Annotated in this window: 37 protein-coding genes, 2 pseudogenes and 1 riboswitch; of the genes and pseudogenes, 24 read left to right on the top strand and 15 right to left on the bottom strand. The window is 69.2% G+C overall.

Going from position 1 to position 41,548, the window contains the following annotated elements; translation table 11 throughout:
- Positions 1-102: 102 nt before the first annotated feature.
- Entirely contained in the window at positions 103-2,775 is a 2,673-nt protein-coding gene (locus tag ACFU9P_RS05330) for a M14 family zinc carboxypeptidase (RefSeq protein WP_384077868.1), read from the bottom strand.
- A 656-nt stretch (positions 2,776-3,431) separates the two neighbouring features.
- Positions 3,432-3,938: an ATP-binding protein gene (locus tag ACFU9P_RS05325; protein WP_384077867.1), complete on the bottom strand. Its 507-nt coding sequence runs from the start codon at positions 3,936-3,938 to the stop codon at positions 3,432-3,434.
- A 296-nt stretch (positions 3,939-4,234) separates the two neighbouring features.
- On the opposite strand from ACFU9P_RS05325, the gene ACFU9P_RS05320 reads away from it, so the two are divergent.
- The 3 genes and pseudogenes from ACFU9P_RS05320 to ACFU9P_RS05310 all read left to right on the top strand — a co-directional run bounded on the left by ACFU9P_RS05320 (position 4,235) and on the right by ACFU9P_RS05310 (position 6,298).
- The gene (locus ACFU9P_RS05320; protein WP_384077866.1) at positions 4,235-5,107 is read left to right on the top strand and encodes a DUF5753 domain-containing protein; all 873 of its coding nucleotides are present in this window, start codon (positions 4,235-4,237) and stop codon (positions 5,105-5,107) included.
- A pseudogene (locus tag ACFU9P_RS05315) lies at positions 5,104-5,367 on the top strand (DUF397 domain-containing protein); the annotation flags it as partial. The gene ACFU9P_RS05320 and the pseudogene ACFU9P_RS05315, both read left to right, overlap by 4 nt.
- Positions 5,368-5,482: 115 nt before the next feature.
- Positions 5,483-6,298 carry an SAM-dependent methyltransferase gene (locus tag ACFU9P_RS05310; protein ID WP_384077865.1) on the top strand — a complete coding sequence of 272 codons (816 nt, stop codon included), beginning with the start codon at positions 5,483-5,485 and terminating at the stop codon, positions 6,296-6,298.
- A gap of 71 nt (positions 6,299-6,369) precedes the next feature.
- Here ACFU9P_RS05310 and ACFU9P_RS05305 read toward each other — a convergent pair whose 3' ends face one another.
- Together ACFU9P_RS05305 and ACFU9P_RS05300 are read right to left on the bottom strand one after the other, a co-directional pair.
- A complete protein-coding gene (locus ACFU9P_RS05305) occupies positions 6,370-6,915 on the bottom strand; it encodes a DUF1707 domain-containing protein (protein ID WP_384077864.1) in 546 nt (181 codons plus the stop codon).
- A 20-nt stretch (positions 6,916-6,935) separates the two neighbouring features.
- A complete protein-coding gene (locus tag ACFU9P_RS05300) occupies positions 6,936-7,952 on the bottom strand; it encodes a DUF5954 family protein (RefSeq protein WP_384077863.1) in 1,017 nt (338 codons plus the stop codon).
- A gap of 261 nt (positions 7,953-8,213) precedes the next feature.
- Between ACFU9P_RS05300 and ACFU9P_RS05295 the strand changes: the two genes are divergently transcribed.
- The 6 genes and pseudogenes from ACFU9P_RS05295 (at position 8,214) to ACFU9P_RS05270 (ending at position 13,322) form a co-directional block, all read left to right on the top strand.
- Positions 8,214-8,654: a MarR family winged helix-turn-helix transcriptional regulator gene (locus ACFU9P_RS05295; RefSeq protein ID WP_384077862.1), complete on the top strand. Its 441-nt coding sequence runs from the start codon at positions 8,214-8,216 to the stop codon at positions 8,652-8,654.
- Positions 8,655-8,730: 76 nt separating this feature from the next.
- Positions 8,731-9,594 (top strand): SDR family NAD(P)-dependent oxidoreductase, encoded by an 864-nt coding sequence (locus ACFU9P_RS05290; protein ID WP_384077861.1) that lies wholly within the window; start codon positions 8,731-8,733, stop codon positions 9,592-9,594.
- Positions 9,595-9,892: 298 nt separating this feature from the next.
- On the top strand, positions 9,893-10,411 hold the full coding sequence (locus ACFU9P_RS05285) for a hypothetical protein (RefSeq protein ID WP_384077860.1): 519 nt from the start codon (positions 9,893-9,895) through the stop codon (positions 10,409-10,411).
- An 18-nt stretch (positions 10,412-10,429) separates the two neighbouring features.
- A complete protein-coding gene (locus tag ACFU9P_RS05280; RefSeq protein ID WP_384077859.1) occupies positions 10,430-11,263 on the top strand; it encodes a Fic family protein in 834 nt (277 codons plus the stop codon).
- Positions 11,264-11,583: 320 nt separating this feature from the next.
- Positions 11,584-11,973: a hypothetical protein gene (locus ACFU9P_RS05275; protein ID WP_384077858.1), complete on the top strand. Its 390-nt coding sequence runs from the start codon at positions 11,584-11,586 to the stop codon at positions 11,971-11,973.
- 616 nt (positions 11,974-12,589) lie between these two features.
- A pseudogene (locus ACFU9P_RS05270) lies at positions 12,590-13,322 on the top strand (transposase).
- A gap of 325 nt (positions 13,323-13,647) precedes the next feature.
- Here ACFU9P_RS05270 and ACFU9P_RS05265 read toward each other — a convergent pair.
- Positions 13,648-14,253 (bottom strand): lytic polysaccharide monooxygenase, encoded by a 606-nt coding sequence (locus tag ACFU9P_RS05265; RefSeq protein ID WP_365977711.1) that lies wholly within the window; start codon positions 14,251-14,253, stop codon positions 13,648-13,650.
- Between the two features lie 498 nt (positions 14,254-14,751).
- Between ACFU9P_RS05265 and ACFU9P_RS05260 the strand changes: the two genes are divergently transcribed.
- Entirely contained in the window at positions 14,752-15,498 is a 747-nt protein-coding gene (locus ACFU9P_RS05260) for a phosphotransferase family protein (protein ID WP_384077857.1), read from the top strand.
- Between the two features lie 102 nt (positions 15,499-15,600).
- On the opposite strand, the gene ACFU9P_RS05255 is transcribed toward ACFU9P_RS05260, so the two are convergent.
- Complete coding sequence (locus ACFU9P_RS05255; RefSeq protein ID WP_384077856.1) at positions 15,601-16,347, bottom strand: SDR family oxidoreductase; 747 nt, start codon at positions 16,345-16,347, stop codon at positions 15,601-15,603.
- A gap of 378 nt (positions 16,348-16,725) precedes the next feature.
- Between ACFU9P_RS05255 and ACFU9P_RS05250 the strand changes: the two genes are divergently transcribed.
- A complete protein-coding gene (locus ACFU9P_RS05250) occupies positions 16,726-17,169 on the top strand; it encodes a cupin domain-containing protein (protein WP_384077855.1) in 444 nt (147 codons plus the stop codon).
- A 144-nt stretch (positions 17,170-17,313) separates the two neighbouring features.
- Here the strand turns inward: ACFU9P_RS05250 and ACFU9P_RS05245 are convergent, their stop codons facing one another.
- From ACFU9P_RS05245 to ACFU9P_RS05235, 3 genes are all read right to left on the bottom strand, one after another.
- Positions 17,314-18,213 (bottom strand): RNA polymerase sigma-70 factor, encoded by a 900-nt coding sequence (locus ACFU9P_RS05245; protein WP_384077854.1) that lies wholly within the window; start codon positions 18,211-18,213, stop codon positions 17,314-17,316.
- Positions 18,214-18,309: 96 nt separating this feature from the next.
- Positions 18,310-18,783, bottom strand: a complete 474-nt coding sequence (locus tag ACFU9P_RS05240) for a carboxymuconolactone decarboxylase family protein (protein WP_384077853.1) — start codon at positions 18,781-18,783, stop codon at positions 18,310-18,312.
- 186 nt (positions 18,784-18,969) lie between these two features.
- A complete protein-coding gene (locus ACFU9P_RS05235; RefSeq protein WP_384077852.1) occupies positions 18,970-19,941 on the bottom strand; it encodes an acetylxylan esterase in 972 nt (323 codons plus the stop codon).
- A gap of 195 nt (positions 19,942-20,136) precedes the next feature.
- On the opposite strand from ACFU9P_RS05235, the gene ACFU9P_RS05230 reads away from it, so the two are divergent.
- From ACFU9P_RS05230 to ACFU9P_RS05205, 6 genes are all read left to right on the top strand, one after another.
- Positions 20,137-21,237, top strand: a complete 1,101-nt coding sequence (locus ACFU9P_RS05230) for a LacI family DNA-binding transcriptional regulator (RefSeq protein ID WP_376379404.1) — start codon at positions 20,137-20,139, stop codon at positions 21,235-21,237.
- A gap of 250 nt (positions 21,238-21,487) precedes the next feature.
- A complete protein-coding gene (locus tag ACFU9P_RS05225; protein WP_384077851.1) occupies positions 21,488-23,101 on the top strand; it encodes an FAD-dependent oxidoreductase in 1,614 nt (537 codons plus the stop codon).
- Positions 23,102-23,408: 307 nt separating this feature from the next.
- The gene (locus ACFU9P_RS05220; RefSeq protein ID WP_384077850.1) at positions 23,409-25,538 is read left to right on the top strand and encodes a hydantoinase/oxoprolinase family protein; all 2,130 of its coding nucleotides are present in this window, start codon (positions 23,409-23,411) and stop codon (positions 25,536-25,538) included.
- Positions 25,535-26,200: a hypothetical protein gene (locus tag ACFU9P_RS05215; RefSeq protein ID WP_384077849.1), complete on the top strand. Its 666-nt coding sequence runs from the start codon at positions 25,535-25,537 to the stop codon at positions 26,198-26,200. The genes ACFU9P_RS05220 and ACFU9P_RS05215 overlap by 4 nt, the downstream gene beginning before the upstream one ends.
- Positions 26,201-26,204: 4 nt before the next feature.
- Positions 26,205-27,485, top strand: coding sequence for a transporter (locus ACFU9P_RS05210; RefSeq protein WP_384077848.1), 1,281 nt, complete (start codon positions 26,205-26,207; stop codon positions 27,483-27,485).
- Positions 27,486-27,542: 57 nt separating this feature from the next.
- On the top strand, positions 27,543-28,631 hold the full coding sequence (locus tag ACFU9P_RS05205; RefSeq protein WP_384077931.1) for a hypothetical protein: 1,089 nt from the start codon (positions 27,543-27,545) through the stop codon (positions 28,629-28,631).
- Between the two features lie 52 nt (positions 28,632-28,683).
- Here the strand turns inward: ACFU9P_RS05205 and ACFU9P_RS05200 are convergent, their stop codons facing one another.
- From ACFU9P_RS05200 to ACFU9P_RS05180, 5 genes are all read right to left on the bottom strand, one after another.
- Positions 28,684-29,256, bottom strand: a complete 573-nt coding sequence (locus ACFU9P_RS05200) for a dihydrofolate reductase family protein (protein WP_384077847.1) — start codon at positions 29,254-29,256, stop codon at positions 28,684-28,686.
- Positions 29,257-29,434: 178 nt separating this feature from the next.
- Positions 29,435-30,304 carry a LysR family transcriptional regulator gene (locus tag ACFU9P_RS05195; protein ID WP_376379386.1) on the bottom strand — a complete coding sequence of 290 codons (870 nt, stop codon included), beginning with the start codon at positions 30,302-30,304 and terminating at the stop codon, positions 29,435-29,437.
- 116 nt (positions 30,305-30,420) lie between these two features.
- Positions 30,421-31,335: an NmrA family NAD(P)-binding protein gene (locus ACFU9P_RS05190; protein WP_384077846.1), complete on the bottom strand. Its 915-nt coding sequence runs from the start codon at positions 31,333-31,335 to the stop codon at positions 30,421-30,423.
- Between the two features lie 98 nt (positions 31,336-31,433).
- Positions 31,434-32,201 (bottom strand): SDR family oxidoreductase, encoded by a 768-nt coding sequence (locus tag ACFU9P_RS05185; protein WP_384077845.1) that lies wholly within the window; start codon positions 32,199-32,201, stop codon positions 31,434-31,436.
- A 117-nt stretch (positions 32,202-32,318) separates the two neighbouring features.
- Entirely contained in the window at positions 32,319-32,624 is a 306-nt protein-coding gene (locus ACFU9P_RS05180; protein ID WP_384077844.1) for a putative quinol monooxygenase, read from the bottom strand.
- Between the two features lie 112 nt (positions 32,625-32,736).
- On the opposite strand from ACFU9P_RS05180, the gene ACFU9P_RS05175 reads away from it, so the two are divergent.
- Positions 32,737-33,297, top strand: a complete 561-nt coding sequence (locus ACFU9P_RS05175) for a winged helix-turn-helix transcriptional regulator (protein WP_376379374.1) — start codon at positions 32,737-32,739, stop codon at positions 33,295-33,297.
- A 60-nt stretch (positions 33,298-33,357) separates the two neighbouring features.
- Here ACFU9P_RS05175 and ACFU9P_RS05170 read toward each other — a convergent pair whose 3' ends face one another.
- Entirely contained in the window at positions 33,358-34,539 is a 1,182-nt protein-coding gene (locus ACFU9P_RS05170; RefSeq protein ID WP_384077930.1) for an MFS transporter, read from the bottom strand.
- A gap of 363 nt (positions 34,540-34,902) precedes the next feature.
- Positions 34,903-35,049, top strand: a riboswitch (SAM riboswitch).
- Between the two features lie 316 nt (positions 35,050-35,365).
- On the opposite strand from ACFU9P_RS05170, the gene ACFU9P_RS05165 reads away from it, so the two are divergent.
- The 6 genes from ACFU9P_RS05165 (at position 35,366) to ACFU9P_RS05140 (ending at position 41,379) form a co-directional block, all read left to right on the top strand.
- The gene (locus ACFU9P_RS05165; protein WP_384077843.1) at positions 35,366-36,289 is read left to right on the top strand and encodes a glutathione S-transferase C-terminal domain-containing protein; all 924 of its coding nucleotides are present in this window, start codon (positions 35,366-35,368) and stop codon (positions 36,287-36,289) included.
- A 46-nt stretch (positions 36,290-36,335) separates the two neighbouring features.
- Positions 36,336-36,467: a putative leader peptide gene (locus tag ACFU9P_RS05160; RefSeq protein WP_384077842.1), complete on the top strand. Its 132-nt coding sequence runs from the start codon at positions 36,336-36,338 to the stop codon at positions 36,465-36,467.
- A 167-nt stretch (positions 36,468-36,634) separates the two neighbouring features.
- Positions 36,635-37,888 (top strand): LLM class flavin-dependent oxidoreductase, encoded by a 1,254-nt coding sequence (locus ACFU9P_RS05155; protein WP_384077841.1) that lies wholly within the window; start codon positions 36,635-36,637, stop codon positions 37,886-37,888.
- Between the two features lie 21 nt (positions 37,889-37,909).
- Positions 37,910-39,355 (top strand): NtaA/DmoA family FMN-dependent monooxygenase, encoded by a 1,446-nt coding sequence (locus tag ACFU9P_RS05150; protein ID WP_376379363.1) that lies wholly within the window; start codon positions 37,910-37,912, stop codon positions 39,353-39,355.
- Entirely contained in the window at positions 39,352-40,440 is a 1,089-nt protein-coding gene (locus ACFU9P_RS05145) for an LLM class flavin-dependent oxidoreductase (RefSeq protein ID WP_376379360.1), read from the top strand. Before ACFU9P_RS05150 ends, ACFU9P_RS05145 begins: the two co-directional genes overlap by 4 nt.
- 96 nt (positions 40,441-40,536) lie before the next feature.
- Positions 40,537-41,379, top strand: a complete 843-nt coding sequence (locus ACFU9P_RS05140) for a DUF1684 domain-containing protein (protein ID WP_376379357.1) — start codon at positions 40,537-40,539, stop codon at positions 41,377-41,379.
- Positions 41,380-41,548 lie beyond the last annotated feature (169 nt).

Below are 41,548 nucleotides of genomic sequence, written 5' to 3'. Positions count from 1 at the left end.
TTTTTTCGGTTTCCTTTGTGGGGGGTCAACTTTTTTTTTCTTTTTTTTTGGGTGGGGGAGGGGGGGGGGGGGGGGGGGGAGCCCCCCCCCCCACCACGCGATCTACTGTCCGAGGCGGGTGAACTGGTCGGCCGTGAGCTTTGTCGACGGCCCGTAGTACGCGGCGTTGAAGAGCGTCCGCTGCTCGGACCGGTTCCAGGTGCGGAACCCGATCTCGTTGCCGAAGGTGACGACGTAACCCTTGTCGATCGTCCAGGACAGCCCGTTGACCGCCTTGTTGAGGTGCTCGCCGCCGATCAGCCAGCCGCTCTTCAACTGGTCATCGCTGTCCGGGTACTTGGCGATCACATCCACCGGGTAGGTGCTTGTGCTGGTCAGCCTGTACGCGTCGTTCGACACGAACCACACGGGGTTGTTCGCCGGCACGCCCCAGGCCGCCGGGTTGTCGGTGTCGAACTCCTGGCTGAGCAGCGAACCCGGGCAGTAGAAGTCCGAGTTGGAGCCGCTGGGCAGGGTGGAGGTGATGGGCAGGCTGAACAGCGACTGGGCGGTGGCGGTCCCGCTGCCGAAGGTGACCAGCGTGCCGCCGCCGGTCACGAAGTCGTGGAGCTGGTTCCAGCCGGTCGTGCCGACGCCGAACGCCCAGGCCCACTCGGGCGGGTACCGCGTCGAACTCAGGCCGTTGACGATGGAGTTCTTGCTGACCCCGTCCGGCATGATGATGGCGTCGTACCTGCCGGCGAGGTCGGCGTAGTCGCCCGCCTCCACGACCGAGTATTCCACCCCGTACTGGTCGAACGTCCACATCAGCCAGCCGGACGGCATGTTGTCCGGGGGCTTGAGCAGGCCGATCCTCGTGCCCGGCTTGAGCTGGACACCGGCCACGGCCGGTACCGTGCGGATGGCGGACACCGGGATGCCGGTGTTCTTCGACTGGGTACGCAGAAGCTCCCGGGCCGCCGAGGACGGCGGGACGAGGAAGGTGCCGGCGGGGAAGGTGCGGCCGCCGTCGGTGAACTGGGCGGCGGCACGGAAGGTGGGGATGTCCGCCTTCTGCAGCGCGGCGACGATCCGGAACACCCCGTAGGACTCCGGTCCGATCGCGTACGCCCCGCCGCGCGGTGGTGTGGACGGCGTGGCGACCGCCGCGGGCTTGACGGAGCTCAGCGGCTTGGCGTCGGCCGCGAAGGACGCCTCGATCAGGTCGGCCTCGAAGCCGAGCAGCATCGGCAGGGTCTGCGCGGTGGTGTCGTACGGCCGCTGCGGCGGGCCGCCGGGGTACTGCAGCAACTGCGGGTAGTTCTGCACCTCCAGCAGCGTCTTGACGAACCCTGCGTAGGGCTGCTGCAGATAGATGATGTACGACCCGGCGGGGTACTGCTTGCCGCCGGCGGTGAACGCGGCCCGTGACTCATGGATCTCCACCGCGCCGAGGTGGAAGATCTCCAGGGCGTCGCGGACGGCCTGCGGGTCGCGCTGCCCGGCCGGGATGACATACGCGTACGGGCTGGTCCGGGTGACCGCCTTGACCCCGACACGGTAGGAGTTGTAGAGCCAGTTGTAGGTGTCGTAGGCGACTGCCTCCAGGCCCGAGTAGAAGGCCTGCGAGACCCAGTCGATGATGTTGCGCAGCGTCCAGGTGTTGGAGTCGTACGGCTCGATGAAGTTGATGTCGGTGGTCTGCTGGCCGAGCGGCTTCGTGCCCACGTTGGGGTAGGCGAGGTTGGATGCCGCCGCCGCCTCGGTCAGGATGCGCGCCGAGCCGTGGTAGACGCAGTACTGCCGGGACGGGGACCAGTAGTCGTACGTCGAGCCCCAGCCGTTGCCCTTCATGCCGGCGACGGTCATGCCCCGCTGCATCGCCAGGCCCACCGTGTTGGTCTGCTGCACCAGGATGGTGTCGATGTTGGGGTCGTACGGCGACAGGTACGGCGGCGTGAACAGCCGGGGGGCGTTGGCGCCGGCGCCGTGGGAGTCCTGGAAGACGTGGGGCCGGTACTTGTTCAGGATCGAGACGTTGTACTTGCTCTCGATCTGGGTGAGCATGATCCAGTCACGGTTGTCGTCGTGGCCGGTGTACTTCTGGTACAGGTCGGGATAGGTGCGCGCGTAGCTGGTGCCGGCCGTGGCGGCGAAGTAGTCGTTGACGAGGACGAGACCGTCCGGGTTCTGGCACGGCTGGAGCAGGATGACCAGGTTGTCGAGGATCTCCTCGATGTAGTCGGACTGCTCGGTCGCCAGCCGGTAGGCCCATTCGATGGCGGCCTGGGAGTTGCCGACCTCGGTCGCGTGGATGCCGGCCTGCACGTAGTAGAACGGCTTGCTCTTGGTGGCCAGCTTCTTCGCCTCGGCCTCGGACAGCCCTCGGGGGTCGGCCAGCCTGGCGTTGGTGGCGACCAGCCTGTCGAGATCGGCCAGGTTCTTCGGAGAGCTGATGGTCAGCAGGACGTACGGATGTCCCAGGGTGGTCTTGCCGATCTCTTCGTACTTCACGCGGTCGCTGCGAGCACCGATCAGCTCGAAGTACGGGACCATCTTGTTCCATTGAGCCAGGAAGCCTTCGGTTCCGATCGGAGTTCCGAAGTACTCCGCCGGGGACGGGATGCGCCCCCTCTTCTGCCCGGCGGACGGCTGGTCATGGCCGGTCAGGGGGGTCGCGGGCGCCGCCGAGGCGGCGCCCGGGTGGATCACGGTCGCGGCCGCCCCGGCGCCGGCCGCCGCGGTGGTCTTGAGAAGCGTTCGACGGGAGAGTCTTGAGCCTTCACTGCTAGTCATCTGCCGACATCGCCTTTCACGGTCCGGCTGGGCCGGGCCGATATCTGTCGCGGAGTCAGAGTGGGTCGAGTTCGCTGGTCTGCGGGATGCCGTACAACGCCGTACGGGTACGTGTACGTGGCGCAGCGCCGCGCCACGGTGGTTGTCGCAGTGCCTGGGTGCCGCGCGCTGCTGTCGGGCAGGCCCGCGTGATCCGCGAGCGTGCCTCGACCCCGGGCAGTGAGAACCTCGTGCGCCACGCAATCTGTCAGCCGAGACCGAGTGAGGGCAACGGTTCAATCTTGGATTTAATATTAAAAGCGTGTTGCGTCGCGCCTGGCTGGGACGATGGCAGCGCGGTACGCGTCGAGCGAGCAACCAATGGTCGACGAAGGTCCGTTGACGCCGGGGCAGTCCTCCGCGCGCACGTTCCCACCAGCGACGGCTTCAAGACGACGCCCTCGGCCCGGGCTGCGGGGAACACATCTCGGCTCGACTCGGTCGGGGATCCGGCAGTCGTCGAGGTCAGCCGCTGATGATGTCCACATCACAATGGCCCCGCACCCGAACGACCGGGTGCGGGGCCATCGGCGTTGCTTCAACCGGACCACCGCGCTGCTGCTCCACGCCGCCGCCGGCGCCGTCCCTCCGTCACGACCGGTTCACGGCGGCCACGCTCAGACCAGATCGCCCGGGGCACGGGTCCACGGCGGCCGGTGGCTCGGCTCGTCGAGCTGGGCGAGTTCGACCCGTAGCACCGCCCAGGCCACATTGCCCCCCGTACGGGACGAGACGGTGGTGCCCCAGGAGTCCGCGAGCTGTCGCACGATCAGCAGGCCCCGGCCGCTCTCGTCCTCGGAGCCGGGGTGGGTGCCCGACGGGCATGCCGCTGTCCGTCCGTCGTCGTGCACCTCGATCCGCAGCCGCTGGCGGGAGGTCAGTGACAGTCCGCACAGCACACTCGTGCTTTCGGAGTGAATCACGGCGTTGGTCGTCAGCTCCGAGACGAACAACACCGCGTCGGTGCACACGTCGCCGGGCAGCCGCCACGCGCGCAGTTGTCTGCGGACTGTGTCGCGAGCCGTCCGGACGTTCGCACGGAGCGAGGGGAAGCCGAACCAGTGCTCCCGGTCGGGATACATGGTTGACAGCAGTTCGGGCGAAGAGGCCGTGTGGGGGGTCACGTTGATCGCCTTCCGGTGCGGACGGGCGCGGTGCCAGGGAGCGGCGGACCTGAGCGGGAGCGGGCGGGGATGGGGTCTGCTGCCTGAACGCAGGGAGATGTAACTCCGCGGAGAAGTCCAGGAGTTGGCGGTGCGCCAATCCGATCGGGCGGGCGCGCTCACGTACGTAACTATGCTCGCAGCACAGTTCATGCTGCAACAACATCCCTGATATTTTCAGCAAGACGTAATCAGTCTGGCGCCTTCACCAAGTCGCTGTCAGAATCGAGTCGTGACAGCCCATCAGGAGGTAGGGCGTGAGTGAAGCTCGATCCGGCGCCGGGACGAGCGCCCCGACGGTTCTGCGCATGATCCTCGGCCGGCGGCTCCAGGACATGCGGCAGAGCGCGGGCGCCTCACTGGCCGACGCCGCCAGTGCTCTTCGGGTGACGTCGCTGACCATCCGCCGGCTGGAGAAGGCCGAAGTCGCCCTCAAACCCCTCTACGTAGAGAAGCTCCTGGAGACCTACGGCGCCGGACAACAGGAGATAGACGAGTTCGTCGGACTCGCCGAGCAGGCCAACAAGCCCGGCTGGTGGCACGCCTACCGTGACGTGCTGCCCAACTGGTTCACCGCGTACGTCAGCCTGGAGACCGGCGCCAGGACGCTGCGCACCTACGAACCCCACTACGTCACGGGGCTGCTTCAGACGCCCGCCTACGCCCGCGCCGTGCTGAGCGGAGGCTTCCCGAACGGCACCGACGACGAGGTGGAGCGCCGCGTCAACCTGCGATTGCGCCGACAGACCCTGCTGGACCGGGAGGACGCCCCCACCCTCTGGGTGGTCATGGAAGAAGCGGTCCTGCACCGCGGCGTCGGCGGCCCCGAGGTGATGCGCGAGCAGATCGACCGGCTCCTTGAGGTCTCGGAGCTGGACCACGTCAGCATCGACATCCTGCCCTTCGCCGTCGGCGCCCACATAGGGGCCTGTGCCCCCTTCACCTACTTCCGGTTCGAAGAGCCGGAGTTGCCGGACATCGTCTACAGCGAGATCCTCTCGGCCTCCATGTACCTGGACGAACGCGCAGACGTCGTCGCTCATCTGGAGGCACACAACAGGATGTCGCTCCTGACGTCGTCCCGGGCCAGCAGGACACTCCTGAACCGCATGCGCAAGGAGTACTCATGACCATCACGGACGACACTGTCACTGTCTGCAACGTCTACAACGGGATGCCCGCCTCGGACCTCGGCGAGCAGGGCTGGGAGCGCCCGTGGAGCGGCCCCAACGGAGGCCAGTGCGTGGAGACCAAGCGGCTCGCCGACGGACGGGTCGCGGTACGCCAGTCGACCGACCCGGCCGGTCCGGCGCTCATCTACACGCCCGAGGAGATGAGCGCGTTCGTCCGAGGAGTCAAGCAGGGCATGGCCGACCATCTCACGGGCGGCCGGGACGGGCAGTGGGCCAAGGGCAATGGCCCAGCGGGGGAGACGGGTACGGAAGGGGCCGTCGCCGGCCACGACCTGCCCGGCGCACCGCAGCACACCTTCTGAAGGGGACAGGATGAGCAACATTCACGCCGTGCGGGACCTCGACACCAGCAGGCCGCACTCAGCCCGTATGTACGACTACTACCTCGGCGGCAAGGACCACTTCCCGGTCGACAAGCAGGCCGCCGAAGCGGTCGCCGACGCCTACCCGGGCATCTTCACCTGCGCCCGGGAGAACCGTGCGTTCATGCACCGCGCCACCCGGGTGCTGGCGCAGGAGCACGGCATCCGTCAGTGGCTCGACATCGGTACGGGGATTCCCACTGAGCCCAACGTGCACCAGGTGGCGCAGTCCGTGGTCCCCGAGGCCCGGGTGGTCTACGCCGACAACGATCCGCTGGTCCTCAAATACGCCGAGCGCCTGATGCGCAGCACCCCGCAGGGCCGCACCACCTACATCGAGGCCGACGTCAACGACCCCGACTCCCTGCTGACCGCACCGGAGCTGGCCGAGGTACTCGATCTGTCCCAGCCGGTCGCCCTGTCCCTGAACGCGCTGATGCACTTCATCACCGACGCGGGCGACCCGTACGGCATCGTCACCCGGATCATGGCGGCCCTCCCCTCGGGCAGCGCCCTCGCGCTGAGCCACTGCACGCCCGACTTCGACCCGCCCACCTGGGAGAAGGTGACGGACATCTACACCCGCTCGGGCACGCCGGTGCAGTTTCGCTCGCAGAACGACGTTGCCCGCTTCTTCGAGGGGCTTCGCCTGCTCGACCCCGGCATCACCGTCGGCCACCGCTGGCGGCCCACCCACCCCGCCGGTCCCGAGACGCCGACGGATGCGCAGGTCAGCCTGTGGGCGGGAGTCGGCATCAAGCCGTGACAGATTGACATACAGCTCAGCGGCCGCGGTGCCGTCGGTGCCGGTTCGACCGCGGGGCGGTGCCGATGGCCTCATTCCGGCGTGCGGAGTATCCACCGCCGGAACGTCCGCTGCGGGGCGCGTACCACGACCCGGCCGTAGGCGATGTGGCCGACCAGCTCCACTTGAAGGGCATTCGGTGCTCCAGGACCGGCTCCCCGGGGGATTCTGGTCTTGCCGTAGCTCATCGAGAGGGAGTCGGTGTTCACCGTCATCCCCGGCCTGGTCACCAGGCGCAGGGTTCCGCCACGCATGTCCATGTCGATGCGCAGGGTGTCCTGCGTGATCACGGCTTCGGTGAAGTCGAGCGTCACGTCGCACCAGGACGACCGGAGTTCCATCCGCCGCGGAACCGCCCAGCGGCCGTCGCGGCGGACCGAGCCGCCCTCCTGGTCGATCCGGACGACATCCTTCACCTCCACCGTGGCCCCGCTGGGCGTCGCGGCTACGCGCGGCAGATCGGCCGTGAGTCCGGCCAGTTCACCGAGCGTACGGGCGGACAGGGCGGCGTCCAGGCGCTGGTCCAGCTCGGCGGCGGTCAGCCGGCCGTCTCCGGCTGCGATGCGCAGCACCTCCACGGTCCGGTTCCGGTCGGGGTTCAGTCGTCGTAGTGGAGGGTGCCGTCGAGGTCCATGGTGGGGTGGATTTTTTCGGGGGTGTATTGGTCCTGGTCGGTGGGGCGGGGTGGTTCCGGTCCGTCGGGGCCCATGCGGATGGCCCGTTCGATGCGGCAGATCCGGAACAGGCGGTCGTCCACGTGTACGTCGTTGACGCGGGCCGCGGTCTTGAGTTCCTCGGCGGCCTTCGCGTAGGTGTCCTTCTCGTCCTGGTCGAACTCGTGGAGTTCGGGCCAGGTTTCGGTCATGGCGCTGTGGAGCATGCGTCGTGCGTCGTGCGGGGTGGGCATCAGGACGCCGCGGGGCCGCCATCCTTTGCCGCGGCGCTCGGCGACGCCGAAACCGACGGGCAGGAGGGCGATGTCCGGGTAGTCCGTGGCCGCCTGCTCGGAGTCCGCGCGGACATCGGCGGGGAACCGGGAGTCGGAGTACGCCAAAGTGCGCAACGACAGCTTCATGGCACCGGCGAACAGGCCGTCGTCCCGGCCGGGATCGAGGACGAAGCCCTCGTCCAGGGACTCGGTATGGTGCAGTCCCTCCCATGAGGCGTCGCGTGCCTCCGCGTCGGTGGGCCGGGGCGGTTCGAGCCCGTCCGTGCCGATGCGCGTGAACTCGTCGCAGCGCACCACGCGGTAGCGCACGCCGAGGACCTTCAGTTCGTTGACCGGGTCACGTTCGAGTACCGCCACCGCGTCCAGCAGTTCGCGTCGTACGTCCCGGTCGTCCGTGTCGTCCTTGGCCCGGAACCAGAGGTGTGAGTTGAGGCCGTCCCGGGCCTGCTGGGGCGTGCCGTCCGCTGCCGGCGTCACCATGCGCCAGTTCGGTCCGGCCTCGGGATCCTGTGAGGCGATACCGAAGACCGGTCCGCGCAGGGCGATATGCGGATAGCGCTGGGAGGCGTCCACCGCATCGGCCTCCCTCACCCATGCCGCGGGATCGTCACGGCGGACCAATCCTGCGTGGAGTGCGTCGAGTTGTTGCTTCCAGTCATCGGTCATGTGCAGATTGTCGCGGCTCCGGCACGGGATACCGGTCCAATTGCGCGAAGTGTTTCCAGAAACCACACCGAGACCGGAGCCGCGAGCCCGTGGATCCGTCACGGCGTTCGGTAGAGCGAGGGGCGAGAGTGACGATTGGCCGACCGAAAAGCGAACCGCCCGGCCCGGGAGGGCGACCGCCGCGTCATCATCGGCGCCCGCCCCGTCACGGGTCACCGGGATCGGGTTGACATGGCTTGTTGCATATACAACACTAAGGGTGTGAGTACTTCTTCCATCGACGAGATAGTGCGTGACTGTCTGGCGGTGCGCGTCCGGCTGATCGGCCGGGCTCTCACGAGCCTCTACGACGGTGCCCTCGACGGTCATGGGCTGACCATTGCCCAGGTCAACCTCCTGGCCGCGCTGGGCAAAGTCGGTCCGTGTCCGCCGTCAAAGCTTGGCGATGTGCTGCAACTGGAGAGGTCCACGGTCAGCCGGAATCTGAATCTCCTGCTGAACCACGACTGGATCGAGGTCCTGTCCTCCGATGCGAAAGGGATACGGGAGGTCGCGCTCACCCGCGCGGGGCGGGCCAAGATCGAGTCCGTGATGCCCGAGTGGCGGCAGGCCCAGCAGGAGGCCGCACGGCTTATCGGGACGACGGGCGTGAACGCGCTCCAGGGGGTTGCGAGCAATATGGGGTACGCGCCAGGCGCCTAGGCGGACGGACAGGGGTTGGCTCAAGCGCATCTCGGCGGCGAATGTTGTATATACATCACGAGAGGAAGTTGAAGTCGTGAACGCGTACTTCGCGAACAAGGTGGTACTGGTCACGGGCGCATCACGAGGAATCGGCAGAGCCGTCGCGCTGGCGTTCGCCCGGGAAGGAGCGCGGCTCGTTCTCGCGGCCCGCTCGGCCGACCGGCTCGCCCAGGTGGAGAACGAAGTTCGTGAACTGGGTTCAGAAGTGCTGTCGGTGCCGACCGACGTGACCTCCCACGATGCTGTGGCAGCCCTGGTGGACGCTGCGACGGACCGCTTCGGAAGAATCGACGTGCTGGTGAACAACGCCGGCATCGGGAAGGTGGGCGGTGTCGAAGCAGCGGAGTTTGCAGACGACGTCCGTCAAACGCTGAGGGCGAGCCTTTTCGGGATGATTGACGTAACGCAACGCGCACTCCCGGTACTTCGGCAGCAAGGGTCGGGCACGATCGTCAACATGTCGTCCGTGATGGGGCGCAAAGCGTTTTCCCGGTTCGGCTCGTACGCGATCGTGATGCATGCGGTCTCCGCATTCTCGGACAGTCTTCGCCAGGAGGTGGCCGGCGGCGGTATCCGGGTTGTGGCGATCCATCCGGCGCTCACCGCGACCGACCTGTTGAAGGAGGCGGAGGAAGCCGAGATGCCTCCCCCGTTCCGGCACATGACTCCGCTGTCATCGGAAGAAGTCGCGCGAGCTGTGGTGGCCGCGGTCCGGCGCGGGAAGCGACGTGTGGTGCTGCCGCGAACGGCCAATATGCTGCTGCTCGGCGAGGCTCTGTCGCCTCGCATCGGCGACTTGATCGCCACGGCTCTGACGATGCGGCCCGTTGCCAGAGTGCTCGGGATGAGCCGGGGGAAGACGTACCACGAAACGATCTTGAGTCAGCCAAGCGTGTGAAACAGCCGGATCAGCGAAGCGGTGCCGCGTGAACAGGGCATCAGCACGCGACCCGGCCTCCGTCGGATCTGATCTGTCGCAGTGAAGGTTGAGCGGCGGTTCTCGCCGAAGGTCGAGCGGGTGCTCCGTTTGAGCCGAAGCACGATAGTTGTCACAAAGGCAGGCTTGTTGTCACCAAGATCGCAGCGCGGGAACGCGCAGGGCGACTGACGGGATGAGACCGCTTCAGCTGGCACCTGAGCACTTCAGTCGACAATCCGCTTGAACCACAGTCGGGTGGACGTGGCAGGCTTGCGCAGTGATTGTCGAGCTGGCCCCGCGTTTTCTGACCTGGGGCGATGTGGATCCCGCCCGTCATTTCTTCGACAGCGCGTCGGCGCCGCAGGTGGTGCGGTCGCTCGGGCCTGCTCGGCGGGTGCCCACTCGTCCTGGCATCCCCTTCGGTGACCCGGCGATGAACGCCTGGAGCTGGGGCGAGGGACGGCCCTGGGCCGACGCCATGTCGCACGCCCTCGCCGAGCGCTATGGCCGCTGGACGGTGGGCTGGCGCTGGGCGCACGACGAAGGCGACTTCGACGGAGGACCCGTCGGGAACTGGTGCTGCCCGCGGGACTCGATCACCACACCGCAGGAGACGATCGCACGTGTCGTCGCGGCGCTGTGCGAGTGGCGCGAGTGGCTGGAGAGTCTCGCCGGGTGGTTCGACGCGTACCCGTTGAACCTGGCCGAGGTCGAGGACCAGCGGATCTTGTGGGAGCGCGCCGCCCGAAACCTGATCCTGCAGGTGACCGACCGCACCGGCTGTGGCAGCGGCTAGCACGGACATTGCCGTCAGGTGCTGACCTGGTTCCTCAGCCGCTGGGGCGTCGCTCCCGACCTTGCGCAGGAGCTGGTGGACGAGGCGATCGGCGGGCGGTTCGCGAGCTGGACCAGCCCTGACCCGGTGCTGGTCGAGGATGTCGCGGAGCACCTCGCGCTGTCGGTGCGGCCTGACGACGGCGCACGATCCGCCGGGCCAGCGCCGGACCACCTGGAGCGCTGGCTCGCGGTGCGCGAGACCGTGCCATGGCAGAAGGTTCCGGGAGGCGGCCGGGACGAACCGGTTGCCCCGTCGCGCGATGGAGCAGCGGAGGACATACGCGCCTTCGATGGGGCCTTGGACCCCGCCCGCGCACGGGGCCTGCTGACCGCCCTGGAGCTGTTGCGGGCCGACGCGGCGTGCGGCTCCTCCATCGACTTCAAGCTGCTCCAGCGCTGGCAGCAGCATGTCCTGGGCACACCACGGCCGCCGGCGTTCCGCGACCTGCCGGCCTTCGCCAAGGGAGGTCGGGAACGTTACGGCATCGGCCCGGACACCCGAGCCCGCCTCGACGCCTGTCTGGCCGAGAGCGCGCGAAACATTGAGCGGCCCCTTCCCCTCACTGCCCGGGCCGCCCGTGCCTATCTCGACGTGTGCTTTTTCCATCCCTTCGACGACGGCAACGCCCGGTCCGCCTTCCTCGCCCTCGTCTTCGTCCTCGCCCGCGAGGGCGTCGCGCTCGACGGGGTGAGCCTGCTGCGTCGCGTCACCTTCCAGGCCGATGAGCCGCAGGACGCGCTAACCCTCATGCGATATGTCGACCTCCACCTCGCGGAGACCCGACGCAACACCGCCTCCCTCGGCTCCTAGCGTTTGGGCAAGAAGATGCTGGTGAGCCATCTGAGTTGCTCGTTCACGCGGGATTTGTCATGCAGATCAGATGGCGGCGGAGTACTGGAGCCGGTGACAACTGCCCTGCCTCCGCTCTGCTGGTGACAAGTAGCGTGCCGACCTGGTGACAACTACCGTGCCGTGCCGTGCCGTGCCGCTCCGAAGCCGCAGGTCAGTGGCCGCCGATGGTGACAACTATTGTGCTTCGGCACACCGATCGTCAGCTCAGAGGGGCAGCGGCCAGCCCCGTGCCTGTCGGCGTCGGGCCGTTGTCAGTGCCGGATGGCAGGATCACTCGCATGAAGCCATTGCTCCTCACCGACATCGAACGTGCCATTCGCAGCAGTTGGAGTGCCGAGACCTGCACGCCTGAGTTCCGATCGCGCTGGTCCAAGGACAACCCTGCTCGGGACCAGTGCGGGGTGACTGCCATGGTGCTCAATGACTTGCTGGGAGGCGAGTTGCTCCGGGGAGAGGTCCACGTCAACGGAGAGCGTGTGGACTACCACTGGTGGAACCGCCTGGGCATGGGCATTGAGATCGATCTGACCCGGGAGCAGTTCGGGCCGGAGGAGGTTGTCACCGCCGGCATAGTCATCCCCCGCCCGCCCGAGACCGAGTGGCGCAGGCTCCGTGAGGAGTACGAGCTGCTCCGCGACCGCGTCTCGGAGAAGCTCAACCGGCAGTAGGCGACCGCCTGTTCGACAGCGCTGACGCGGCCGGGCAATTCGTAGGGCGCATTCCGGGTCACTCGTGTTCGTTGAGTTCTGCTGTGCTCCTCCGCTCTGCCCTGCTCGGAGAAGCGAAGGAACATGCGTCTGCTCCGCGCTCCCGTCGACGCGGCACACGGCGCCGTACGGATCGGGTCGGCGGTCACCATCACCCCTGGGTTCGCAGAGAACCAGCAGACGGCGGAGATCGGCCCGTCCGACGATCCGACGGGCGCCGGCCGGCCGACTTCGTCCACCTGTACACGACACCCAGCAGCACCGCACCGCTCTTCAGCGACCAGGCCATCCACACGGACGGTGCGGGCACCCGCAGGATCAAGGACTGGCCAGTACCACACAGGCGGGGTAGCAGTTCGTCGTGGCCGGTCGACGGGGCGCCTGGACGGCCATTTGGTACAGCGGCACCAAGGTGTGGTCCCACAACGAGGGCATCCTGCCTGCCCGGGAAGCAGATCCGTCATGAAGAAGGCGGCCTGCGCCTGTCTCATTCCAGGACGTCCGTATCTGTTCCGTGCTTCAGTCCGACAGACCGCACGCCTGGGCGCACGCCCCCGACCGGCGGTACGTCCAGGGCATGGCCGACCGTCGTGCATATCCGAGTGATCTGTCTGATGCCCGCTGGGAGCTGATCGAGCCGGTGCTGTCCGCCTGGCGCTCCGAGCGCCGGGGCCGGGCCCTGGACTTCGGGCGGCCACCCGATTGCCCAGCTCAACGGCCTGTTGCGGGAGTTGGTGCGCCAGCAGGAGGGCCGGAACACCAAGCCGTTGGCGTGCGTGATCGACGCGCAGAGCGTCAAGACCTCCACCAGCGTGCCCGCCACGAGTCAAGGCACGGACAACGCCAAGAAGATCGTGAGCCGCAAGCGCAGTATCGCGACCGACACGCTCGGCCTCCTGCTGGCGGTGCTGGTCACCGCGGCCGGCGTTCAGGACTCCGTGGCCGGCACCCAGCTGCTCGGTCAGGTCGCTGCTGCCCACCCCGACCTGCGCAAGGTCTGGGTCGATGGCGGCTACCGCAAGCACTTCGTCGAACATGCCGCCACCCTCGGCATCGACATGGAGATCACCACTCGCACCCCCGGGACCAGGGGCTTCATCCCGATACCGAAACGGTGGGCGGTCGAGCGGACCTACGGCTGGCTGATGCTCCACCGGCGCCTTGTCCGCGACTACGAAGCCCACCCGCACCGCTCCGAAGCCATGATCCACCTCGCCATGAGCGACCTGATGGCCCGCCGCCTCACCGGCGAGGCCACCATCTCCTGGCGCGACCCGGCATCAATGGATCAAAAACATATACCGGGATGAAGCAACGAGAGAAAACGATCTCTCAGCGACGGGGAACCCTCTTCGCCGAGACCGCCGACCGCCTTCCAGGCCTTCCTGGACCAGAACGAGATCCCCCGGTCGAAGTCCTGGCGGATCTCCGGCAGTTGAGCCCGACCATCCAAGATCCCCGACATCTCCAGCCGCTTGACGATCTATAGGAGCTTCAGAGTCAAGTGAGGAACGCAGGAAGCCCCGTCGGGGCAGGGTGACCCATTGGGGCCCCTGCCCCGACGGGGCTCGGTCGGCCGGGCGGCGGGTTACCGGCGCCCGGCAGAGGCCGGTGCCGTGTGCGGTGCTTTGCGGCTCAGCCGAAGTTCACGTCGCTGCACCACATGTAGGCCTGGTCGAGGTGCGAGGCCTGCCAGATCACGAACAGGATGTGGTGTCCGGTGTAGCCGGAGGTCTGGACGGGGAACGTGATGTCCTGTGCCGGGGCGAAGCGGCCGGTCTGCGTGATGAAGTCGAGGTTGCTCCAGCCCAGGGTCTGGGTCTTGGGGTTGAAGCCCTGCTTGCTCACGTAGACCTTGAAGTAGTCGGCACCGTGGGACGCCTGGTCGTACATGTGGACCGAGAAGTTGTTGCCGATGGTGGTGGTCTTCCACGGTCCGGGCTTGTCCAGGCTGGCGTTCCTCGAGAGGTTGTTGCTGCAGAGTGTCCCGTCGGGGGTCCGTGCCTGGAACTGGCCGCCGAGGCCGTCGCGGAGCGCGCTCATCCAGTTCCACATGGTGTCGGGGTTGGCCTGGAAGGCCTGCCAACACATGGGGTCTTGGGTCTGCATGGCCGGGTTCGTGTGGTCGTTGCCCCACGTCTTCCAGCACTGGTACGCGCGGGTGGCGGGGCCGACGACGGTGCCGTGAGCCTGGGCGGGGGTCGACCAGGTGAGGGCGCCGACGGCCACGGCGAACAGCATGACGAGCGCCTGGAGAGGCCGGCGGAGGGACGCTCGCGAACGCCCGGTTAACGGACTCTTTTTGCGCATGGTGGGGGACTCCTTCCAGTTGCAAGGCTGCTTTGGGAGCGCTCCCAAAGATAGGACTTCCGAGTGAGATGTCAATGAAGCAGACGGAGTTGATTACAGGGGTGGGTGGCGAGCAGGGAATCTGCCGTGAGCCGGAGTCAGAATTGTTCGCGGGACCGGAAAACGAGGATGCGGCCTGGACCGGTGTGCCTGGCCGACGATGCCACCCTCTTCTGGCGCGACCCGACACTCGGGGGTTAAACACTCATTCCGGGATAAAACATCGGGAGAAAACGACCCCTAAGGACTCCTGGCAAAAGTGGTGGGCTTGACCTGGTCAGGGGTTGGTGTCGTGCACGAGGCCGCCGGGTGGCGGGACGTGGTCAGCCGCGTAATCGCACGCGATAAACCCGGCGACGTCAGCGATCATCCCCGGGATACTGGTCGCCCATGGATGAGGTCAAAGTCGTCGTCGCCCATTCCGAGCGCGCGACCCTGCGCGTCGGTGACGTGTTCTTGAAGGTGGACGCCGATCAGGCGCGCATCGACGTCGAGGTCGAGGCGATGTCCCTTGCGCCGGTCCCGACCCCGGAGGTCCTGTGGCGCAAGCCGCCCGTGCTCGCGATCGCCGCGCTCCCGGGGAAGACGCTTGGGCGCCTCGGCGGGCCGTCGACCGGGTCGCCGGCGGCGTGGGCCGCGGCGGGTGCCGCCATCCGGAAGCTGCACGACGCGCCCCTGCCGCCCCTGGCGGGCCGGGCCGGCAGGAGCATCGTCGCGCTGGCGGCGGAACTCGACGACGAGTGCGAGTTGCTCGTGACGAACGGCGTCCTGCCCGCCGACCTGGTCACCCGCAACCGCCAGGTCGCCGAGGCAGCGCTCCGACCGTGGACTCCGGCGTTCACACACGGCGACCTGCAGATCGCGCACGTCTTCGTCGACGGCGACGAGGTCACCGGCATCATCGACTGGTCCGAGGCGGGCCAGGGCGATGCCCTGTACGACCTCGCCACCTTCACACTCGGACACGAGGAGCACCTCGACGAGGTCGTCGCCGGCTATGGCACCGACGTCGACCTCGACGTGATCCACGCGTGGTGGTCGCTGCGAAGCCTGCTGGCAGTTCGCTGGCTGATCGAGCACGGCTTCGACCCCTTCGCGCCGGGCTGCGAGGTCGACGTGCTGAGATCCCGGATGTGAGGCTGCGCGGGCCCGAGTGTACGAATCCGACGTGGCGGCAAGGCGCTGACCGCGATACGGGGGGTGGTTCATGGCGCGGCAGGGACCACCCCCGTGGGGCGCTCACCGCTGCTGCGCGAGCCAGTCGGTGTAGCTGGTTTTGCCGATGTGCGCACCCGGAGCCGGCAGAAGCGTGGTCTCCTTCAGCTCGGTACCGAAGTACGTCGCGTGTACGTCCGTGACCACCGTACGGGGGTCGTTCTCGGCGGCCAGTCCCTTACGGATGAGCTGATCGAGCTGGAACGCGTCGGGGCCCGCGACCTCCACCACGCCGTTGACCGGGGCGCCGACCGCGGTACGGCCGACGGTCGCGGCCACGTCGTCGGAGCTCACGGGCTGGATCTTCACAGGGGCGAGACGCACGGTGTCGCCCTCGGTGGCCTCGGCGGCGATGGCCTTCATGAACTCGAAGAACTGGGTGGCGTGGACGATGGAGTACGGGATGCCGGACGCCTTGATCAGCTCTTCCTGGGCCTGCTTGGCGCGGAAGTAACCACTCTCCTGGAGGCGTTCGGTGCCGACCACGGACAGCGCCACGTGGTGGGTCACACCGGCCTCGGTCTCCGCCTTCAGCAGGTTGGCCGTGGACGTACGGAAGAAGTCCATGACGGCCTCGTCCTCGAACGAGGGGGAGTTGGACACATCGATCACGACCGACGCGCCCTTCAGGGCCTCGGCCAGACCCTCGCCCGTCAGAGTGTTGACGCCGGTGTTGGGTGCGGCGGCCACCGCCTCATGACCGTGCTCGTTGAGCCTGGTGACCACCTTCGAGCCGATGAGCCCGGTTCCACCGATCACTACAACCTTCATAACGGATTCCTCCCGGAGATTTTCAGGGTGCGGCGGCGGGCGCTTCGTGCGGTGAACCACCTGCCGGCACCGCGCGAATTTGCCTGTATCAAGGGAGACCGGACGAGGGGTCCATTTGTGACAGGGGTGCCGGGCCGTCGTCGCCCGGCCCTTCCGCTCCCCCCGCCACCGTCTCGTACGGTGTCGGCCCCTTGCCCCACGTCGAACATGTTTTCCGAACGGCCGATGCACAGTCACTCGTGTCACAGATGCACTGCCCGCCCGGTCATCACTGGGAGACGGCCATGGGGACCGGATGCGGGACCGGATGGGCTAACACGCGCCCGGCGGGCCGTGTGCCGGGCCCATGGCGATGTGGACCAATGGAGGTGCAACACGATGTCGGAGAAGGACTCAGTGGGCGGGACCGGCGGGCAGCCCCGCTCGGATGCGTGGAAGACCGCGGCGACGATGCTGCAGGATGCCGCACCGCTCGTCATCGCCGAGGGTGCCTCGGCGATGACCATTCATGTCGAGTGGGAGCCCGGAGACCCGGGAACCCCGCCGCACCGCCACTCGGGGCCGGCGTTCGGGTACGTCATCGAGGGTGCGGTCCGTTTCGAGCTGGAGGGCGAGCCGGAGCGTGTGGTCGAGGCCGGCGGGACGTTCTGGGAGCCGGGTGGTGATGTGATCCATTACCAGGACGGCAACGCGCTGACGGACGCGCGGACTCGGTTCGTCGTGACCATGATGTGCGCGCCGGGCAAGCCGATGCTCGAACTGGTCGACGAGGACGAACTGGCGCGGCGCGCGCATCTGCGCGCCCCGCGGCCCACCGCCTGACCTGCTGCTCTCCGTCAGGAAACGGCGTACGTACGTTTCGGGGTCCTCGTCGGCCAGCGCCTCGATCGTGTCGACGGGTTCGGGGAGCCATGGGCACCGGAGCCCATCGCCAATCGCCGGGCAAGGGGAAGGTGGGGAAGGCGATCAGCCCCTCAGGGACGCCACGTAGGGCAGCAGCTTCGACGGATTCATCACCCACATAATCCGGTCGATCCCTTCGGCGGACGCATCGATGCACAGCAGCGCCACGGCGTCTCCGCCGGCGGAGACAAGGACGGACGGCCGCCCGTTGGCCTCGACCCACCGGATGTCCGTCTCGGGCCAGAAGCGGGGTGCGAAGGCCGCGAGGTACTTGGCCACGCGCGGACGTCCGACGACCGGGACCTTCGACGCGCCGCGCACCCCGCCGCCGTCGGAGTAGCTGACGACGTCCGCGGCGAGAACGTCCTCCAGCACCGTCAGATCGCCCGTCCGCGCCGCGGCGAGGAACACTTCCAGCAGCCGCTGGTGCTCAGCCGGGCTGACCCGCTTCCTGCGTTCGGCGTTCAGGTGTTTGCGCGCACGGCTGACCAACTGGCGGGTATTGGCCTCACCGGTCTCCAGGATTTCCGCGATCTGGCCGTACGGGTAGTCGAAGGCCTCTCTCAGGACATAGGCCGCGCGTTCCACCGGGTTCAGTTTCTCCATGAGGAAAAGAACCGCCAGCTCAAGTGCCTCGGCCCGTTCCGCTCCCACTTGCGGGTCCACACTGGTGTCGATGGGGTCGGGAAGCCACGGCCCGACGTACGACTCCCGCCGTACCCGGGCGGACTGGGCGACGTTGATGGCCAGCCGAGCCGTGACCGTGGTCAGGAAGGCCACCGGCTCCACGATGTGCGTACGGTCCGTGTTGTGCCACCGCAGCCATGCCTCCTGAACGATGTCCTCGGCCTCCGCCGAACTGCCGAGGACTCGGTACGCGATACCGAAAAGCCGGGGGCGTGCCGCAAGGAACTCCTTCGTCGCCCGGTCAAGGGCATCGGAATCAGCGTTCCCAGCGTGCATTGTTGTCCCTTCCGGCTCCGGGACCACCATGCCATAAGCCGCCACAGCGTGTGCTTGGGGCGGTGGGCGGGCACAGCGAGTCAAACGGCCTCTCGGTCAGCCGAACTGGCCGGGCTGGTAGTCGCCGGCGGGCTGCTGGTTGATGACGTTGACGCGGTTGTACGCGTTGATGACGGCGATGAGGGAGATCAGAGCGGTGAGCTGTTCCTCGTCGAAGTGCTTGGCGGCGACGGCCCAGGCCTCGTCGGTGACTCCGCCGGCCGCGTCGGCGATACGGGTGCCCTGTTCCGCCACTTCGAGGGCGGCGCGTTCGGCGTCGGTGAAGACCTTGGCCTCGCGCCAGACGGCGACCAGGTTGAGGCGTTGCCGGCTCTCCCCGGCGTGTGCCGCGTCCTTGCTGTGCATGTCGGTGCAGAAGCCACAGCCGTTGATCTGGCTCGCGCGGAGCTTCACCAGTTCCTGGATCACGGTCGGCAGTGTCGAGTCCGTGATCACTTTGTTGGCCGAGTTGATGTGCTTGAGCACCTTTGCCCCGAGGGGGTTGCCGAAGTAGTTGAGGCGTGATTCCACGGTGTTCTCCTTGCCGTCCGGTGTCCCGGGCCCGGGGGGTCCGGGAGGTACACATGACTGACCGGGCAGCCCGGCGATGTGTGACAGGAAGCCGGTGTGACAGGAAACCGGATCACTGCCAGGCCGCGTCGCCGGCAACACGCTTTGGGCCCTGTCCGGCGAGTGGACGCGCCGGGCGGCGAGCCGTCACGCTGTCAACCGGGGCGGCAGCCAGGCGAGTTGGGCCTCCTCCTGGTACGTCTCGCCGCCCTCGTGGCCGTTGAACTCGTACACCTCGATCGTCCGGTCCTCGTGCCCGTACGCGTTGAACGCCGCGAACACCGTCGACGGCGGGCACGTCTGGTCCTCCAGAGCCGCCGAGAACAGCGCGGGAGCCCGCCCGCGCGCCGCGAAGTGGACCCCGTCGAAGTAGCTGAGCGTCCGCCTGACCTGCTCGCCCCGGCGGCGGTAGGTGTTGAGGTACTTGCCCACTTCCCGGTACGGATGGTGGTCGGTGAGCGTCGTCGCCCGCGGGAAGTCGCAGAGGAACGGTACGTCGGGCGCCACGGCGACCAGGTCCGGCACCAGCCCCGCCACCGCCAGTGTGATCCCGCCGCCCTGGCTGCGCCCGATCGCGGCCGTGCGGGAGGCGTCGGCGAGCGGGTGGGAGCGGGCGGCCTCCACCGCGCGGACCGCGTCGGTGAAGACCCGGCGGTAGTAGAACTCCAGCGGGTCTTCTATGCCCCGGGTCAGAAAGCCGGGGAACGCGGACGCGCTGCCCACCGGGTCCGGGGTGTCACCCCCGCCCCACGCGGCCCCCTGGCCGCGGGTGTCCATCACGAAGTGGGCGAATCCGGCCGACGCCCAGAGCAGCCGGGCATGGGGCAGGCCGCGCCCGCCGCCGTAACCGACGAACTCGACCACCACGGGCAGCGGTTCACGGGTCCCCGCAGGCAGGACGAACCAGCCCTTGACCGGGTGGCCGCCGAAGCCGGCGAAGGTCACGTCGTACACCTCCACGGTCGACAGTCCCGTCGCGACGGGCTCGAAGCGGGCGTCCAGATCGTGGGTGCGGGCCTCGGCGAGTGTCGTCGTCCAGAAGTCGTCGAAGTCGGCCGGTTCCACGGACCGGCTGCGGTAGCTCCGTAGCTCGTCGAGGGGCAGATCGAACAGGGCCATTGCGGGATCACCTTCGGTTGCTTCGGTGGTCAACGGGGGCGGGCGATCACACCGTACGGTCCGGGCCGTCACCGAAGAAGAGGCCGGAAGAGGCCGGAAGAAGTCTTGACCGATGTCTTGACCCCTGGGTTCCGGAGGTCCACAGTACTCGTTAATGCGCATTACTAATACGCATTAACGATCCGGAGGAACACGGTGGAGGAACCCAGGAAGCGGGCCCGGCCGGGTCGGGCCCCCGCACCCGCAGGCCGTACGTCGCGGCCGCGCCAGGCCGAGGTCGCCAGGCTCGCCGGGGTGTCGCAGGCCACGGTCTCGCTGGTGCTCGGCGGGCGCAAGCAGGGCGCCACGATCTCCGAGGAGACCCGGCAGAAGGTGCTCGACGCGGTACGCAGCCTCGGCTACGTCCCCGATCCGGCGGCCAGCCGGCTGGCCGCCGCGCGCAACAACCTGCTCGGGGTCTTCAGCTTCACCTCCACCTTCCCGACCGATGTGCAGCACTCGTACTACCCGTTCCTCGTCGGCGTCGAGCAGGAAGCAGCCGCCCGCGGTTACGACCTGGTGCTCTTCACCGGCTCCAGCACGGGCGGCGCGGGGGCCGCGGGACCGCACGCCCTCAACCGGGTACGGCTCGCCGACGGCTGTCTCTTCCTCGGCCGCCACGCGCCCGCCGGTGAACTGCTGCGCCTGGTCGCCGACGGCTTCCCCGTGGTCCACCTCGGCCGCAGGGACGAACTGGAGGGGCTGGCCTGGGTCGGTGCCGACTACGTCAGCGCCAGCAAGGAGGTCGTCACACATCTCGCCGGACTCGGCCACCGGCGGATCGTGCTCGTACGCGAGGACGACGAGGCCCACGCGTCCACCGACCGTGAACACGGCTTCCTCAAAGGGCTGGAGGAGGCCGGTCTGCCCGGCGGTCCTGGCGCGGTCTTCCGCTCCGCCGACCCGCAGCACGACCTCACCGCCGAGCGGCTGCGCGGCTGGCTCGACGACGGCGTCACCGCGTTCGTCGCCGAGGAGACCGACACCGGCGACGCCTGGCGCGCGTTGCACAGCGCCGCGCACTTCGTCGGCATCGACTGCCCGCGCGACGCCTCACTCGCGCTGCTCGGCAGTCCGCCGCCGGACCTGTCCGACGGGCCGATGCCCACCGGATTCGACATCCCCCGGCCGCAGTTGGGCGCCGCCGCCGTACGGATGCTCGCCGCGCTGGTGGCGGGGGAGCAGGCCACGGAACCGCTGGTGGCCTGCGCGTTCCGGCCCGGTACGACGGCGGGAGCACCACCCGCGCATCGCTGACCGCGCACACACCGCACCGGCACCAAGGCGCCGCCGGCCGCCACCACGTACCCGTGCCACTTCAGGCACCACGTGCACGTAGCACTTCAAGCGCCAGGTACACGTGGGCACTTCGCGCACCACGCGCACGCAGCAGTTCGAACACCACATGCACGTAGCACTTCAAGCACCACGTACCCGCGGCACTTTCGCGCACCACACGCACGCAGCACGTCGAGCACCACGTACACACCGCACTTCAAGGAGACCCGTGACATCCGCACCCGACATCCTCATAGTGGGCTCCGGGCTCGGCGGCGTCGCCGCCGCCCTCGCCGCCTGCCGGGCCGGACGCACCGTCGTCCTCACCGAGGAGACGGACTGGATCGGAGGCCAGCTCACCTCCCAGGCCGTCCCGCCGGATGAGCACCCCTGGGTCGAGCAGTTCGGCACCACCGCCTCGTACCGCACCCTGCGCGAGTCCATCAGGGACCACTACCGCCGCTGGTACCCGCTCCGCTCCGAGGCGCTGGCCCTCACCGGTCTCAACCCGGGCGCCGGGCGCGTCAGCAAGCTCTGCCACGAGCCGCGCGTCGCCCTCGCCGTCCTGGAGGCGATGCTCGCACCGCACCGCTCGTCGGGCCGGCTCACACTCCTGACCGAACACCGCCCGGTCGCCGCCGAGGCGGGCGACCACGACACCGTACGGTCCGTCACACTCACCGATCTGCGGGACGGCAGCCGCGTGACGATCGCGGCCCGTTACGTCCTCGACGCGACCGAGACCGGCGAACTGCTCGAACTCGCCGGGGTCGAGCACGCGATCGGCGCCGAGGCGCGGAGCGAGTACGGCGAACCGCACGCCCCCGACGAGGCACAGCCCCTCAACCAGCAAGGCATCACGGTCTGTTTCGCGCTCTCCCACCACGAGGGCGAGGATCACACCATCGAGCGGCCGGCCGACTACGACTTCTGGCGCGCCTACCGGCCGGACTTCTGGCCCGGACCGCTGCTCGGTTTCCTCGCGCCCGACCCCCGGACCCTGGAGGCCGTACCGCGCACCTTCGTCCCCAACCCGGACCTCGACCCGCTCGACGTCACCGCGGACCAGTCCGCCGACGCGGGCGACAAGGAACTCTTCGGCTTCCGACGGATCCTCGCCCGCAAGCTGCACCGGCGCGGCGCGTTCGACTCCGACATCACCCTGGTCAACTGGCCGCTCAACGACTACTGGCTGAAGCCGCTGATCGGCGCCGGCGAGGAGACGTCGGCCGCCGCGCTCGCCGAGGCACGACAGCTCTCGCTCTCGGTCCTGTACTGGCTCCAGACCGAGGCGCCGCGCGCCGACGGCGGCAAGGGATTCCCCGGACTGCGGCTGCGCCCCGATGTCACCGGCACGCGCGACGGGCTCGCCAAGGCGCCGTACGTACGCGAGTCGCGCCGTATCAAGGCGGTCACCACCGTCACCGAGCACGACGTCGCGATCGACATCGTCGGCCCCTACGGCGGCACCCGCTACCGGGACTCCGTCGGCGTCGGCAACTACCGCATCGACCTGCACCCCTCGACCGGCGGGGACAACTACATCGACATCGGCTCGGTGCCGTTCGAGATCCCGCTCGGCGCGCTGATACCGCGCCGGGTCCGCAATCTGCTGCCCGCAGGAAAGAACATCGGCACCACCCACATCACCAACGGCTGCTACCGGCTCCACCCGGTGGAATGGAACATCGGCGAGGTCGCGGGCGCACTGGCCGCGCACTGTGTCGCCGAGGGCGTCGAACCGCGCCAGGTCCAGGCCGAGGACAAGCGGTTCGGCCAATTCGCCCGGCTGCTCGACCGCGAAGGAGTTCAGCGCCACTGGCCCGACGTACGCGGCTACTGACACCGCTACTGACACAGCTCCACAGAACACAGAACAACGACGGCGGACAGCCGGGCAGACGCAGCTCCACCTGCCCCGCCCGGCCCAGGCCGTGTCTGACACATCCCGTCTGGCTCGCGACGCCTGGCACGCACGCTCGCCGCGTTGTCGGAGTCAGCCGAGTACGTCCAGTACGAGGCTGATCCTCCGCCTTGCGATCGCACGCACCAGCCGCCGCGCGCCCCGCCCTGCGGGCGGACGACGCTATGTGTCAGACACGGCCTGCCGCCCGCACCATGCCAACTGTGCACAAGGAGGTGCCCAAGCCATGAACACCCACCGCATCCGCGTCGGCATCGACGTGGGCGGAACCTTCACCGACGCCGTGGCGGTCGACGCCACGACCCTGGGACTGCTGGGACAGGTCAAGGTCCCCACCAGTCATCATCACGAGGACGGTGTCGCCCACGGCATCGTCGAAGCTCTCGACCGTCTGCTGGAACAGACCGGACACGCCCCGGAGGACGTGGCCTTCCTGGCCCACGGCACCACCCAGGCTACCAACGCCCTGCTGGAGGGCGACGTCGCCACCGTCGGTCTGATCGGTGTCGGCGCCGGCCCCGGCGCCGCGTTCACCCGCCGCCTCGCCGCCTTCCAGAAGCTCGAACTCACCCCCGGCAAGCGGCTGCCGCTCGTCTACGCCCATGTCGCCGACCCCGACGACGCACCCGCCGTACGCGCCGCCGTCGACGCGGTCGTCCAGGGCGGTGCCCGGGTCGTCGTCGCCAGCCAGCCGTTCAGCGTCGACCGTCCCGAGGGCGAGGACGCGGTCGTCACGGCGGCCAAGGAGCGCGGCCTGCCGACGACCGCCGCGCACGAGATCACCTCGCTGTACGGGCTCCACAAGCGGACCCGGACCGCCGTCGTCAACGCCGCGATCCTGCCGCGCATGCTCGCCACCGCCGACCTCGTCGACGCCTCCATCACCAAGGCGGGCGTCAGTGCCCCGCTGATGGTGATGCGCTGCGACGGGGGAGTGATGTCGCTGGACGAGATGCGGCGCAGACCACTGCTCACCGTGCTGTCAGGACCGGCGGCCGGCGTCGCGGGCGCGCTCATGCAGGAGCGCGTCAGCGAGGGCCTGTTCCTGGAGACCGGCGGCACCTCCACCGACATCAGCGTCGTACGGCGCGGCAAGGTCGCCGTCCGGCACGCCACCATCCTCGGCAGGACGTCGTACCTGTCGGCGCTCGACGTCAGGACCGTCGGTGTCGGCGGCGGCTCGATGGTCCGCGTCGGCGGCGGCAGGGTCACCGGCGCCGGACCGCGCAGCGCGCATATCGCGGGCCTGCCGTACGCCTGCTTCGCGACCCTGGACGATCTGCGGGACGCGAAGGTCACCACGATCCGGCCGATGGACGACGACCCGGCCGACTACGCGGTGCTCGACGCCGCCGGCGGACGCTTCGCGATCACCATGACCTGCGCGGCCAACGCGCTGGGCCGGGTCCCCGAAGGGGACTTCGCGCACTGCGACCCGGCCGTGGCGAAGGCCGCGATCGCGCCCCTGGCCGCCACGCTCGGCACGGACGTCGCCACCGCGGCGGCCCGTGTACTGGACGCCGGCACCGACCAGGTGAGGACCGTGGTCGACGCGATGATCCGCGACTACCGGCTGGACAAGGACACCGCCGTACTCGTCGGCGGCGGCGGAGGCGCGGCGGCCGTCACCCCGCACCTCGCGGCCGTCTCCGGCCAGGAGGGCCGTATCGCCCGCCACAACGAGGTCATCAGCCCCATAGGCGTCGCCCTCGCCCTCATCCGCGAACAGGTGGAACGCATCATCCCCGGCGCCGGCCAGGAACAGATCCTCGCCGTACGGGCCGAGGCCGAGGCCGCCGTCGTCGCCCAGGGCGCCGCCGCCGACGGTGTCGAGGTGGAGGTCACCGTCGACCCGCAGACCAGCACCGTGCGGGCCGTCGCGACCGGTGCCACCGAACTGCGCACACAGGACCGTGCCCACCGGGCCGACGACGCCGACCGGCTGCGGGCCGCTGCCGACAGCCTCAAGACCGACCCGGCGTCGGTGCGTGTGCTCGCCGGCACCCCCGCGCACACCGTGTACGGCACCGACGTCCGCCGCCGGTTCCGCCCCGACCGCCACCCGGTGCGTGTCGTGGACGCCGACGGTGTCGTACGGCTCCACGCGCCGGACGCCCGGGTCGAGACCACCACCGTCGGCCGCGCCCCCGAAGTCCTCGCGGGTCTGGTGCGGGAGGCCACGTCGTACGGCGACGGCGGTGTCCGCGCCCCCGCCCTGCGGCTCCTCCTCGGCTCCCGGATCGCCGACCTCTCCGGTGTGCTCGACCCGCAGCCGCTGCTGGCGCTCGCCCGCAGCGAACTGCGCGCACGTGCCGCCGACGAACCGGTCGTCGCCGTTCTGGAGGTGCGCTCATGACGGCCGCGCTGCTCGACCGGGCCGCGCTGGCGGCGATCGAGGCACTCGGAGCGAGCGACGACATCGAGTTCGGCGTACGGCTGCTCGCGAACACCCCCACGCACGAAGGCCGCGACCCGGCCCTGCTGCGTCAATGGGCGCGTACCGCCGACGAGTTCGGCGCCGCACTCGCCCCCGTCACCGCCACGGCCCGTGTCGTGGAGAGCGGCGGCGGACTGGCGGAGGGCCTGCTCGCCCGCTACGCCTCCCGGCCCGTCCCGACCGTGGAACTGTTCACCGACACCCTCGCCCTCGCCGACGAGCTGATCGACCGGCTCGGCTGGCGCCACTGGTATCCGGCGGGGTCGGTACGGGCGGCGGCGATCGCCCACGAGGCGGTGCACGAGCAGCTCCACCACGGACCGGCGAAGACGGCCCTGAAGCGGTCACTCGGCCATGTCGTGCTGCGCGCGGGACGCCACCGCCTGTACGGCCATGTCGCGGGCGCCGAGGAGATCGCCGCCCACTCGTACGCCCGCACCGTGTGCGGCCTCGGCCGCAGCCCGCTCCTGCTGACGGCCGCCCTGGCCACCGCCGCCGACGCGGCCGAACCGCCGTACGGATCCCCGCATGGGTCCTCGCACGGCTCCCCGCACGGATCCGCGCACGGAAGAAAGAAGTAACGCCATGGGCGTCGTCATCCTTCTTGTCATGGCGGCCGGTGTCGCCGCGATGCTCACCCGCAGACTCCCCACCGCCTTCGCGCTCGTCATCCTGGCCGTCGTCATCGCCTTCCTCGCGGGCGCCCCGCTGACCGGCGAGAACAGCGTCCTGGACATGGTCGTCCAGGAGGGCGCGCCGACCCTCGCCGCCACGATGATCGCGATCCTGCTGGGCTCCTGGCTCGGCAAGCTCCTCGACGAGACCGGCATCGCGGGCACACTCGTCCGCAAGATCGTCGAATTCGGCGGCGACCGTCCCGTCGTGGTCGCCCTCGGCGTCCTCGCCGTCTCCACCCTCGTCGGTACGGTCACGGGCTCGGCACCCGCCGCGATGCTCGCCGGCATCATCGGCATCCCCGCCATGATCGCCGTCGGGATCCCCAAGGTCACCGCGGCCGGCACCATCCTGATGGGCATCGCCGCCGGTATGCCCTTCGAACTGCCCATCTGGCAGTTCTTCTCCACGGCGCTGGAGCTGCCCGTCGACACCGTGCGCGGCTTCATGATGAAGCTGTTCCCGTTCGCGCTGGCCGCCGCCGTCCTCTTCGTCCTCGTCGAGACCCGGCGACGCGGCGTCGAACACGCGTGGTCCCTCAAGTCCGCGTCCGCGAAGCCCGTTTCGCGCCGCGGGCAGCTGGGCGACGCCCCCTGGTACGCGCTGCTCACCCCGGTCGTACCGCTGGTCCTCGCCCTCGGCCTCGACATCGCGATCCTGCCGTCGATGCTGGCCGGTGTTCTGTACGCGCTGGTCACCACCACCCGGCCGGGCGAGATGAACAAACGGCTGCTGCGCACCCTGTACGGCGGCTTCGAGACGGCGGCGGCGCCGATCGTGCTGTTCATCGCGATCGGCATCCTGCTCGCCGCGGTGAAGCTGCCCGGCGCGGTGGAGGCGCTGGAGCCGCTGATCAAGGCGGTCAGCCCGCAGAACCCGGTGCTGTTCGTCGTGGTCTTCACCCTGCTTGTGCCGCTCTGTCTCTACCGGGGGCCGCTGAACGTCTACGGCCTCGGCGCGGGCATCGCCGGTGTCCTCATCGCCGCGGGCATCTACCCGGCCGCCGCGGTGCTGGGCCTCGCCACCTCGTACAACCAGGTCTTCGGTGTGTCGGACCCGACCAGCACCCAGACCGTGTGGAGCGCGCAGTACGCGGGGGTCACACCGCAGCGGGTGATGCTGCGGACCCTGCCGTACGTCTGGGCCGTCGCCCTGGGCGGATTCTGCGTCACCGCCGCCACCTATCTGTGATCTCTCACTCCCGGGACGGAGCACGACATGACACAGCACGACATGACACAGCACGACATGGCACAGCACAACAGCAACGCGCGGCAGCACCACGCCGATGAGCCGCGGAACCCCGGCCGGCGGATGTTCCTGCGCGCCGCGGCCGCGACCGCCGCGGCGGCATCCGGCGTGATCGCCACCGGTACGGCGGCGGGCAGCGCCGCCGCGGCCCCCGCCCTGGCCCCGGAAGCGGCACCGGCCGCCGCCGCGGCGCCCGGCGGATTCCCCGACTACCGCTACCTCAAGACACTCCTGACGCCCTCCCAGCTCAAGTACAACCCCACCGGCGAGATCATCTTCCCGTGCGTCCGGGGCGTCTACGACAAGTTGCCGAACCCGCTGGGCCGTTACTACCTCTACTACGGGCCGCACGACGCGCCGGGCGGAATCTGCCTGGCCTACGGCGACTCGCTGGAGGGGCCGTTCACCGAGTACACCGCCAACCCGATCGTCTCCAACAACTGGCAGCCGCACTACAAGGTCAGCCATGTCGCCTCGCCGCACGTCCTCTGGAACGAGGACGTCAAGGAGCTGTGGCTCTACTTCCACGGCGAGAACGGCACGACCCGCCTCGCCCGTTCCAAGGACGGCATCACCTTCACGTACGACAAGGTGGTGCTCACCACCGCGATGATGCCGGCGGGCAGCACCGAGACCTCGTACGCGCGTGTCTTCCGGCACGACCTGCCCTCGCGCGGCGCCCGCTACGTGATGCTCTTCATGCTCAACAACCAGTCCAACCACCGTGACATCGCCTGGGGCTGGTCGCAGGACGGCCGCGACTGGACGTTCGACCAGCAGCCGCTCGTACGCCACTCCGACGTCGGCGCGAACAACATCGGCGGCCCGCACCTGCTGAGCCGGAACGGGAGCACGTACGTCGTCTACAACACCGGCAAGGAGAACGGCGGCAATCTGCTGATCACCGAGGTCGGCAACGACTTCAGCCGCCGCGTGCACCTCGGTCTCTTCTACGACTCGGCCGACAGCGCGCCGGACAACGGGCGCAGCGCGTCACCGTCGTTCGGCACCGACCGGGGCGTGCCGTACATGATCTACGAGGCGGGTGAACGGCTCCAGGGCTCGATCGCGGTGGCGCGCGGCTGACCCACCGCCGCCGTCTCTTGTCGGGCGGGGCCGGCGGTTCGGCGAGGCCTGGTCAGCGGACGACGTCGAGGACGTTCATCTGCAGGCCGTTGGCGTATACGGCGTGTTCGACCAGCTTCAGCTTCTGGGTGTCCTTGTCGCTGGCGGGGAACAGGCGCTTGCCCGCGCCGAGCAGCAGCGGGAAGACGAGCAGGTGGTAGCGGTCGATCAGGCCGGCGTCGGTGAGGCTGTGGTTGAGGGCGACGCTGCCGTGGACGATGATCGGGCCTCCGTCGGTCTCCTTGAGGGCGGCGACCTCGTCGAGGGAGCGCAGGATGGTGGTCTCGCCCCAGTTCGATACGAGCTTGTCCTCGGTGAGGGTGGTGGAGACGACGTACTTCGGCATGGTCTTGTAGCGGGCGAACTCGCCCATGTCCGGCCATACCGGGCTGAACGCCTCGTAGCTGGCCCGGCCCATCAGGATCGCGGTCGACTCCTCCTGCTCCCGCCCCTTGATGTCGAACGCCTCGGGGAGGAACTCGATGTCCTTGAAGGTCCATCCGGAGTTGCGGTAGCCGGGTTCGCCGCCCGGGCCTTCGACGACGCCGTCGAGCGAGATGAAGGCGGTGCTGATCAGGGTACGCATGGTGGTTTCCTCAGGTTTCTGATGTGCGGTTTTCTGTGCGGGTTTCCGTGTGGTCTGCGATTGCTCGCCGCCGCTTCGGCTCATGTCCGAGGCGGATCACAGCGACGTCCAGCACCGCTCCAGAATCCATCCGACAAATAAAATTGTCAAGGCGAGAAAAGTCGTCGGCGGGGCGCCGTCAGGTGATGTGCCGCAGCAGCGCGGCGACCGCCGGGGGTGCCTCGCCGGGGGGCCGTACCACCATGACCTTCCAGTTCGGCGCGTGCCGTTCGAACCGGTGCTGGGGCAGATCGGGGAAGCGGTCCGCGATCGACTTGGGCATGATGCAGACTCCCAGGTCGTTGCGGACCAGTTCGGATGCCGCGACGATGTCGTTGACCTCGAACGTCGTGCTGCGGTCGACGCCCGCGGCGCGGAAGGCCCGGTCGACCGCGTAGCGGATCGCCCAGCCGGGTGTGAAGTCGACCAGCGGCAGATGGGCGATGTCGTCGAGCCGTACCTCACCGTTCGGCGTCGTCGCGGCGAGCACCCGCCGGGGCGACGTCACCAGCACCATGTCCTCGCGGGACAGCAGCCTGGTCACCAGCCCGCGCTGCTGCTGGCGGTCGAGCGCCACCACGGCCAAGTCCACCGTGCCCTCGCGCAGCGCCTGCCGGATGTCGGCGACCGCCGCCTGCCGCAGATGTACGACCACTCCCGGATGCTCGGCCCGTAGCGCGGCGAGCGCGTGGTGGAGCCCGGCCCATACCCCTTGCATCGTGCCGACCGTCACCCGTCCGCGCAGCTGTCCCTGTACGGCGTCGACGGCCTCCCGTGCCAGTTCCGCGGCCCGGAGCGCGGTGCGTGCGGCGGGTACGAACGCCTCTCCGGCCGGGGTCAGCGCGAAGCGGTGTGTGGTGCGCTCGAACAGCGGGGTGCCCAATTCCCGTTCGAGGGCCCGGACCGTGCTCGACACGGCGGACTGGACCACATGCAGCCGCCTCGCCGCTGCCGTGAAACCGCCCGCGTCCGCAACCGAGACGACGACCTCCATCTGCCGCAGATCCACATCCGCTCCCGGTCCAGTAGCGCTCCGTCCACTGCGAAGGCGACGGTGCGAAGGCGACGGTCCTCGGTCCTCGCCGCATCGTATGCGGAAGGCGGGGCGGTATCGGTGAAGGCTCCTCAGGCCGGGGGAGCCGGTACGAAGTTGGGGCCGCTGGTGCGGAAATCCTCCTTGCGGCCGGCGACATACTCTTCGACCGTCAGGGGAGCGCGCCCGCCGATGTCCTGGATGACATCGTTCGTGCCGGCGAAGATTCCCTGCTGATAGTCGACCGCCACATTGCTCAGATGCTGGACCAGATGGGCGGACCGCCCACGGGCGGTCATCGCGGCTGCGAATTCTTCGACGCTGATGGGCTCGTAATGGACCGGAATGCCCAGACCCCTGGACATGGCTTCCGCGATCTCGTAATGATCCATCTCCACCGGCCCGTGCAGGGTGTAGGTCTTGCGGTTGTGCGGCTCCGGATCGGCCAGCACCGCCGCGATCACACGCGCCTGGTCGGTCTCCGCGACGGGCGCATGACGCCCGCGCCCGAACGGCAGCCGCAGCACGCCCTCGCCGTCCCTGTATTCCCACCAGTCCCTGAGCCACGCGGCGAAGAACGTGGGGCGCAGGTGGGTCGTGAGCATGTCCGTCCGGTCCAGCAGCCGCTCACCGAGCCAGTGCCCGCGTGCGGCGTTGCTCTTCGCTTCCCGCCTGGCGGAGATCTGGGACATGTTCACGACGGACCGGACGTCCGCATCGACCGCCGCCTGTGCGAAGACCGTGGTCGCCTCCAGCAGTCCGTCGCGGATCGGATAGCAGAAGTAGGCCCCGCTCACCCCGTGCACGGCGCGGCTCATGTCGTCGAGATCGAGGAGATCTCCGACGACGGTTTCCGCGCCCGCCGCGGCCAGGGCCTTCGCCCGGTCGTCGTCCTGCCGGACCAGCGCGCGGACCTTGTGACCGCGCTCCAGGAGCAGTTCGGCGGCGGCGCGTCCCGTCTTGCCGGCCGCGCCCGTGATCAGGAACACTCGTCGGTCATTCACCATGTGGACCTCCGTGGTATCAGTTGCCGGCTGCGCTCGCACGGCCGGTGTTCACCGACGGCGCGGGCGGCCGACGGACACCGAACCGAAGCGGTGTCCGGCTACCAGTTGATCTCAGTCGTCAGGAAGGGCTCGCTCTCCGGAGCCTCTTTGCGTGCCCGCAGGACCCGTTCGGCGGGTGCACCGACCGGCACGCGCAGCGGAGGTTCGGGCTGCTCGATCGTGTCGGCCACCACGGTGGCCACATCCTCCGGGGTGACGGACTCGCCGCGCAGGGCGCCGAGTGCCTCGTACAGCGGGGTGTAAGGGTCGTTCTCCCGCAGGAACACCTTGGCGCGCTCACCGCCACCCGAGGAGACCGCACCGGGCTGCACGACGCTCACCTTGATTCCGAAGTGCCCCGTCTCGATGGCGAGCGTCTCGGCGAGCGCTTCCAGCGCCCATTTGCTGGCGCCGTAAGGGCCGATCATCGGCAGCACCATGCGCCCCTGGATACTGGAGAGGAAGACGAGGCGGCCCGCTCCCCTTTCCCGCATCGCCGGAAGTACGCCCTGTGCCACCCGCAGCGCACCCAGGGTGTTGATCTGGTAGAGCCGTTCGACCTCCGTGAGCGGGACGCTCTCCAGGGGCGCGCGTATGGTCTCGCCGGCGTTGCTGACCAGTACGTCGATTTCGCCCGCGTCCTTCATGGCCTGGTCGACGCTTTCCTGAACTGTGACATCGAGGCGCAGGCGCTGGTCGACGGGGAGTTCGGCCAGTGCCTCCGGATGGCGTGCGGTGGCGATCACCCGGTGGCCCCGGCGTGACAGTTCGATGGCGATGGCCCGGCCGATGCCTTTGGACGCGCCGGTGATGAGTACGGACGACATGTGGGACCTCCTCGCGCCTCATGTCGGCTCGGTCGTGTGACCTGCCTGGCGCGGTGGACAGGGGCCAGGACTGACTGACCCGTACGAGAAGCTTGCCTCCTTGGCGCCGGATACGGCTCAGGCGGCGGCCCTGTCGCCGATGACGTTTCCCCTCATGAGCCACGTCGGGCCTTCGGCGTAGGCGCCGGCTTCGGCGAAGAACTCGGCGAAGTAGGGGCCGCCGGCGTGAGCGTTGAACGCGTCGGCGTCCGCGTAGACCTCGTTCAGATAGAGGAGATCCGGGTTCTCCTCGTCCGAGATGACCTCGAACCGGTGGGAGCCGGGCTCGTTCGCGAGGGACTCCCGCGCGGTCTTCTTGGCCGCCCGGACGAAGTCGTCGCGATGCTCCGGCCGGACGGTGAAGGAAACGAGAAATTGGTACATGGGGCATCCTCTCAAGCTCCACGCAACGCCAGTTCGCTGACTGAACTGCTCCTGCTCGACACCGTAACATGCGTCAGTTCAGTGAATGAACTGGCGCTGGTAGGATCCGGGCATGACCCTCCCCAACACTTACGCGGACCGGAACTGTCCGCTCGCCCGGACCCTGGAGGTCGTCGGAGAGCGGTGGACGCTCCTGATCATCCGCGACGCGTTCTACGGGGTACGCCGGTTCGGGGACTTCGCCACCCAGCTCGGGATCCCGCGCGCCGTTCTGACCAGCCGGCTGAAGTCCCTTGTGCAGGAAGGCGTGCTCGCCCGTGACGACGGCGCGGCGGCAGGCGTCGAGTACCGGCTGACCGCCAAGGGCATCGCACTGTGGCCGGTCGTGCGCGCTCTGATGAACTGGGGGGAGGACTTCTACTCCCCTGCCGGAACGAAGCGCGTCCTCCGCCACGACCAGGACGGAGGTCGGCTCGACCATGAGGGGCGCTGCCAGGACTGCGGTCTGGTTGTCCCGGTCCCGGAGATCCGTATCGAACCCGGACCCGGCTTCGATACGACGGACTCCGACCGCGACCCCGTGTCCAGCGCGATCAACACACCACGACGACTTCTCGATCCGCTCCCGGTCGGCGGATCGCCGCGCCGGACAGGGGCCCCGGCGGCCCAGTGACCGCCGGGGGTTTGCCGGCCGCGGCTGCGACGACCTCGGACTCCCCGGGGGTACGCCCGTTTACAGGATCGCTGTGTTCGGTTTCGTGTCTGCCCGGTGTCGGCGTTCGGTGGTCCAGTAGAGCAGCGCGACGAGGGGAAGGGCTGCGCCGAGGCCGGTGACGGCGGTCCAGCCTCCGGCGTGGTAGAAGACGGAGCCGAGCTGGGAGCCGATTGCGCCCCCGACGAAGAACATGGCGATGAAGGCGCTGTTCAGGCGCGCGCGGGCGGCGGGGTCGAGCTGGTAGACGGTGTGCTGGCCGAGGACGAGGGCGGTCTGGACAGCCATGTCGATCAGGACCGCGGCCAGGGCGATCAGGACGATGCTGTGACCGCCGAACCCGGCGAGTGCGAAGGCCAGGGCCGCGACCGCGAACGCGGCACCGGTCATGGGACGTACGAGCCCCCGGTCCGCCCAGCGCCCGGCGAACGGGGCGATGACCGCTCCGGCCGCGCCGACCAGGGCGAAGACGCCGACCCCGATCTCCGAGTAGTGGAAACGGGGACCGGTCAGGACGAAGGACACCGTGGTCCAGAAGGCGCTGAAGGCGCCGAACATCGCTGCCTGGTAGAGGCCGCGGCGCAGCAGCGCCGGGTGGGTGCGAACCAGCCGGACGGTCGAGCGCAGCACGTGGTGGTACGGGATGGTGGTGGTCGGCGCCTGCCGCGGCAGCGCCACGCGCAGGGCCACGGCGAGCAGGGCCATGAGCCCGGCGGAGCCGAGGAAGACGACGCGCCAGTCGGTGAGGTCGGAGACCAGGCTGCTCAGGGTGCGGGAGAGCAGGATGCCGGTGAGCAGGCCGCTCATCACCCGGCCGACGATACGGCCGCGGGCATGGTCGGGGGCGAGGCCGGCGGCAAAGGGCACCAGTATCTGGGCGACGACCGAGGTGGCGCCGCTGACCAGCGACGCGATCAGCAGCATGGGGAAGCTGGTGGCGAGTCCCGCCGCCACGAGGGCGAGGGTCGTGATCGCCAGTAGGACCGCGATCAGGTTGCGCTTCTCCAGCCGGTCGCCGAGCGGGACCAGGAAGAGCATGCCGATCACATAGCCGACCTGGGTGAGTGTGATCAGTGCGCCGGTGGTGGCCGTGCTGGTGTGGAAGACACCGCTCAGCGAGGACAACAGGGGCTGCGCGTAGTACAGGTTGGCGACCGTCATTCCGGTGGCGACGGCCAGGAGCGCGACCAGCCATCCCGGCACGCCGTGCGGGGCCTCGGCGGTCGCGGGCCGGCGCGGACTCCGGACGTCGGGTGATGCGGACATGTGCACCTTCTTGGCGGGGAGAGCCGGTGGACCGGCTCGGACGGAAGCGCTGTGCGGTGGCCGGCAGTTTCTTCGGTGCCGTCACGCAGGTGTAAGCGTCGGTCCGCCCCTCGATGCTTCCTCATCACCCGCGATGGTTCGGGATTTCAGTCATCTCCATCGGAGATGAGCCGGGTGTACGTCCCGTTCGCCGGCGTCGGGGTGTCGTTCCAGCGCCGTCTCAACTGCCGGTCCCCGCCCAGATCTTGCCGCACCGCCTTCTTGACGGCCCACCGGAGCGCGCTCAGACTGTTGGGCGACGGTCACGATTGTCAGCGCTCGCCCGTGCGGAAGTTCCCGCTCGGGTGGGTCATCGGCCCCGGCCCGCTGGCAGGCAACCCTTCCACTGCGACGGGGTGCCCCGGGTGACGACCAGGTCCCGCCCGGTGGGTGGGGCAAGTGCGGTCTCGTTGTCTCGCGAGGCCCGATGGACGGGACGGGACCGGCGGAGATGGCCAGGACATCGCGGAAGAGCAGGAGCGCCTGCCGGACTTTCCGGCCGGTGCCGCTGCCGCGTCCGCGCCTGCTGACCAGGCGCCGCCACATCGATCTGCTGCGGCTCCGCAACGGCTGCTCCCCGGCTTCCTGAGCCGAACCCCTCCGCAATCGCGTTCCCGGGTCCGGGCGTTGTGCGCTGCCGCGCGCCGCCCGGCCCTCCTCCCATACGTACGGCCACCGGCGCCGAAGAAGCCACCGGGGCTCCACCGCAGCCATGGAGAGAGCCATGTCCGAGACCTTTGCCATGTCCGAGACCGCTGCCATGTCCGAGACCTTTGCGCAGACGTCCTTCCCGGCGGCGCTTCGCACCCCCCGCCCCGGCACGCCCGTGCGTTTCCGCGAGCGTATCGGCGCCGATCTGGGCGGTGGTTACTACCCGGCGGCGCACCGCTACCACCTGTATCTCTCGCTGGGCTGTCCGGGCTCGATGCGTATCTCGATCACTCTCGGCCTGCTCGGACTCAAGAACTCCGTCGGCACCACGCTCCTGCCCTCGCCGCCCGGCGCCCGCGACGCGCTCGCCGCGCTCCGTACGGCGTACGCGACCACCCGGCATCACTACGACGGTCCGCCGGCCGTGCCCGCGCTGTGCGACCTGTGGAGCGGGCGGGTCGTGAACAACCACACCCCCGACATCCTCGACGACCTCGCCCTCCGCTTCACCGACCAGGACAGCGCCGGTCTGCCCTGTCTGCGGCCCGCCGCCCTGGCCGCCGACATCGACGGCGTCCGTGAACTCCTCGGCGAGGACCCGGCCCCGGACCCGGCGCTGGAACTCCTGGAGCGTCAACTGGCCTCGCATCCTTATGTGTTGGGGGACACGCTCACGGCCGCGGATGTGGATCTGTGGGTGGCGCTCGTCCACCTGGACGCCGAAGCCCTGCGGCGCGTCGCCGCCGGTGACCGCCTCTGGTCGTACGTACGGCGGCTGGGCGCCCACCCGGCCTTCCACGGATTTCCGTGTACGGAGGGAGGTCGGGAACGCACGGAGGGAAATACGGAGGGAAATGGCGAACGTAGGGAGGGGGAGCGGGAATACAGCGGTGAGGATCTGTGTTCTTCGGAGAAGGACAAGGACTGTGCCGGGGACCAGAGCCGCGTCACGGTGCCGGTGGATCAGGAGTGCCGGCCTCAGGCCCTGGCTTGTTAGCGCGAGCCCGGGACGGCGCGGGCCGACCGGGATGGAGGTGACGGCAGTGCGGGGAGCCCCTCAGCGGCCCATGGTCACCACCGCCATGTACTCGCGGCGCCACATCGATCTCCAGCGCGTCGCCGCCGCGCTCTGTCCGGCGTACGAGTCCGTCGCCGCGCGGCACCGGGCCGCTTAGGCATTTCGCGCACCTGGCCCTCGCTGCTTGGCGCTCTTTGCCCGGCCCTCCTTTCTCTCTGTTTCGCTGACTCTCCACCTTCGACTCTCCACCTTCGCCCGGCTCTCCACCCCGACCGAGCACGGGCGCGGACGTCTTTCGGCATGCTCACAGGAAGCGGTGGCCCCATGCCCCGAGCATCACACGCACCCCTCCACCTGGCCGTCGCCCTCGACGGCGCCGGCTGGCATCCCGCGGCCTGGCGGGAGCCCGGCGCCCGGCCCGGTGAACTGTTCACCGGGCGGTACTGGACCGACCTGGTCACCGAGGCCGAGCGGGGTCTCCTGGACTTCGTGACCATCGACGACTCGCTGAGCCTCCAGACCTCCCGGTACGTCGAGCCGGACGAGCGCACCGATCAGGTACGGGGCCGGCTGGACGCGGTACTCATCGCCGCCCGGGTGGCGCCGCTGACCCGGAACATCGGGGTGATCCCGACCGCCGTCGTCACCCACACCGAGCCCTTCCACCTTTCGAAGGCGATCGCCACCCTGGATTATGTGAGTACCGGACGGGCCGGAATCCAGGTCAGGGTGTCCGGACGCGTCGACGAGGCCGCGCACTTCGGCCGCCGTACGGTGCCGGGCCTGCGGATCGAGGACCTGGCCACGGCAGCGGGGCAGCCGGCGGCGGGACAACCGGCATCTGGACGGTCAGCAGCGGAACGGCCCTGGGTGAAGGAGCTGTTCGACGAAGCCGCCGACTACGTCGAGGTGCTGCGCCGGCTCTGGGACAGCTGGGAGGACGACGCGGAGATCCGCGATGTCGCCACCGGCCGCTTCATCGACCGCGACAAGCTGCACTACATCGACTTCGAGGGCGCGCACTTCAGCGTGAAGGGCCCCTCGATCACCCCGCGCCCGCCCCAGGGACAGCCGCTCGTCGCCGCGCTCGCGCACGCGACCGTCCCGTACGAACTGGTCGCCCGCTCGGCCGACATCGGATTCGTCACCCCGGGCGACGCCGATGACGCCCGGGCCGTCCTGGCCGAGATCCGCGCGGCACAGGCCTCCGCCGGCCGCGCCGACGAGACCGTGCACGTCTTCGGCGACCTGGTGGTCTTCCTCGACGACGACCCCGGCGCCGCTGCGGACCGCAAGGCCCGCCTCGACGAACGTGCAGGCGCCGAGTACAGCAGCGACGCCCGTGTGTTCACCGGGTCGCCCGCTCAACTCGCCGACCTGCTGGAGGAGTTGCGGGATGCCGGACTGACCGGCTTCCGGCTGCGGCCCGCGGCCCTTCCGTACGACCTGGAGCAGATCACCCGCCACCTGGTGCCCGAACTCCAGCGCCGTGGCGCCTTCCGTACCGCGTACGGGGCGAGCACCCTGCGCGGGCTGCTCGGACTGCCCCGCCCCGCCAACCGCTACGCCGTCGCCTGAGCCGGAAGGACCGTACGAGAAATGAGCAAGTCCGCCATCCCGCCGAAGTCCGCCGCGCCGCTGAACCCCGCCACGCCGCTGAAGCAGATCCACCTCGCCGCGCATTTCCCCGGTGTCAACAACACCACCGTATGGAGCGACCCCGAGGCGGGCAGCCACGTCGAGTTCAGCTCGTTCGTACACTTCGCGCGGACCGCCGAGCGCGCCAAGTTCGACTTCCTCTTTCTCGCGGAGGGCCTGCGGCTGCGCGAACAGGGCGGCCGGATCTACGACTTGGACGTCGTCGGGCGGCCCGACACCTTCACCGTCCTGACCGCGCTCGCTGCCGTCACCGAACGCCTCGGCCTGACCGGCACGATCAACTCGACCTTCAACGAGCCGTACGAGGTGGCCCGCCAGTTCGCCAGCCTCGACCACCTGTCGGACGGGCGCGCCGCCTGGAACGTCGTCACCTCGTGGGACGCCTTCACCGGCGAGAACTTCCGCCGCGGCGGCTTCCTGCCGCAGAACGAGCGCTACTCGCGGGCGAAGGAATTCCTGGCCACCGCCATCGAGTTGTTCGACTCCTGGCATGGCGACGAGATAGCCGCCGACAAGGAGTCCGGCATCTTCCTGCGGGACGCGCGGGCCGGAGCCTTCGTGCACAAGGGGCAGCACTTCGACATCGCCGGACAGTTCAATGTCCCGCGCAGCCCGCAGGGACGCCCGGTCATCTTCCAGGCCGGCGACTCCGAGGAAGGACGCGAGTTCGCGGCGGCCGGCGCGGACGCGATCTTCAGCCGCTACAGCACCCTCAAGGAAGGGCGGGCGTTCTACACGGACGTCAAGAGCCGCCTCGCCCGCCACGGCCGTACCCACGACCAGTTGCTGATCCTGCCCGCCGCGACCTTCGTGCTCGGCGACACGGACGCCGAGGCGGAGGAGCTGGCCCGCGAAGTGCGCCGGCAGCAGGTCAGCGGGGCCACCGCGATCAAGCACCTGGAATTCGTCTGGAACCGCGATCTGTCCGCGTACGACCCGGAGGGCCCGCTTCCCGACATCGAACCGGACCTCGGCGAGCACACCATCGCCCGCGGCCGCGCCCAGGTGCGGATGTACCGCGACCCGCTGGCCACTGCCCGGGAGTGGCGGGAGCTGGCGGCCGCCAACAAGTGGTCGATCCGGGATCTGGTCATCGAGACCGGCAACCGCCAGTCCTTCGTCGGCTCCCCGGCCACGGTCGCCGAGACCATCAACTCCTTCGTGCAGACCGACGCGGCCGACGGGTTCATCCTCGTCCCGCACATCACCCCCGGCGGTCTTGACGTCTTCGCCGACACCGTGGTCCCGCTGCTCCAGGAGCGCGGTGTGTTCCGCACGGAGTACGAGGGCACCACCCTGCGGGACCACCTCGGCCTCGCCCACCCCGACGCCGGTGCCGGCGCCGACACCGAGGCCGGTGCCCCGGCCGGGCGGGTGGCTTCGTGAAGTTCCTGGCCATCACCTTGATCGTGCACGCCCCGGATCCCGTGACCGGCGTGCAGAAGTCCACCCAGGACCGCTTCCGGGAGGTGATCGACAACGCCCTGCTCGCCGAGGAGCTGGGCTTCGACGGCTTCGGTGTCGGCGAGCGCCACGAGCGGCCGTTCATCTCGTCCTCGCCGACAGTGGTGCTCAGCCACCTCGCCGCCCTCACCGAGCGGATCCGGCTGTTCACCGCCGTGACGACGCTGAGCCTGCTCGACCCGGTGCGGGCGTACGAGGACTACGCGACCCTCGACCACCTCTCCCGGGGCCGGCTCGAACTGATCATCGGCAAGGGCAACGGCGCGGCCCAGCGCGAGCTGTTCCAGGTCACCGCCGAGGACCAGTGGGACCGTAACGCCGAGTCGTACGAGCTGTTCCGCCGGATCTGGCGGCAGGACAAGGTGACGTACGCGGCACGCTTCCGCCCGGAGCTGACGGAGGCCGAGGTCTGGCCCCGGCCGTTCCAGCGGCCGGTCCGGGTCTGGCACGGCAGCGCCACCAGCCGGGAGTCGGTGGACCTGGCCGCTCGCTACGGCGACCCGCTCTTCTCGGCCAATGTCACCCATCCGATGGAGCCGTACGCCGAACTCGTCCGCCACTACCGGGAGCGCTGGGAGCACTACGGCCACGACCCGGCTCGGGCCGTGGTGGGCGCGGGCACGGCCGGTTACTACGCCGCCCGCACCTCGCAGGAGGCCCTGGCGGCGTACCGGCCGGTCTTCGAGGGCCGACTGGCCTTCCAGAAGAAGCTCGGTCTGGAACCGGTCTTCGACACCCTGGACGATTTCGTCGAGCGCAGCTCCGCCCTGATCGGCAGCCCGCAGCAGGTGATCGAGAAGGTGCACCGCTACCACGCGCGGTTCGGCCACAGCGTGCTGCACCTCCAGGCGGACGCCGGCGGCCTCACCGACGCCCAGCACCGCGACAGCCTGGAGCTGTTCCAGTCCGACATCGCGCCCACGCTGCGCCGTGAGATCCCCGACCCGCCGTTCGCCTGGGGCCCGGTCGCGCCCGCCGCGGCCACTGACCCCGGCGTGGCCCACTGACAAGGAGAACCGCCGTGGCCGACATCCCCCTGGCAGCAGGAGAACGCCCCCGGTTCCGTCGCCCGTAACGCGCGCCACCACCGACAAGGAGTCGACATGACGATCCAGCACACCGACACGCGCACCGACCGTACGGACTTCGTCCGGCAGTGGGAGGAGTGGCACGCCCAGCACGAAAAGAACCTGGCGGATCCGCACGGCTTCCTCGCCGTCACCAGCCTGCGGTGGCTCGACGGTGAGCCGGCCCGGTTCCCTGACGCGCCCGGAGCGTGGTCCAGCACCGACGACGGTGTGACGGTCCAGCTGGACGAGGGCGAGGAACTCACCGTCCAGGGCACCGTGGTGACCGGCCGGTACCACTTCGGGGTCATCGAGGAGCGGGCAAGCCTGCTGGCCACGGCGGGCGACGCCGTGATCGAGGTCGCCAAGCGCGGCGGCCACGACATCCTGCGCCCACGCCACCCCGACAACAAACTGCTGCTCGACTACACCCACACCCCTGCCTACGCCCCCGACCCCCGCTGGGCACTGACCGGCCGCTACGTCCCGTTCGACGCTCCCCGCGCCGTGACCGTCGGAGCCGCGGTCGAGGGGCTCCAGCACGTCTACGACGCCCCCGGGCAGGTCGAGTTCGCGCTGGACGGCCGTACGTACCGGCTCACCGCCTTCAACGGCATGCGGCCCGGCAGCCTCCTGGTCCTGTTCACCGACGCCACCTCAGGCGTCACGACCTACGCGGCCAACCGCAGCGTCTCCATCCCCCAGCCCGACGACCAGGGCACGGTGGTCATCGACTTCAACCGCGCCACCAACCTGCCCTGTGCCTTCACCGACCTGGCAACCTGCCCGCTGCCGCCGGCCGAGAACAAGTTGCCGGTCGCCGTCGAGGCCGGCGAGAAGATCCCGTACGAGCGCACCGGCGGCAGCCCCCGGGGGTGATGTCCCCGGCCCTCACGGAGTTCCGCACCTGGCGCGGCGCGTAGCCGACAGCCAGGACGCGGGCCGTGGTGTTGCCAGTGGGCGGAAACAGCAACACCGCCAACCCCAGCAAGGTCTGGCCGCGGTGGCGGGGCCGGAACCAGGATTGGGGGTGTGGTGGGTGGGCGGG

Origin of the sequence: Streptomyces sp. NPDC057617 (assembly GCF_042800555.1) — a bacterium.
Lineage (GTDB): Bacteria > Actinomycetota > Actinomycetes > Streptomycetales > Streptomycetaceae > Streptomyces.
The sequence above is the reverse complement of the archived record's forward strand: the minus strand, read 5'-3'. Positions and strand labels throughout refer to the sequence as shown.

Excerpts from the sequence above, each read along its gene's own strand:
- ACFU9P_RS05185 (WP_384077845.1), bottom strand. The coding sequence starts at position 32,201 with ATGTCGTCCGTACTCATCACCGGCGCGTCCAAAGGCATCGGCCGGGCC.
- ACFU9P_RS05175 (WP_376379374.1), top strand. The coding sequence starts at position 32,737 with ATGACCCTCCCCAACACTTACGCGGACCGGAACTGTCCGCTCGCCCGG.
- ACFU9P_RS05165 (WP_384077843.1), top strand. The coding sequence starts at position 35,366 with ATGTCCGAGACCTTTGCCATGTCCGAGACCGCTGCCATGTCCGAGACC.
- ACFU9P_RS05180 (WP_384077844.1), bottom strand. The coding sequence starts at position 32,624 with ATGTACCAATTTCTCGTTTCCTTCACCGTCCGGCCGGAGCATCGCGAC.
- ACFU9P_RS05210 (WP_384077848.1), top strand. The coding sequence starts at position 26,205 with ATGGGCGTCGTCATCCTTCTTGTCATGGCGGCCGGTGTCGCCGCGATG.
- ACFU9P_RS05190 (WP_384077846.1), bottom strand. The coding sequence starts at position 31,335 with ATGGTGAATGACCGACGAGTGTTCCTGATCACGGGCGCGGCCGGCAAG.
- ACFU9P_RS05245 (WP_384077854.1), bottom strand. The coding sequence starts at position 18,213 with ATGCACGCTGGGAACGCTGATTCCGATGCCCTTGACCGGGCGACGAAG.
- ACFU9P_RS05220 (WP_384077850.1), top strand. The coding sequence starts at position 23,409 with ATGAACACCCACCGCATCCGCGTCGGCATCGACGTGGGCGGAACCTTC.
- ACFU9P_RS05275 (WP_384077858.1), top strand. The coding sequence starts at position 11,584 with ATGAAGCCATTGCTCCTCACCGACATCGAACGTGCCATTCGCAGCAGT.
- ACFU9P_RS05205 (WP_384077931.1), top strand. The coding sequence starts at position 27,543 with ATGGCACAGCACAACAGCAACGCGCGGCAGCACCACGCCGATGAGCCG.
- ACFU9P_RS05155 (WP_384077841.1), top strand. The coding sequence starts at position 36,635 with ATGCCCCGAGCATCACACGCACCCCTCCACCTGGCCGTCGCCCTCGAC.
- ACFU9P_RS05200 (WP_384077847.1), bottom strand. The coding sequence starts at position 29,256 with ATGCGTACCCTGATCAGCACCGCCTTCATCTCGCTCGACGGCGTCGTC.
- ACFU9P_RS05215 (WP_384077849.1), top strand. The coding sequence starts at position 25,535 with ATGACGGCCGCGCTGCTCGACCGGGCCGCGCTGGCGGCGATCGAGGCA.
- ACFU9P_RS05330 (WP_384077868.1), bottom strand. The coding sequence starts at position 2,775 with ATGACTAGCAGTGAAGGCTCAAGACTCTCCCGTCGAACGCTTCTCAAG.
- ACFU9P_RS05255 (WP_384077856.1), bottom strand. The coding sequence starts at position 16,347 with ATGAAGGTTGTAGTGATCGGTGGAACCGGGCTCATCGGCTCGAAGGTG.
- ACFU9P_RS05300 (WP_384077863.1), bottom strand. The coding sequence starts at position 7,952 with ATGACCGATGACTGGAAGCAACAACTCGACGCACTCCACGCAGGATTG.
- ACFU9P_RS05260 (WP_384077857.1), top strand. The coding sequence starts at position 14,752 with ATGGATGAGGTCAAAGTCGTCGTCGCCCATTCCGAGCGCGCGACCCTG.
- ACFU9P_RS05250 (WP_384077855.1), top strand. The coding sequence starts at position 16,726 with ATGTCGGAGAAGGACTCAGTGGGCGGGACCGGCGGGCAGCCCCGCTCG.
- ACFU9P_RS05235 (WP_384077852.1), bottom strand. The coding sequence starts at position 19,941 with ATGGCCCTGTTCGATCTGCCCCTCGACGAGCTACGGAGCTACCGCAGC.
- ACFU9P_RS05150 (WP_376379363.1), top strand. The coding sequence starts at position 37,910 with ATGAGCAAGTCCGCCATCCCGCCGAAGTCCGCCGCGCCGCTGAACCCC.
- ACFU9P_RS05265 (WP_365977711.1), bottom strand. The coding sequence starts at position 14,253 with ATGCTGTTCGCCGTGGCCGTCGGCGCCCTCACCTGGTCGACCCCCGCC.
- ACFU9P_RS05140 (WP_376379357.1), top strand. The coding sequence starts at position 40,537 with ATGACGATCCAGCACACCGACACGCGCACCGACCGTACGGACTTCGTC.
- ACFU9P_RS05310 (WP_384077865.1), top strand. The coding sequence starts at position 5,483 with ATGAGCAACATTCACGCCGTGCGGGACCTCGACACCAGCAGGCCGCAC.